The following is a 55710-nucleotide window of genomic DNA, read 5'->3' on the forward strand; positions in this document are numbered from 1 at the left end:
GCAAGGGCCTCATCGACCAGCTTGATGTAGGAGTCGGTCAGTTTCTGGATCTCTTCCTGGGCGCGACGGTCGTCGTCTTCGGAGATCTCTTTGTCCTTCAGCAGAGCTTTCAGGTCGGCGTTGGCGTCACGACGGATGTTGCGCACGGCAACACGGGCGTTTTCCGCTTCGGCACGGACGATCTTGGTCAGATCGCGACGACGCTCTTCGGTCAGCGGCGGCAGCGGCACGCGCAGGGTCTGGCCATTGCTGGACGGGTTCAGGCCCAGATCGGAGGTCAGGATCGCCTTCTCTACCGCCTGGATCATGGAGCGGTCAAAAATGGAGATGGAGAGGGTGCGAGCATCTTCTGCCACGACGTTGGCCAACTGTTTCAGCGGAGTGGCAGCACCGTAATACTCAACCTGGATGCCGTCGAGCAGGCTCGGGTGAGCGCGGCCGGTACGGATCTTGGACATTTGAGTCTTGAGCGCTTCTACGCTCTTGCCCATACGGTCCTTGGCGTCGTTTTTAATCTCGTTGATCACAGTGGTTTTCCTTTTGGCGAACGAGCCGCTACACGGCCCGTGTCTATCTTATTTACTGACGTGATGGATAGGATAAGAGCGCCAGGTGGCTCACTTTTATCTTATTTACCAACGTGGTGGATCAGAGTGCCTTCCGGTTCACCCATGACAACCCGGCGCAGGGCACCCGGTTTGTTCATGTTGAACACGCGGATCGGCAGATCATGGTCACGTGCCAGGGTAAAGGCAGCAAGATCCATCACCTTGAGCTCTTTTTCAAGAACTTCATCATAACTCAGTTCATGATACAGCACGGCATCCGGATTCTTGACCGGATCTTCGTTGTATACACCATCAACCTTGGTGGCTTTGAGCACCACGTCGGCTTCGATCTCGATCCCGCGCAGGCAAGCCGCAGAATCGGTAGTGAAGAAGGGGTTGCCGGTACCGGCAGAGAAGATAACGACTTTGCCAGCACGCAGCTGGCTGATTGCCTCGGCCCAGCTGTAGGAGTCACAGACACCCTGCAGGGAGATGGCAGACATCAGACGGGCATTCACATAAGCACGATGCAGGGCATCACGCATGGCCAGACCGTTCATCACGGTTGCCAGCATACCCATGTGGTCGCCCACCACGCGGTTCATGCCCGCTTTGGCAAGACCGGCACCACGGAACAGGTTGCCGCCACCGATGACCAGACCGACCTGAACACCCAACTCAACCAGTTCTTTGATCTCTTGGGCCATACGCTCCAGCACCGCCGGATCAATGCCGAAACCCTCGGATCCTTGCAGGGCTTCACCACTCAACTTCAGAAGAACACGTCTGTATGCAGGTTTGGGATTGGTACTCATGTCACTGATTCCTGGTCATATAAAGACCGCGACATAAGTCGCGGTCTGGGGAAACGGAAAAACCGGTTCGATTAGGCCTTTTGAGCGGCCGCGATTTGGGCTGCAACTTCAGCAGCGAAATCGGTCTCTTGCTTCTCGATGCCTTCGCCCACTTCGAAACGGGTGAAGGAAACAACGTCAGCGCCTTCTTTCTTCAGCAGCTCGGCAACGGTCATGGAAGGATCTTTCACGAACGGTTGGCCAGTCAGGGAAACCTCACCGGTGAACTTCTTCATGCGGCCTTCAACCATCTTCTCGGCGATCTCTTTCGGCTTGCCGGAGTTGATGGCGATGTCGATCTGGATTTCGCGCTCTTTGGCAACGACTTCAGCAGACACGTCTTCAGGCTTGACGAATTGCGGGCTGTTGGCAGCAACGTGCATGGCCAGATCTTTGGCCAGCTCGGCAGAACCACCGGTCAGCTTGGTGATAACACCAATGCGGGAACCGTGAACGTAGGTACCCAGGTTGTCACCTTCAACCAGCATCACGCGACGCAGGTTCATGTTCTCACCGATCTTGGCGATCAGGTTGGTGATGGTCAGCTCGACGGATTCGCCGTTACCGAAGTCAGCGGCTTTCAGCGCGTCAACGTCAGCAATTTTCTGGGTCGCAGCGATGTCAGCGATCTTCTGGCCCATTGCCATGAAGCTGGCATCTTTGGCGACGAAGTCGGTTTCGCTGTTCAGCTCGATCATGACGGCAACGTTGCCTTCGGTGCGAGCAAAGATAACGCCTTCAGCGGCGATACGGCCAGCTTTCTTGGCGGCTTTGGCCTGACCGGATTTGCGCATGTTCTCAATTGCCAGCTCGATATCACCAGCAGCTTCTTCCAGTGCTTTTTTGCAATCCATCATGCCAGCGGCAGTGCGCTCGCGCAGTTCTTTTACCAGGGCGGCAGTAACGTTAGCCATGTCCAGTATCCTCGGTCTTGAATTGACAAGAAACAGGGGCCACAAGGGCCCCTGCTAACCAATTACATCAGCTTGGTTAATAAGGGCTTTACAGTCCTTATCAATTACTCAGCTTCAACGAAGCCATCTTGTTCGGCTTGAACAACGATGTCCTGAGCGCGAGCTTCCAGTACGGTGTCAGCAGCAGCATTCAGGTACAGCTGTACGGCACGGATAGCGTCGTCGTTACCCGGGATGACATAGTCAACGCCGTCCGGGTTGGAGTTGGTATCAACGATGGAAACTACCGGGATACCCAGGTTATTGGCTTCTTTGATAGCGATATGCTCGTGGTCGGCATCGACAACGAACAGAACGTCAGGCAGGCCGCCCATGTTCTTGATACCACCCAGGCTCTTCTCCAGCTTTTCCATTTCGCGAGTACGCATCAGCGCCTCTTTCTTGGTCAGCTTGTCGAAGGTACCGTCTTGGCTCTGGGTTTCCAGATCTTTCAGGCGCTTGATAGACTGACGAACGGTTTTCCAGTTGGTCAGCATACCGCCCAGCCAGCGGTGGTTTACATAGAACTGGTCGCAACGCTCAGCGGCTTCTTTTACGGCTTCAGACGCGGCACGCTTGGTACCAACGAACAGTACCTTGCCTTTCTTGGCAGCTACGGAGCTGATGAAGTTCATAGCATCGTCAAACATCGGAACGGTTTTTTCCAGGTTGATGATGTGAACTTTGCTGCGGGCACCGAAGATGTAGGATTTCATTTTCGGGTTCCAGTAACGAGTCTGGTGACCGAAGTGAACGCCGGCTTGCAGCATGTCGCGCATAGAAACTTTAGCCATTTTATACCTCTGTATTGGGGTTAGGCCTCCACACATCCCATATAACCGACCCGTTAAGGCACCCCGGCATATGTGTCGATGTGTGTGTGTTGTTTAAGTAAGGGTGATGAAATCGGGACGCAAGTTCCCCATTCCGGCGCGCTTTATACCATAACTTTGTTCAGGACACCACCGGCCGACACCCTAAACAGGTGTAAATATGGATCCCGCCAGAGGATGCTGCGACGCCGATTTGACGTTGTGATGACAATCACACTGGAAGTACGCGGGGGTTGCGGATAAAATTTTGCCCTGATTGCAAACGCATCTATTTTTCATTACCTGTCCTGTCTGCCCTCGCAGGCCCAGCGGCAGGCCGCAAGAGAGATCCCATGTCCATTAAAATCAAGACACCGGAAGAGATTGAAAAGATGCGCGTTGCCGGCCAATTGGCCGCCGATGTGCTGGTCATGATTGCGCCCCATGTCAAAGCTGGCGTCACCACTGACGAACTGAACACCCTCTGCCACGACTATATTGTCGACGTACAACAGGCGGTTCCAGCTCCGCTCAACTACCACGGCTTCCCCAAATCCATCTGCACCTCGGTGAACGATGTGATCTGCCACGGTATCCCGAATCACAAGAAGCTGCGCGATGGCGACATCATTAATCTGGATATCACCGTCATCAAGGATGGCTACCACGGCGATACTTCTGCCATGTTCATCGTGGGCGATACCACCCCGCTGCGCCGCCAGCTCTGCAAGGTTGCGCAAGAGAGCCTCTACGCTGCCATCAAGAAGGTGCGCCCGGGTGCTTGCATCACCGAGATTGGGGCCGTCATTCAGCCCATCGTCGAGAAGGCCGGTTTCTCCGTGGTGCGTGACTACTGCGGTCACGGTATCGGTGCCGAGTTCCACGAAGAGCCGCAGATCCTCCACTACCGCAACAGCGGCAAGCTGGAGCTGAAAGCGGGCATGTGCTTCACCATCGAGCCCATGGTCAACAGCAAGAAGTATCACTGCAAGGTCAATCCGAAGGATGGCTGGACCGTGACCACCAAGGATGGTGGCGACTCCGCCCAGTGGGAACACACCCTGCTGGTGACCGAGGATGGCTGCGAGGTGCTGACCCTGCGCCCCGATGACACTATCGACCGCTTCATCAAACACAGCTAACATCGAACCCCGGCCCTGAACTTCCAAAGCGCCGGGGTTTTTACTTCTGTTTCAGCCGTTTGCCTGCCACTGTGTGTGAGATGCCATGGACGCCAGCCTGCTTTCCCCCCATTTGTTACCCGATGACCAGCTCACTCGCGACAACTGCAAAGAGTACCTGAGCCGCTTTCTCGGCTGGCTGCACGCCCGTTTTGATGCCGGCGACAACATCATCGAGCTGGTCGCCACCCGCTCCGAATACATGGATCAGCTGCTCTGCCGGCTGTGGCAGAAGTTCGGCTTCGACAAGAGCGACCTCACCCTCATCGCGGTGGGGGGATATGGTCGCGGCGAGCTGCACCCCCACTCCGACATCGACCTGCTGATCCTCTATGACGGCGACGAGCTGGACGAGGTGCTGGGGCTGCGCATCGGCGAGTTCATCACCTTGCTGTGGGATCTCAAGCTGGAGGTGGGTCAGGCGGTGCGCAACGTGGCGGAGTGCCTCGAGCAGGGGCGCGCCGATATCACGGTCGCCACCAACCTCATTGAGGCCCGCTACATCACAGGTCGCCAGGAAGGCTTCCGGCAACTGAAAGAGGCCACCGGCCCCCAGCACTTCTGGCCGAGCGAAGCCTTCTTTCGTGCCAAGCGCCAGGAGCAGGCGGAGCGCCATCAGCAGTTTCTCGGCACCGCCTACAAGCTGGAGCCGGATCTCAAGAGCAATCCGGGCGGCCTGCGGGATATTCAAACCCTCGCCTGGGTCGCCCGCCGCCACTTCGGCGCCACCACCTTGTTCGAGATGACCAGCCACGGTTTTCTCAACCGCGCCGAGTACCGCGAGCTGCTCGACTGCCAGAATTTTCTCTGGAAGGTGCGTTTCGCCCTGCACATGGCCATCAACAAGGGAGATAACCGCCTGCTGTTCGATCGCCAACGCACCGTGGCCCAGATGCTGGGGTTCGAAGGGGAAGGCAACACTCCGGTCGAGCAGATGATGAAGCGCTTCTACCAGACGGTGCGGCGGGTCTCCGAGCTCAACGAGATGCTGCTGCAGCTGTTTGACGAGGCTATTCTCGGCAACACCGCCATGGATGTGCGCCGCCTCTCCGACGAGTTCCAGCTCCGTGGCCGCCTCATCGATGCGGTGGATGCGGAGCTGTTTAGCCGTGAACCGGCCGCTATCCTGCGCCTCTTCTATCAGATGGCCCAGCATCCCGAGATTGCGGGCATTCACTCGGCCACCCTGCGCCAACTGCGCGAGGCGCGCCGCAAACTCAACTGCTGGTTGCAGGACTTGCCTGACTGCCGTCGCCTCTTTATGGCGCTGCTGCGCCACCCCAACGGCATCGGCCTGCCGCTCACCCTGATGCACAAATACGGCATCCTCGCCGCCTATCTGCCGCAGTGGAACCTCATCGTCGGCCAGATGCAGTTCGACATGTTCCACGCCTACACGGTAGATGAGCACACACATCGGCTGCTCAAGAACATTCATCAGTTCCCCAATCCGGCCAGTCGCCAGAGCCACCCGCTCTGCCACGAGGTCTTCACCCGGCTGCGCAAACCGGAGCTGCTCAGCATCGCCGCCCTGTTCCACGACATCGCCAAGGGGCGGCGTGGCGATCACTCGGAACTCGGCGCCGTCGATGCGCTGGAGTTCTGCCAGCTGCACGGTCTGGATCGCTACGAGAGCCGACTAGTCGCCTGGTTGGTACGCCACCATCTGCTGATGTCGGTCACCGCCCAGCGCCGCGATATCTACGATCCCGACGTAGTCACCGACTTTGCCCAGAAGGTGCGCGACGAGCAGCATCTCGACCTGCTCTACTGCCTCACCGTGGCCGATATCTGCGCCACCAACGATACCCTGTGGAACGACTGGAAGGGCACCCTGCTGCGGGAACTCTACTTCGCCACCCAGAAGGCGCTGCGCCAGGGGCTGGAGAACCCGCCCGACATGCGGCTGCGCATTCGCGAAAACCAGCGGCAGGCCAAGCAACTGCTGGCGCAGCGGGATGTATCGGAAGAAGCGATCAACCAGCTCTGGGCCGATTTCAAGGCCGACTACTTCCTGCGTCACAGCCCGGAACAGATCGCCTGGCACTGCCGCCACATCATCGAGCATGGCGACAATCCGGCTCCGCTGGTGATCATCGGCAAACACCCGACCCGCGGTGGCAGCGAGGTATTTATCTACTGCCGCGATACCCCGAATCTGTTTGCCACCGTCGCCTCGGCGCTGGATCAGAAGAACCTCAACATCCACGACGCCCAGATCATGAACTCGCGCAGCAACTATGTGCTCGATACCTTCGTGGTACTGGAGCCAAGCGGCGAACCCATCAGCCCCAACCGCACCGCCACCATCAAGAAGGCGCTGGAGAAGGCGCTGCAGGAGCCGGGCAAGCTGGTGCTGCGCAACAAGCCGTTGTCACGGCGCCACCGCCAGTTCAGCGTGCCGACCCGGGTGGTCTTTCTGCCTCATAAAGGGGAGAGCCGCCACACCCTGATGGAGCTGACCGCCCTCGATACCCCCGGCCTGCTGGCGCGGATCGGCGCGGTATTCCAGCAGTGCGGCCTGTCGCTGCACGCCGCCAAAATCGCCACCTTCGGCGAGCGGGTCGAGGACTTTTTCAGCCTGACCAGCCTCGGTGGCGAGCCATTGACCACCGAGCAGCAACAACAACTGGAAGAGCGACTGGTACACCAGCTCAACCCCCAGCAGTCGGTGCTGGATTAAGCGGGTTGTGATTCGAAAGAGGCTGGTTGTCGGGCGTTTTTTGCCATGCCAAACAACTGGTTGGCGCACACCTGATGAAGAAATGGCCGCTGGCCGGAAGAATTCCGGTCAACCCCTTAAAAACAGTCGGAAAAGTGTGATACAACAAACAGAATTTTTTAAAGGAAACCTGTCATGACCGAGTTGCAACAGATCATTGAAGCGGCCTTCGAGCGCCGCGACACCATTACTCCGGGCTCCGTAGATAGCGCCACCAAGTCCGCCATCCTGCAAGCCATCGACCTGCTGGACTCTGGCAAGGCACGGGTTGCCGAGAAGATTGCCGGTGAGTGGGTTGTCCATCAGTGGTTGAAGAAAGCGGTACTGCTCTACTTCCGCATCAACGACAACGGCATCATCAAGGGCGACGATGCCCAGTACTACGACAAGGTTCCCCTCAAGTTCTCCAACTACACCGCCGAGCAGTTCAAGGAAGCGGGTGTGCGCGTGGTGCCGCCGGCGACCGCCCGCAAAGGCTCCTTTATCGCCCCCAATACCGTGCTGATGCCCTCCTATGTCAACATCGGCGCCTTCGTTGACGAAGGTACCATGGTCGATACCTGGGCCACTGTCGGCTCTTGCGCCCAGATCGGTAAGAACGTCCACCTCTCCGGCGGCGTCGGCATCGGCGGCGTACTGGAACCGCTGCAGGCCAACCCGACCATCATCGAAGACAACTGCTTTATCGGTGCCCGCTCCGAAGTGGTTGAAGGGGTCATCGTCGAGGAAGGTTCCGTCATCTCCATGGGCGTCTTCATCGGCCAGTCCACCCGCATCTATGACCGCGAAACCGGCGAGATCCACTACGGCCGCGTACCGGCTGGCTCCGTGGTCGTCTCCGGCTCCCTGCCCTCCAAATGCGGCAAGTACAGCCTCTACGCGGCGGTGATCGTCAAAAAGGTCGATGCCAAGACCCGCGCCAAAGTCGGCATCAACGCCCTGCTGCGCTCCATCGACGAGTAATCAGCATTGCGGTGATGCAAAGGGCGCCTTATGGCGCCCTTTTGATTTTGGCGCCCCTGTCACAGGCAAGCCATGAGGCATCGGTTAAGATGGATGGGACAGGATCGTTTCAAACCGAGGAAGCCTGATGTACGAGAATCTGAAGAGCCTGGGGATCCAGGATCCCGCCTCCGTCGACAGCTATACCCTGCGCCAGGAGGCCAACCATGACATCCTCAAGATCTACTTCAAGAAGCAGAAGGGCGAGTTCTTCGCCAAAAGTGTCAAATTCAAATATCCCCGCCAGCGCAAGACCATGCTGGTCGACTCCGGTACCCATGAGTACAAGGATGTCACCGAGATCAACGCCAACCTCAAGTATGTGGTGGACGAGCTGGACAACCTGACCCAGGGCGTCCATCAGCAAGCCGACCCGGACATCAAGCAGAAGATCCTGCGCGACCTACGCCATCTGGAGAAAGTGGTACAGAACAAGATCAGCGAAATCGAACGGGATCTGGAGAAACTCTAATCCCCTCGACTCGACAAAAGAGCGCCCAGGTGGCGCTCTTTTTATTGGCTGGCTTTATGGGGCTATGGGGTTATCTGGCAATGCCGTGCGATAAGGTGAGCGGAGCACACCACCTTGTGCTGTTGGGCCACCATTGGGCAACCCGTTACATATCGCCCCTTGGAAAACACAACCCCTGCCAAGCCCCGAGACACGCTACAAGCAACCACAAATAGCAAGAGGGAGGCTTTCGCCTCCCTCTTCAAACACGCTGATATTCAGGCAACAGAATTAGTTGCTCTTCATCCAGATGTCCATGTCGGTTTTCAGGTTGTCGGACTTGGTACCGAAGATGGCTTGAACGCCGGAACCAGCCACTACCACACCGGCAGCACCCAGTTTCTTCAGACCAGCCTGGTCAACTTTGGCAACATCTTTCACGCCAACACGCAGACGGGTGATGCAGGCATCCAGAGAAGCGATGTTCTCTTTACCACCGAAGGCGGCAACCAGAGCAGCAGACATCTCGTCTTTGCCTTGGCCAACGGCCTCTTCAGCAGTCTCGTCTTCACGACCCGGGGTTTTCAGGTTCATGGCACGGATAACGAAGCTGAATACCACGTAGTAGATGGCCGCGTAAACCAGACCCAGACCTACCAGCAGCAGCATGTTGTCGGCACGCGGAGATTGCACCACGAAGTCGATGAAGCCATTGGAGAAGGTGTGACCGTGTACGATACCCAGAGAGTTGGTCAGCACATAAGCCAGACCAGCCAGTACAGCGTGGATTGCGTACAGAACCGGAGCGATGAACAGGAAGGAGAATTCAATCGGCTCGGTGATACCGGTCAGGAAAGAGGTCAGGGCTGCAGAGGCCATGATACCAACGATCTTGGCGCGGTTTTCCGGCTTGGCAGCGTGAGCAATGGCGAACGCAGCAGCAGGCAGACCGAACATTTTGAACAGATAGCCACCAGCCAGCTGACCGAAGCCGTTACCGGCAGCGCGGGAAGCGTCATCTGCAGTCAGGAAGCAGGTCATGATACCGTGAACAGTTTCACCGGCACCGTTGACGCAGGTACCAGCCTGATAGAAGAACGGTACGTTCCAGATGTGGTGCAGACCGAACGGGATCAGGGAGCGCTCAACCACGCCGTAGATACCGAAGGCCAGTACCGGGTTCTGGTTGGCAGCCCAGTCAGAGAAGGCACCGATGGCGCCACCCACTGGCGGCCAAATCACGGACAGGATCACACCCAGACCGATGGAGAGGAAACCGGTGATGATGGGTACGGCACGTTTGCCCGCGAAGAAGCCCAGGTACTCTGGCAGCTGGATCTTGTAGAAACGGTTGAACGCCCAGGCAGCGATACCACCGGCCAGGATACCACCCAGCACGCCGGTTTCGATGGTTTCAACACCCATCACAGGTGCCATGACCTTCAGGGTTGCGACCATGATGCCGTAGCCAACGATGGCTGACAGACCGGATACACCGTCGTTATTGGTAAAGCCCAGAGCAACACCCACTGCGAACAGCAGGGCCATCTGGCCAAATACGGAACCACCGGCTTGCTCCATCAATTGGGAGACAATTTCCGGCATCCAGCTGAAGTGGGCAGCACCCACCCCCAGCAGAATACCTGCGACTGGCAAGACTGATACTGGCAGCATCAGCGCCTTACCAACCTTTTGCAGATTAGAAAAAGCATTTTTGAACATTGTGTGCGCTCCTGAATGGATTGTCGTCCCTGAACGATCTATCTGGATGAAATAAGCACTGATTCATTCAGATATCTTCGAGTCGGGCTTGTTTATTTTGACCATCAGAATATAACCCAGCGGGTCATAAATTGCTGCTTTCGAAGGCGGGGGAATATTGAATTTGGAGGGAAGATCACAACTTGTTTAGCAGCTAAAAAACAACACTAATATAAGTTAATAATCTGCATTATCACTCTATTACAAAAATATATAAATTGCAGTTTCACTTTGTATTTTAACAATGCCATTTATATCAAATAGAAACCCACTGTAACCAAATGTAACGGCATGATTTTTATTTATTACAGTCTACCGATTAAAAAGGCCTCCAACAAGGGAGGCCTCAATAAATATATCTGACCAGTAAATGGTCGTATTATTCTATTTTTGCGACCGCTTGACCGCATCAATAAACACGCTTTTTGCTTTGGTTGAACCAGCCCGCTCGGCCTCGTTCACCAGCTTCATCGCCTTGTCGATATCCCCCGCCTTGACCGATTTTTCGATCTGGCTCTGGTAGAAGGCTTCAGTTTCACTCAACATGGCAGGAGCAGGTTTGGCGACGGTTGCCCCAGCCACTGAAGTTGCAGCGGTAGCAGCGGTAGCAACTGGCACAACCAGCTTGTTTGGTGTCGTATCCACGATCGGTGTATTGGCATCGATCGCTTCCTGGTAAACCGGCTTGTAGAAGTTATCCCCCAGCGCACTGGCACTCAGATCTTCCACATCAAGTGTGACGACACCCCAAGCCGAGTGCGGGATCAGCGGATCTTTGGCGCCATAATCCTGCACACTCATCGATTTTGCCATCATCTTGGAAGGGCTCATGGCTTGGGTAGTCTGACTCAAAGTAGCCTGAGTGGTGTAAATCACCATATAGGTTTCATTGTTCGGATTGCCGACATAGGAACGGTCGATGGTAAAGACACCTTCAACCCGATCGCCATCCAACATACGCGCAGGTTTGTAGGTAATGATGTTGGCACCGATTGTGCGGGTCGGCTTGAACTGGGAATCCAGCAGCAACACTGTTGGGTTAAACAACGTCTTGTCAATCAGCCCAGCAACCGTGATCTTGAGATCACCAGAATTGCTCGGTAATTTGAAGGCGGCATAATAGCTCTTGCCTTCCGGGAAGTTGAACGCCGGAGAGCTGCCATCTATGGCAACCACTCTTTTCTGCTCAGCAGCCAACGGCTGATACTGCAACTCATTGATACTGCTGCAACATACTGTAGCTGTGCCGAGTTGCTGGAGTGCACTGGCACGGCTATCGAGGATACCCTTGTACTCCTGAGTGGGAGCCACCGTTGCCTCAAGCGACGCACAGGCCGTCATCAGAGTGGAACACAAAATCGTCAACGCTACCTTGCTATATTTCATCTGCCTACCCTACACGCCATCTAGAAAAAAAGAGCCCCCGACAAGCGGGGGCGACTTGAAATCAGGTGATGGAGAGATTACCACCAAGCTTCGGCTTGTACACCGAAGTTCCAAGCGTTGTCTTGCTTAACACCGTTGCTGTCAGCACGGAATTGACCATCTTGCTGTACATAGGAGGCGAAAACACGGATTTCAGGACGAGCCCAGAAACCTGAGCCTGCAGACCAAGCTTGTGCCAGTGTATACTTGCTACCATCAGTAGAGGTTTCACTTGCGCCTTTCTTAGTTTCATGATCTTTGAAGTAACCCACCTCAGCGATGGTCTTCATGACATCATTCCACTTGTACATCGGACGAACAACAACAGAGAAAGTATCCTTGTCCTCGTACTGAGTGCCCCATTCAGTAAAGTCTTTAGCCTGCGCATAAATCAGCTGGTGGCCAAATTCAACTTTGTCACCAACTGGCAGCACACCCCAGTTGATCAATCGGAAGCCATCACCACTGCTGGAATTGGACTGCAGGCCGCTCCCTGAACCAGAACCATAGCTCACACCTTGAGCAGCCAGACCATCCATAAAGTACTGAGCAACAGTCTTGTTGAAACCACCCAACATTGACTGGGTCAGTTCAGCTGTCAACATATGACCATCATTGATATTGGGGTTCAGCTTATCTTGCTCGTCAGTCGGGTTTGCCATAGCAAAGTCATAACCGACTTCAAGAGAAGCGTCAGTCCAAAGAGGAATGCCAGCATAACGAATATCGAACACGTTGGTATCGATAGTATCTTTAGTGCCAGTCACTGCTTCCCATGGGTCATTACGAGTAACAGCGACAGAGAGCTTGCCCGGACCAACCTCAATATTTTCTACACCAGCACCGGCGCCGGAGACATCCCAGTAGTAGGTATCGGAGATATGAATGTCATGACGCTGATAGAAGCGCTTACCGGCCCATAGGGTTTCATTCCCACCAAACAGGTTTTTAGCCTGAACGTTGAACTGACGCAGTGCGAAGTTGGATGAATCGCTAGCAGTGTCCTCCCAATCACGGCTTTGGAAGTCGGTCTTCATGGTAAACATGGAGTCTACATAAAAAGTTTGATTATTCTTGTTGTAGACTTCTTGACCCAGCTGGATCTCTCCATAAGTGTCATCTTCGTTACCCAGACGACCTACTTTATTTTTCGCATTAATCTGCATGTCACCGTTATCAGAAACACCGATACCGGAACGCATATAGCCATGGAAATCTACGGCAAAGGCGGCTTGGGAAGCCAGGGCGGCAGTAACAGCTGCTGCAATCGGGAGCCACTTCATTTTCATTGTCATATTCCTTATTTCCCGCAGTGAGGAGTGTGATCCTGAATATTCAACTTCTTATCACCATGTAATCCTGTTGGTGATAACCGAGGTTGATTATAGGGAGCGTATTTCACGACAAATATGAAGCGACTCACAAAATGGCGACAAATCGCTCGGCAAACGATCGCCACAACACAAGCAGGTAAAAAAACGACCCAAAAGGCAATATATGACCAACAAGACCACAAAACCAGCAATTAAAACGAATCTGAAAGCGTTACCAGCAATTAATTCGCGACTGAACCAAAGTCATTATTTTACGTTCGAATGACAAAAACATGACTGAGATCGCTTTCAAGATTGAACTTTTATTTGGACGATGGGTCTGCGGTGCGCTTGAAACCATTACGCCGATGGAATGCCAAAAGGGGAAAATATCCCTCCGCCACTATCGACAATAAGAGTGGGAAATATGCTTGCTGAGTGAGATGACATTTGTGCAAATAACAATCCCCTGCCGGTTAAGGATCAGGGGATTGATATGGCTCTTTTTCAGAGAATATTCAGGGCTGAATATCCCACTTTTTCAGCCAGCTGAGTGCCACCTGTTCGGGTTCATCGTGCACGGTAGCATCTAGCTCCAGCGGGGGAATCACTCGCGTGGCGCCCAGCTCTTGCAGCAACCCGTCCAGCCGACGGCCCGCGCCACAAAAATGGTCATAGCTGCTGTCGCCCATGGCAATCAGGGCATATCGCAGCCCCTTGAGCCAGGGCGCCTTGTCAGCCAGCTCGCTGGCAAAGTGCTGCAGATTGGGAGGAATGTCCCCCTGCCCGGTGGTGGCACTGACCAGCAATAAAAAACGGCCGGGGTCGATGTCCGCCAGCCGTGCTTCTTCGTGCAGGGTACAGTGATGCCCCTTGCGTTCCAGCTCATCTGCCAAGGTCTCGGCCACCAGCATGGCTGCGCCATAGACAGTTCCTACCACGATATCGATCTGCGCCATTCTCCGCTCCCTGCTTGAGTCACTCTTTTAGCAACTCTATCAGCAAGCTGGCGTCAGATGCCACCGATTCAGGGCTAAGGATCAGGCGCTTAGTAGTCGCTCTCGCTGGCGGGCCAGCCCAGCTCGGCAAACAGGCGCAACACATCCTGACCGAGCGGCGCCTGGATCCGCATCGGCACTTTGAGCACCGGATGGGTAAAGCTCAGGGTGCGGGCCACCAGCAGCAGCCGTTCGCAGCCGAAGTGCTCGCGAAAGAAACGGTTGTGGCGCCCATCCCCGTGGGTGGTGTCGCCCACAATAGGATGGAACAGATGATCCATATGGCGGCGCAACTGATGCTTGCGGCCGGTCTTCGGGAACAATCTGACCAGACTGTAGCGACTGGTAGGGTGCTTCTTGGAGACCGCGTGGGGCAGCTCAACCTGATGCAAGCGCCGGAAGGTGGTGACGGCATCTTGCGCCGGGCGATCCGGGTTGCTCATGGCATCGGCAATCTTGTCCAGCTGCTCCTTGAGGGGATAGTCGATCACCCCCTGCTCGGGCGCCCAGCCACGCACCAATGCCAGATACTCCTTGTGCACCTGACGTTGGGTAAAGGCTTCGGTCAGTGCGCGGGCAATCACCGGATCGAGCGCAAACAGCAGCACACCGGAGGTGGGTCGGTCGAGGCGATGCACCGGATAGACATGGCGACCACCGATGAGATCCCGGGTCATCTGCATGGCAAAACGGGTCTCGCCCTTGTCGAGCCAACTGCGGTGCACCAGTAGACCGGACGGCTTGTTGACCGCCACCAGCCACTCATCCTGATAGAGCAGGGTCGGCTTCAGGTCACTCTCTTCTCGGGTTTGATCTGGCATCATTGTTCAATCACTTTGCCGGAAAGCAGCAGATCGAAGCGGGCGATCAGGCGCAGCAACGCTTCTGCCTCGGCCAGATCCTCTTTGTAGACTTCGCTGGCCATGGGATAGAGGGAGACGCTGGTGGGCAGCGGCGCCTGCAACATCACCAGCTGCTCCATGCGCGGGATCAGCACGAACTGCAGCCACTGATCAAAGCTCAGGGTATCGACACAAAAAGGCAGGGTGCTTGCCAGGGCTTCGTCACCGGGATGGTCAGCTTGCCAGCGCTCAAGGCGCTGCAACTCGGCGGTGAGTTCCCCCAACAGGCCAGCTACCAGCAAATATTGATTCATCTCGCTCTCTTCCTCATAACCACAAATTGATCCGCCGACCCGACAGGGCCAGCCAGGATGCCGATACATTCAGTCGCACAGCACCGGCGGTTCAGCCGGGTCAACGACATACACGGCAGCCAGCGCAGCCTGCCGCCGTTAAAAAAGGGCGATACTATACACCTCCCCCCGCATAGCTGCCATGTTGATATCTGCCGCAGCGCACGTCTGCTGCCACTGGCTATCCTCGGCAAGGGCCTTATAATCGGCCCGCATCACCATTAGCCGGATCTCACCATGTCTGCGACGCCTACTGCCATCAATACCTTGACCGAATTTCTGACTCAGGCTGGCACCCAGTTCCAGCTGTTTGACATGGGCCGCCAGGTGCGGTCACTGGCAAGCGATACCTTTGTCCGCATCGAACAGCAGCAGGAGCCCTACCCCTGGCCGCTGCAGCAGCACGCCTGGCTGGGTGTGCACTTCTTCCAGCCGAGCGAGTCTCGCCACTACCTCTGGTTCCTCAAATTCGCCCTCGATGAGCGCGGCTTGCTGATGTCAAATGGCCCCAAGCTGTTCATGGATCAGGTGGTGGAGACCCTGGGCTACAAGCTGACCGGCGATCTGGACGAGGAAAAAGCCCAGCGCTTGGCCGACAACCCCTACACCTTCCGCCCGGCGGAGGCCAAGATGGCCAGTCTGCATGCCAAGCTGGCGCGCCAGCTGGAACAGGCCCCTTCTGCCTATTACGATGCCCTCTGCCACTATCTGGCCGCCCCCAACGACACCGGTTGGCAGACGCTGGGGCTGCAGGGCTTTGCCGATCTGGCCGAGCGACTGCATGATGAGCGCAATCTGGCGCTGATCTGTAAGGCACTGCCCAAACTGCCGCAAGAGCCGCTCTATGCCCTCTGCCAGAGCCTTGAAAACGCCCCGCTGCCGCCAGCAGTACAAGGCGCCCTGCTCGAGCGGATCGGCAAGGAGCAGGAGTGCGCCGCCCCCAACCCGGAGACCCTGGCCTACCTCTGCCGCGCTATGGCCTCCTGCCCCGGCAGCACCTTGCGCACCAACAAGCTGCTGACCCTGCTGCAAACCCAGCCAAGCCCGGCGCTGCTGCTCGCCATTGCGGGCCGGCTCTGGCCCGATCTGAAAGATGCCAATCTGCTCAGCCACTATCTGGAACAGCTGGCACTGCAACCGACCCAGTTCTTCAATCAGGTTTTTGCCGAGTTGGTCACTTTACCGGCCCTGCGCAATGATATGCTGGCCAGACTGCGCGACCCCGAGCGCAGCGATGCGCTGGGCAAGGCCATCGGCCGTCTGTTTGCCTCGGCCTGATCCCTCGCCTCCCCCTCACGCCACGAGGCAACACGGCGGGAAATTGAAAAGGAGATCGGGAGTGCCGAGCAGGACTCCCGGTTATCGACATCACGATAAGGAAGCCCGCCTATGGGAGAGATGCTCGGAATTTTGTTGCTGATTGCCGTTGCCGGCCTGTTCTGGCTGCAACGCCAACAGGCAGAAGTGGCCTGGCAATATATGCGCCGCTACTGCCAGCACCATGATCTGCAACTGCTGTCACTGGCTCGCCATCGGCGGGAGCTGGCACATAATCCCCTGCGGCTGCTGACCCACTATCAGTTTGAATTTTCCAGCGATGGCGAGAGCCACTATCAGGGCACCCTCAAGATGCAGGGGCTGCACGTCGTGGGCGTTGATCTGCCCCCCCATCGCATCCCCTCTGCCTGATCTCCAATCTCGTCTCTGCGCCCGATGGCTGTGCCTGTCTATAATCTCAGGGATTAAACAAAGGGAGAGACGAGATGGAACCCCTTGTCCACGATCTGCCAGCCCTGTTTGCCCAGCTCGGGATGGCCAACGACGAGCTGAGCCTGCACCGCTTTGTGCACGACCATCACCTCGACAATGAAACCCTGCTGCCGGAGGCCGGTTTCTGGAACGCCGCCCAGGCCAGCTTTCTGCGCGATGCCCTGTGGAACGACTCCGACTGGTGCGAGGCGATCGACCAGCTCGATGTGATGCTGCGCCAGCCCCGCTAAGCCGCCCGCCCCTTTCCTCCCCTGCCAGCTTTGGTTAAGATCCCGCCCCGATATCGATCCCCCCTTCTCACCCAGAGCATGCTTATGTCCGCCCACGAGATCATCCGAATTGCCAACGAGCTGGCCGCCAAGGGCCTGACGCCCACCACCGCCATGATCAAGGCCCGCCTCACCCAGCCCGTGCCGATGGCCGAGCTGCTGAAAGTGCTGAGCCAGTGGAAGCAGCAGCCCGTCGCGACCGCCGAGAGCGAGATCCAGCAAGAGGCAGCCCCCCAGCCTGCACCGGAGCTCACCCTGCAGCAACTCGCCGAACAGCTCACGCGCATCGAACAGAAGGTGGATCGCCTGACCTACCAGCTCCTCCAGCAGGGGCAAGGCTGAACCATGTATATTGTCGAACTCTGCTTTGAGTGTTACCGCGATACCTCCCTTGGCGACGCCGAGCGGGCCATCGTCAACTACCTCGACATGCTGCGTTATCAGGGCCAGATCCTCGGGCGGGAGTTCCCCACCAGCATGCATGAGGGCTATTTCGTCAGTCGGGTGGTCTGCCCGGAGCAGGATAGCCTGCACCCCGACAACCAGAGCGAGCAGGTCAAACTGGCCGAACAGCAGCTCAATCAGGCCGGGCTGCTGGCGCCCAAACTCCAGCTGCAGGGGGCGGATCTGCTCTCCGACAGCACCGACCCTTGCGGCCAGCAGGGCGAGCGGCCGAGCTGGATGCTGCTCTACACCAGCTTCCTGCACACCTGCTCGCCGCTGCGCTGTGGCGACCACTTCGCCCCCATTCCGCTCTACCAACTGCCCGCGGTCGCCAACGGCGATCAGAAGCAGATCATCAAGTGGCAGGAGGATTGGGAGGCGTGCGATCAGTTGCAGATGAACGGCTCCATCGCCGAACATGCGGCGCTGCACGAAATCGGCGAAGTGGGCAGCCGCCTCTACCGGCGCGGCAGCGATCTGGCCAAACGGCTGGAAGTGCTGAGCGGCATCCCCACCTACTACTACCTCTATCGGGTGGGCGGGCTGAGCGCCGCCGAGGAGAAGGCGCGCCCCTGTCCCAGCTGTGGCGGTGAGTGGGCGCTGGCAGAGCCACTGCACGAGATCTTCGACTTCAAGTGCGACAGCTGCCGTCTGGTCTCCAACCTCTCCTGGGATTTCAAGGATTAAGCGCGTTCCCTGTACGCGATGCCATAAAAAAGAGCCTTGCCGCATGGCAAGGCTCTTTTCGTTCCGATGGGTAACCTTGGCTCGAGCAGGTGCTATTGCGGCAACGTCTCAAGCCGTTCCAGAAACGCCGGCAAGGAGAGCGCCAACGTCAGACGGCGGCCGGAATCGAGCCACTCCAGCCACACCTGACCACTCTCGTTATCCAGCGAGATGAGCGTCATCTCGTTGCGGGTGGTGGCAATAAAGATGGAGGGGGTTCGCTTTAGCTTGCGCAACATCAGCAGATGGCCAATGAGGTTCTCCTTGAGCAGGTCGAGATCCGCCTCGTTCCACGGCAAGATCAGTTCAAGGCGCAGCCCCTTGAAGAGGCAGGGCACAGGGCGGCTGAACCAGTGGCCAAACAGGGCAATGGCGCTGGGATGAATTGTCAGCTCGAGGGCATCGGCCATGGCCGTAAAATCGGCGGGCTCGGGGCGATGATGAGGACGCCAGGCCACTCGACCATCGGCAGGCTCACCAAGCTGGCAGGGGGAACGCCAGTCCGCCTCCCACTCGCACAGGGGCAGGCCTCGTCTGGCCTCGCCATCCCGTTGCCAGCGGGCAAAAAAGTGCTCCAGGGCAGACAAAACTTGATCCGACATCGAAAATCCCCACAATTGCTGGCAAAGTCCGCTATTGCACCACCAAACCCGGTAACAGACAAGGTTGCCAGCCCTACCTAGTGACCCGGGAAACAGAACCCGGGATACAGAGAGGCCGACGCCCAAGCCAAACGGCTGCAACCATCCGGCCCAGCAATGGCCCGTTTCATTCCACTCATCATGAGCACATTACGTGAGCAACCCTGTGAGCAAACAAGATAGATACGCCGGGGCCAGCGCCCTGACCGGCCTGAGCCTGGGCCAGCAATCCGATTACATCAGCCAGTACACCCCCTCCCTGCTACAGCCGGTTCCACGTAGCCTGAACCGGAATGATCTCCAGCTGGGCGATGACCTGCCCTTTAACGGTTGCGATGTCTGGACCCTCTATGAGCTCTCCTGGCTCAATGCCAAGGGCAAGCCGATGGTGGCGGTGGGTGAAGTGACCATCCCGGCCACCAGTGCGAACCTGATCGAATCCAAATCCTTCAAGCTCTACCTCAACTCCTTCAACCAGACCCGTTGCGACTCTATAGAGGCAGTCGCCGCCATGCTGACCAAGGATCTGAGTGCCTGTGCGGGCGAGACCGTCAAGGTGACCCTGTTCCCCCTCGACAAGGCGCCGCACCAGATTGCCCTGCTGCCTGGCGAGTGCATCGATGAGCAGGATATCGAGGTAGACAATTACGAGTTTGATGCGTCCCTGCTGCAAGGGGCAGCCGGTAGCGAACAGGTAGAAGAGACCCTGCACAGCCACCTGCTCAAATCCAACTGTCTGGTCACCAGCCAGCCCGACTGGGGCTCTGTGGTGATCCGCTACAAGGGGCCGAAACTCGATCGGGAGAAGCTGCTGCGCTATCTCATCTCGTTCCGCCAGCACAACGAGTTCCACGAGCAGTGCATCGAGCGGATCTTTATCGACCTCAAACACTATTGCCAGCCTGAGCAGTTGACCGTCTATGCCCGCTATACCCGTCGCGGCGGCCTCGACATCAACCCGTTCCGCTCCAATTTCGAAGCCGTGCCCGCCAACCTGCGTCTGATCCGCCAATAAAGTCGAGTTGCGACAGAGAGGGCAGTCACACAGCCCTCCATGACTGGCAAAAAGGTTTCGATCGATGCTTTACGCAGCTGTGATAAGGGGGCTGGATAATAAAATCCAGACGAAACCCACTTGCCGGCCACCAGCAAACCACAGTAAACGCTGGACTCGCAGGGGGGGGCTTGGATAACATGCCAACACCTCTGCGCCGTCCTTAATCCAATGAATCAACTGTTTTTTCTGGCCATGATGATGTCCTCCCTGTCAGCTCCGAATCTGGATCTGGACAAGGAGCAACTCTCTATCGATCTGCAACAAGCGCAATCGATGGTACTGACCGATCCTGCCAGATGCGTCCAGATCACCACCGCCTTCCTGACGCGCGCAGCCAATAATCCCCAGCAAATCATCAGCAATCGCCAGGAGTTCGGTTATCGCGAGCCCATCCTGAGTTACAGCACGGCGGCCCAGACTATAGGCGCCCATCTGCTCAAAGGGGAGTGTCTGCTGCAACTGGGTCAATATCAGGCCACCCAGCAAGCGCTCGACAAGGCGATGGCGCTGGCAGACAAAGAGCGGCAACCGGAACTCAAGGCCCACGGCCTCTATCTCAAGATCCGCAGCCAGGCCCTCAAACCGGATAACCAGAGCACCAGCCGCGCCCTGATGGATCAACTGGACGAACAGCTGGCCGTCCCCACGCTCAAGCAGAGCCAGCTGCAGATTTATGGCCGCCTGCAACGCACCAGCTACGACATCGAGAACCAGCACTTCGATGATGCCAAGGCCCACTTGGCAGATGCGCGGATCTGGGCCGCCAAGACCCCCAATCCCCTCGCCAGTGCCTGGGTCAGCGCCATCAGCGGCGACCTTTATCGCGCGCTGCAGCAGCCACAGCTGGCACTGGGAGAATATATAGATGCCCAGCAACAGGCCAAAAGCCTCAATGATCCGCTCTTTCTTGGCCTGCTGTCGAACCAGATAGTGAAACTCTATCAGCAGGAGCAGGAACCACAGAAAGCGCTGCAGTATGCCAATGAGGCGGCCAACTACTTCCACTCCATCGGCAACCCTTCCCTGCTGTGCGACTCCCTGATGGTGCTGGCGCGACTCAACCGCGAGCAGGGCGACCTCAATATGGCGCTGGTCTACTTCTTTAATGCGCTGGATCTGCTCGATGAAGGGAGCAACCGACCGCAAGCCTCCCTGCTCAAATACGAAATCGGCAAAACCTACCTGCAAAGCGGCAACCTCTCGCTGGCCAGCAACTACCTCAATGCGGCCAGTCAGTCCCATGAGCTGAGCGATGCCAAAGAGCCGCTGATCGATACCCTGTTGCTGCTCGGCGAGCTCTATCTGAAAAAGCAGGAGGCCGCCATCGCCATTCTGCAGTTGGAGAACGCCCGTGCGCTGGCCAATCAGCTCGGCGATACCCGCCGTCAGTACGAGGTATTCCGCCTGTTGTCGCTGGCCTATGAGCAGAAGGGGTATCTGCGTCAGGCTCTCGACAGCTACAAGCGCTTCCACCGTCTTGGCGAAGAGGTGCGCCAGCAGGAGCAAGCCATGGAGCAGGCGGCGATCCGCGACAACTATGTCCAGGTCGAGCGGGTACAACATATCAAGGAGCTGGAGCAGCGGCTTAACAACAGCCAACATCAGCAGGAGCGCTATCTCTGGTCGAGCATCACCACCAGCCTGCTGCTGGCGCTCTTTATCTACCTCTTCTTCACCCTCTGGCTCAAGCTGCGAACTGCCCGCCTGCAACTGAAACGGACCAATGAGGCCCTGCTGATCGAGCCACGCTCGGGGCTGGCCAACTGGCAGCGGCTGATGAACCGCTGGCCGCGGGAGATGGCAAAGCGCCAGCTGAAATCGGATCGCTGGTACCTCAGTGAACAACCCTCCAGCGAGTTCGATGACAAGCTGCACTATCTGCTGTTCCGTGTGCCTTTCCTGGTCAACACGCTGGAGCGCCACGGCTATCAGGTCAGCAGAGAAATCGAGCAGGCCTTCGGTGCCTATATGGACACCCTGACCCCGCAAGATGGCCGTATCTATGACTTGCGTGAAGGACACATGCTCTATGTGGTGCCACAGCGCCACGTCACCAACCTGCATCAACTGGCGGGAGACCTGCTGACCGCCATCGCCGCCTACCCTTGCAACTATCCGCTGGATCGCCAGATCAGCCTCGGGATTGTCAGTCACCCCTTCCTGCCGAAAGCGGCGACCGCGCTCGATCACAATGGCCTGTTTGACCTCTGCTATCTCGCCCTGTCGGGAGCCATTCAGCTCAGTGAAAAATGCCAGCAAAACGCCTGGTTGGAGCTCGCGGCGATCGATTGCCAACAAGCGGCATTTTTTAATGGAGATGTGTGGCAATGCGGCCTGATGGCAATTGACAAGGGACTGGTAAAAGTCAATTCTTCTCATGAAAAGCAATGGGTTAATTGGCCCAGCCTTGCAAGGAAGCCGGCAGCCGATAACCACTAGGAAATAATGTAGATAACAGGCGAGGATCGAAACCAGGTTCGACCACTGTTGCTATCCAACACCAAAAACAATAATGACAACAGGGCGACCTGATAATGAATGACATCGCTGCCGTAGCAGGACAATTGGCAAGACTCAGGGAATCCCTTCAGCAGAAACAGCTGGAACTCGACGGCGTGCTGTCGTTTTCCGATGCAGAGCGTGCTCGCGGCATCCAGTTTATCAACAAGTTGATGCTCTCCTGCCGTGGCTTCGACCGCGAGCTGGACAATCGCTTCGCCAAGCTCAAACAGAAACTGGATAACAATCCCGCATTTACCTCGATGGACGCCGACCTGCTGGCCATTGAAAAACTGCTGCAGCAGCACAGCAATGCGCTGGAAGAGTCGATCACCCTGACCCAGACCGCCATCGAGCTTGGTTCCAAACAGCTGAAAAACATCAAGGGCTTCCCGGAAGAGACCCGCAAGTCCCTCAAGGAATTTCTGGCAAGTCCGGTCGGTTACGGCATTGCCGATCACCAGAAGAAGGTGATCAAGCTGCTGGAGTTCTACCAGCAGGCGATCAAGATCCAGCTGCTGCCAAGTCAGCCCCTGTTGGCACCGTCAGGTGCAACTCAACAAGAAAGCGATACTGCCAGCAACGATGGCCAACCCGATGTCGACCCGTTTGATCTCAAGGATCACGCCCGCATCGCCGATGAGCTGCAGCGGCTTATCACCGAACTCGACTTTGCCGGCGCCATCGGCGAGAGCCTGAGCGACATTCGCCGCCAACTGCTGATCGGGATCAACCCTGCCCTGCTGGCGGAAACCTGCCTGCAGGTGATCGAGCTCATCATCGAAGGCACCCGTGAGGAGCGCAAAGCCTCCCGCGCCTTCCTCAGCTCCCTCAACGAGAGCCTCTCCGCAGTACATGTCGGGTTTACCGAATCCCTCGATGAGGGGCGTGCGCTGCAAAACGAAACCCGAGAGACCCGTGAGGCGCTGGTCAACGAGTTGCAGGCGATCGATCACTCCCTGGCCAGCCATAACTCCATCGATGCGCTCAAGCGCGCCATCTCCGGCCATATGGGCGCCATCAACCTGCTGCTGCAAGAGCGTGACAGTACGGCGGCGCGAGAGCGTCACCTGCTCACCCGCCTCTCCACCATGGAGTCCAAGCTGCGCTTGATGAAGGAGGAGACCGCCGAGTACAAGAAGCGGCTGACCATTCAAAAACACAAGCTGTTCCTCGATAGCCTGACCCAGGTACACAACCGGGCCGCCCTCGATGAACGGCTGGAGCAGGAGTACAAACGTTGGCTTCGTTACCGCACTCCGCTCTGCATGGCGATCATCGACATCGATCACTTCAAGAACATCAATGACAACTACGGCCATATGGCGGGTGACAAGGCGTTGAAAGTGGTCGCCAAGGCGCTGCAAAGCGCGCTGCGTGACACCGACTTCATCGCCCGTTTTGGTGGGGAAGAGTTCGTGGTGTTGTTGCCCAACATTAACCCGGACAAGTTCCAGAAGCCGCTGGAGACCCTGCGCCAGACCATCAAGAGCATCCCGTTCCGTTTTCGCGATGCCAAGGTGGAGATCACCATCTCCATCGGCGCAACCCTGTTCAAGGATGGGGACAACCCGTCAGATGTGTTTGAACGGGCGGACAAGGCGCTCTACCACTCCAAGCACACCGGTCGGGATCAAGTGACACTGGCCTGACAAGCGGCTAAAAAAACAGCGAACAGTCGTCGCCCTATTTCCCTCTACCCTCTGTTACCACTACTATCGATCTCAGGGGATGCAACATAGCGTCCCCTTTTCTCCCCAGGGAAAAACACAACGATAACAAGTGAGTAAAGGGGAACCTATGATTACGCACATCAATCCCGTCGGCAGCATGGATTTGCTGTCACAGCTTGAGGTGGATCGCCTCAAGCAGACAGCCTCCAGCGATATCTATCAACTGTTTCGCAACTGCTCGCTGGCAGTGCTCAATTCCGGTAGCCATACCGACAGCTCCAAGGAGATCCTGGAGCGCTTCAAATCGTTCGATATTCATGTGATCCGGCGCGAGCGCGGGGTCAAGCTGGAACTGTTCAATGCCCCCGAGCACGCCTTTGTCGATGGCGAGATCATTCGCGGCATTCAGGAGCACCTCTTCTCGGTGCTGCGCGACATTCTCTATGTCTCCAATCAGCTCGAGTCCAACCGCCAGGTCAATCTGACCAACTCCACTCATATATCCAACGTGGTGTTCGCCATTCTGCGCAACGCCAAGGTGATCCTGCCCGGCGCCGATCCCAACCTGATCGTCTGCTGGGGTGGCCACTCCATCAACGAGATCGAGTACCAGTACACCCGCGCCGTGGGCAGCGAGCTGGGCTTGCGTGAGCTGAACATCTGTACCGGCTGTGGCCCTGGCGCCATGGAGGGCCCGATGAAGGGGGCCGCCGTCGGCCATGCCAAACAGCGGGTGCGCAACGGCCGCTACATCGGCCTCACGGAGCCTTCCATCATTGCGGCCGAACCGCCCAACCCCATCGTCAACGAGCTGGTTATCCTGCCGGATATCGAGAAACGGCTGGAAGCCTTTGTGCGTCTGGGCCATGGCATCATCATCTTCCCGGGCGGGGTCGGCACCGCCGAAGAGCTGCTCTATCTGCTCGGCATCATGATGCATCCGGCCAACGAGCGGCAGCCGATGCCCATCATCCTGACCGGCCCGAAAGAGAGTGCCGACTACTTCCGTGCCATCGACGACTTCATCAAGGCGACCCTCGGTGAACCGGCGACCAAGCTCTACCGGATCATTGTCGGCGATGCGCCGGAAGTGGCCCGGGTGATGAAAGAGGCGATGCCGAAAATCCGCGAATACCGCAAATCGGTCGGCGATGCCTACTCCTTCAACTGGTCCCTCAAGATTGAGCCGGAGTTCCAGCTCCCCTTCGAACCGGATCACGCCAGCATGGCCAGTCTGGATCTGCACCGCAACCAGCCGCCCCAGTTGCTGGCCGCCAACCTGCGTCGTGCCTTCTCCGGCATCGTCGCTGGCAACGTCAAGGAAGGGGGCATTCGCGCCATCGAGAAGAAAGGCCCCTTCAAGTTGCACGGCGACAAGGAGCTGATGCACCTGATGGACAAGCTGCTGGAGAGCTTCGTCAAGCAGCAGCGGATGAAGCTGCCGGGCAGCCAGTATGTGCCCTGCTACGAAATCGTCCGCTAGGGTACAGATACATCATCGACAGAGGGGCGCATCGGCGCCCCTCTTTAATTGGCGCTATCCCTTCCCGAGTGCCATCAATCCCCCATAAGGCGAGCGGTTTGTTACAATGGGGCGTCCCGACCGCCAAGAGTGCCCCATGTCAACTATCCGGCCACACCTGCTCATCATCGATGCCCTCAACCTCATTCGCCGTCTGCACGCGGTACAGGCCCAGCAGGCACTGACCCCAGCCCAGGCGCTGGTCGCCACCCGCGCCAACCTTATCAATACCTGCCGCAAGCTGCTGGCCAATAGCGAGCCAACCCATGTCATTGCCGTGTTTGATGGCGAGGTGCATAGCTGGCGCAAAGAGGTCTATCCGGCCTACAAGGAGGGGCGAACTCCCATGCCCCCCGAACTGCGTGAAGGGCTGGCGACCCTGCAGGATGCCTTTTGGGAGTGCGGGGTCGATGCCCTGCTCTCCGAGACCGATGAAGCGGATGACCTTATCGCCACCCTCGCCAGCGGCATCGCCAGCCATGGCCATCAGGCGACCATCATCTCCACCGACAAGGGCTTCTGCCAACTGATCTGCCAGCAGATCCGGGTGCGCGACTACTTCAACAAGCGCTGGCTGGATGCGGCCTTCGTCCAGCAGCAATATGGGGTAGCCCCTGCTCAGCTGGTCGACTTCTGGGCCCTGACCGGTATCAGCGGTTCCAATATCAAGGGGGTTCCGGGGATTGGCCCCAAGACCGCCACCCAGCTGTTGCAGCAATATGGCAATCTGGCAGCCATGCTCGAAGCCTGTCAGCAAGAGGACGCCGCCAAGCCACTGCTCAAGCTGCGCCAACATCAGGATGAGGCCCTGCTGGCCCAGCGGCTGGTGCGCTTGCAGCGGGATATTCCGCTGGGATTCAACCTGCGGGACATCCGCTACCCGCCCCAGCCAGACTAAATGGCCGAACAAAAATGCAGGCAAGGGCGTGAACCATGACGAGACTCACCCTCGCTGTTGATAAAAGTGAGTAGAATGTAAAGGAATGTGGTTGGTTTGCTGAGTAAATGCTATAAAGCAGCCCCATCCTCCCCTATACCCTGGAAGTGGAACCCTCTCATGTCCAAAAGAAAAATTACCGTGATCCCCGGCGACGGCATCGGCCCCAGCATCATTGAATCAGCCATTCAGATCCTGACCCATGCGGGCTGTGACTTTGAGTACGAATACGCGGATGCGGGTCTGGTTGCCCTCGAGAAGCATGGCGAGCTGCTGCCCCAGGCTACCCTGGATCTGATTGAGAAGAACAAGGTGAGCCTGAAAGGGCCATTGACCACGCCGGTCGGCGGCGGTTTTACCTCCATCAACGTCTCCCTGCGCAAGAAGTTCAACCTCTACGCCAACGTGCGTCCGGTCATCTCCTTCAAGGGCACCAGAAGCCGTTACGACAACATCGACATCATCACGGTGCGTGAAAACACCGAAGGGATGTACTCGGGTGCAGGTCAGAAGCGCAGCGATGACAACAAGAGTGCCGAGGCGATGAGCATCATCACCCGCGAAGGGGCCGAGCGCATCGTCAAGTTTGCCTTCGAGCTGGCCCGTCAGGAAGGGCGCAAGAAGGTCACCATCATCCACAAGGCGAACATCCTCAAATCGACCTCCGGCCTGTTCCTCGAAGTGGCACGTGAAATCGCCAGCCACTACCCGGATATCCAGAGCGAAGAGATGATCGTCGATGCCGCATGCATGAATCTGGTGATGTACCCGGAGCGTTTCGATGTCATGGTCACCACCAACCTGTTCGGCGACATCCTCTCGGATCTTTGCGCCGGTCTGGTTGGCGGCCTTGGTATGGCGCCCGGCGCCAACATCGGCGATGGCGCCGCCATCTTCGAAGCGGTGCACGGCTCGGCACCGGATATCGCAGGCAAGAATATCGCCAACCCGACCTCGGTGATCCTAGCCTCCATTCAGATGCTGGAGTACCTCGGCATGCAGGATAAAGCAGAGCGGATCCGCGAGGCAGTACGAGCCACCATCGAATCCGGTGATCGGGTCACCCGCGATCTGGGTGGCACGGCTTCCACCAGCGAATTCACCCAGGCCATCATCGATCGCCTTTGAGTTAATTCATTGATTTTAAAAGGGAGCTTCGGCTCCCTTTTTTATGTTTCCGAATCCTTTGCCACTCCCCAAACAGCAACTATGTTCAATAGAGAAAAAGAACAGGGAGTGTTTTTCATGAAGGGATACGGGTGCTATCTGGTGTCGGGCCTGATGCTGGTTTGTGGTGCTGCAAGTGCCTTCGAACAGGCTCAATCAACCCAAACCGCCAAACTGCCGCAGCAGGAAAAACGGACTGCCACCGAGGTATGGCGTTCAAGCCTGGATACCAACGACCTGCTCAAGGCACCCAAACCCCTGTCGTTTGGTATTGAAGTCTCCACCGACAACTTTGGTAATCAAAAGATCACCTCCTACCCGCAGCTTAATCTGACCCCGGAAAAAAGCGTCAGTCTGTCGGTCGAACGCTTTAGACCCAAGGTCAAGTTCAAGGCTGGCGGAATGAACACCGCCCTCAGGCTGAGAGGAGACGGGATAAAGATGCAATTCAATCCGGTCGACAAAACCATCCCGCTGCAGATAGAGATCAAGGTGACCGACGACGAATCCTCCCTGCGCCTCGATTACCGTTTCTGATATTTTCCGGCAGCCGAATAGCAAAAGGCCGACAGGTTTCCCTGTCGGCCTTGGTATTTATCGTACGGGCAGAACTGCTACATCACGCCTTGGGCTCGAGTTTGGAGACCCAGTACTTGTTGTAAACATGCACGGTGATCTCTTCCCGATCGTGATAGAGCTGCTTGGCCTGGATCACGAACGCGTTGTCGATCTCCTTGAGCATCTCGCGCAACACCTCGATATTGTGTACCGATTCAGCATAACGCTTCTTCATCGGCAGCTTGAGGTTGAACATCGCCTCCTGGCAGTCGCCCTCACGGAACCAGTCCGCAATCATGTGAACGACCCGCGCCGGTTTATCGACCATGTCGCACACCAGCCAGTAGGTGTTCTTCTTGCTCGGACGCCAGACGAAACCGTCATCCCGGATATGCTTGACCTGACCGGTATCCATCAGGGATTGGGCCATCATGCCGTTGTCAACCGCCGTCACCATCATGCCACGACGCACCAGCTGATAGGTCCAGCCACCCGGGCAGGCGCCCAGATCCACAGCCTTCATGCCGGAGCAGAGACGCACATCCCACTCTTCCCGCGGCACGAACACGTAAAACGCCTCCTCCAGCTTGAGACTAGAGCGGCTCGGCGCATCGGCCGGGAAGCGCAGGCGCGGGATCCCCATGTGGAATCCGGAGTTGTTGAACGAATAGGAGTAGCCCAGCAAGACATGATCATTGGCCATGAAGAAGGCGTGGAACACCGGACGGTTCGGCGTCTCCTTCTTGGTCAGGATCTCGTTGCTGCGCAGCGCCTGACGAAGCGGCACGGTGAACTTGCGGCAAAAGGCTGACAGCTCTTTCGCTTCGTTGGTATCCGCGGTTTCGACCCGCAGATCGCCGCAAATGGTGTAGTCACTCACCGCCTCAAGGATCGGGGAGATCCTGTCCGCGACATCCAGCCCCTTCAGCTCATGGGTGACCACCAGCATCTGGCGGATGAAGATGAGCTCCCGGAATGGCAGCTTGCGAGCCAGCAGGTCCGCCTGCTCCTCGTCATACAGTTCGAAGATCACATAACCGCTGTCGTCCTTGACCCGGGCGAAACCGTAGCACTGCATGTTACCGGCACGCTCGGTGATCTCTGCAGCCGCCTCTTTCTCAAAACCGGGGCGGCAATAAAGCAGCAGATTATTCATTTTTTCCTCCAAGACGACAGCCAGCCCAGATCAGGGCCGCCCATCCCAACATAAAACAGAGGCCACCGGCCGGAGTAATCAACCCCAGCCCCTTGCTGCCAAGCAGCACCATGGCGTAAATACTGCCAGAGAATCCGATGATCCCCAGCACAAAAGCGGTGCCAGCCAGGTGGATCACCTTGCTGCGCACACCACACCAGCCCAGAACCAGCAGGGCCAATGCGTGAAAAAACTGATATTGCACGGCGGTATTGAATGCCGCCAGACGCTCGGGCGTAATGCCGGTCGCCGCCAATCCATGGGCGCCATAAGCCCCCAGCATGGTGGCCGTCAACCCGAAGAGACCGGCCAGTATCAGCCAATGTCGATGGATCTGCATCCTCACTCTCCCTCTCTCATCGAGGCTGGCAATCAAACCAACCCTCTTGTGCTATCCATGTCGGGCCACAAAATGGCTGATGGCCGCCGCTGCATGCTGCATATTATCCTGCTCACTCACGCCACTGGCTTTACGCGGTTTGAAACCATGATCACCATCGGTCAACCAATGGACCGATACGGCGGGTGAGAAGGGGAAATCGGCCAGTTCGGCGCGACTACCGAAGGTATCGCGCTCCCCCTGCAACAGCAGGGTTGGTACTGCAATATGCTTGAGTACCTCGCCTCGCCAGCTGTCGGGCTTGGCCGGAGGGTGGAAAGGATACCCGAGAATGAGCAATCCTGCAGCATTCATCTCACCCTCGCCTTCGCTGTACAGTTCCGCCGCCATCCGCCCGCCCATCGACTTGCCCGCCAGAAACAGCCGTGGATGGGCAAACTCGCGGATCATGTCGCGCCAATGGGCTAGCAGCACAGGTGCTCTGTCCGGCGGGCGGCGCTTGCCATCCTGTGCACGCTTTGTCATGTAGGGAAAGTTGAAGCGCACCACTTCGATGTCGGGGCCAGCCAGCAGACGTGACAACTCGGTAAGAAAGGCATGATCCATCCCCGCGCCTGCCCCGTGGGCCAGCAAAATGCGAACGGGGGCATCAATTGCCCCCTCGCGGATTACATCAGGCATCGGCGAGCCTTGCCCTGCGACGCGCCTCTTCCTGCTCCACCAGCTCCAGCATCCAGTCGCGGAAGGCAACGATCTTGCCCTGATCCGACTGTTGCTCCTGACACACCAGATAGAAAGCATTTTTGCTCACCAGCACCTGCTCGAATGGGCAGATAAGGCGGCCGGCCTCAATCTCGGGTTGTGCCAGCACGCTGTGGCCAAGCGCCACCCCCTGGCCGTGGATCGCCGCCTGGATCACCATGGTGGAGTGGCTGAAGATGGGCCCCTGATTGACGTTGGGTGCATCGATATCGAGCTGGCGGAACCAGGCCTTCCAGTCGCGGCGGGAGGTATCGTGGAGCAGGGTATGAAGAGTCAAATCTTGCGGCGTACGCAACGGTTTGGGCCCGGTCAGCAGCAAGGGGGAACAGACCGGGATCAGGTATTCGGTATGCAGCTTGTCCGAGCGCAGACCCGGCCAGTTGCCGCGGCCGTAGTAGATGGCGACATCCACATCGTCGGTAAGCGACCCTTCATCGAGGTCAACCGCCTTGATCCGTACATCGATATCAGGGTGGCGCTCGCTGAACTTGACCAACCGCGGCACCAGCCACTGGATGGCGAAACTCGGCTGCAAACTGACAGTCAACGCCCCCTTGGCACTGCGGGCCAGCAGCTTGTCGGTCGCCTCAGAGATGGAGGCAAAGATGTCCTTGATATCCAGGAAATAGCCCTGCCCCTCTTCGGTCAGCAACAAGGAGCGGTTTTTGCGGCGGAACAGCTTGATGCCAAGATACTCCTCCAGCGCCTTGATCTGGTGACTGATGGCAGCCTGAGTCACAAACAACTCTTCTGCTGCGCGGGTAAAGCTTAAGTGACGAGCCGCTGCTTCAAAGGCCTTGAGGGCATTGAGCGGGGGTAAACGACGAGACATGACACCAGCCGACGATGAGTTTTTCTAATGGGGCGCATTATAATTTGTCGGTTGCGGGTCGACCAGTGAATAAACATAATTCGCCCAGCAATCAGTCGTCATATGGCTCACATTTTCTACTACGTGTTGGTTTACATGTGTTTTTAGTGAGTCTTTCGACTGTGATTGTGGTGTTGTGTTTCTTCCTCTGCGGGAAGAGGGGCTCAAATCTCACCGGTTTGACCCAGTCTGTCATCTGAATGTGTTTGGCGCCTCCAGCTGGATGGCGCCTTTTTTCATCCCTTCTATACCTTGAACTGCCCCACCAGCTGCTGCTGTTTATCCGCCAGCGCAGAGAGCTCGCGACCATTTTCGGCGGAGGTCGCCGCCTCGGCCCGAATGGTGTGGCTCACATCGCGAATGTTGCTGACGTTACGATTGATCTCGTCCGCCACCCGGCTCTGCTCCTGCGCCGCCCGGGCTATCTGCTCGTTCATCTGATGAATGGTGGAGACCGACTGGATGATCTGCTCCAGCACCAGCACCGAGAGGTCCACCTTGGCGAGGGTCTCGTCAGCCTGTTCATGACCATCGCGGATCGCCTTGACCACGGCGCCGGTACCGGATTGCAGTTGGCTGATCAGGGTCTGGATCTCGACGATGGCATTCTGGGTGCGACCCGCCAGATTGCGCACCTCATCGGCCACCACGGCAAAGCCACGGCCCTGCTCACCGGCCCGCGCCGCTTCAATAGCCGCATTCAGCGCCAGCAAGTTGGTCTGCTCGGCAATTCCCTGGATCACGATAAGAATGTCATTGATGTTGTCACTGTTGGCGGAGAGTCGCTCCACCACCGGCTGGGCATCGTTGATGATGGTCATCAGCTTGCGCATCGCCTCCTGGGTGTCAGCAACGACATATTTGCCCTCTTGCGCTGCGGCGTCAGTGGTGTTGGCAGCCGCCACCGCCGAGCCGGCATTACCGGAGACCTGCAACGCCGTGGCGCTCAGCTCTTCAAATGCCGTCGCCACCAGATCGATCTCCTGATACTGGGCCTGCATGCCACTGCTGGTGCGCTCGGCCACCTGCGCGGCTCGCTCGGCACTGTTGCGCGTACCAGAGACGGTATCAATCACCTGACTGATGGTGGATTGCAACTTGTTGAGGAAGCTGTTGAACCACTTGGCCAGTTCGCCGATCTCGTCTTGCCGCTGGATCTCGATACGCTGGGTCAAATCCCCCTCGCCGCTGGCGATATCCTTGAGACGGGCAACTACAGCGCGGATGGGCGCCACAATCTGGCGCGCCATCAACCAGATAAAACTCAGGGCAACCAGCGAGATCAGCACCCCGATCGACAGTTGCGAGACTACGCTGCGATTGGCCTCACTGGCCAGCTCATCTTGCAGTTGCTGGGCCGAGGCCAGCACTACTGCCCGTGGCAATTCAATGTAGATGCCCCATTTACGGTCGGTGCCACGCATGGATACCGGGACAAAAGTCTGCAACAGGGTGCCATCGCTGCTCCAGCGAGTCAGCTCCTGACCCTGACTGAGCCAGCCTTTCAGCTCGCTGGCCAGCCCCTGATACTTCTGATCCAGCCCGCGCCCCATTGTCACATCGAACTCATCGGCTCCCGCCACGCGCCCCTCGTGACTGACCAGCAAAATTCTGCCCTTGCCGTCATAGAGCTCCTTGTCCATGGTACTGACCAGACTCTGCAATGTGGCCAGCGAGATATCGACCCCGACCATCCCCAGCAAGGTCTCCTGCTCCAGTAGCGGGACCGTCACCGAGGTCATCAATATCTGTTTATCGCCCACATCGTCCAGATAGGGCTCCAGCAGGCAGAGGGCACGGGTGCGAATACTACAGCGATACCACTCGTTTTCGATTCCACCAGCCTCGGTCGGGCTCTCATCGGCCAGTACATCCTCATTCTGCACTTCCGGCTCTATCTTGCCGTTGTCATAGGCCCAGTAACTGGAAAAACGCCCCTTGTCGTTGGAACCCAGCGCCGTTGAGCCCTGATAGTTGCTGTCTTCCCCATCCAGCTGGTCAGGCTCGAACACCGCATAGACACCAAGCAGATTGGTCGATGAGGCAACGGCATCGTGCAGTTGCTGATTGACGGCGCTGCGCAGCGCCTCCGAATGGACAAAGTTCTCGGCCGCATTCTTGCGCTGGAACAACACGCTCTCTGCCAGCAAACTGGCGCGGAAATAGGCCTCATCGAGATAGCTGGTTACCTTGGCCGCCTGCTCCGAGCCCATCGCCTTCATCCAGTTTTCGGCAGACTGCTGCGCCTCGTGCATGGTGGCTTGCCGCACCTGCTGTTGCATCTTGTTCGCGTTGTAAATCGAAGAGGCAACCAGAGCGGCGGCTGTCACCAACAGACAGCAACCGGCGATCAGGGTAATCCGACCCTGGACAGAAAGAGCGCTCATGCCAATATTCCTACGTCATACAGATATGGATAGATTATCGACTTTATAAACAAAAACTTAACTCCCTCACAGCAAATCCAGCGAGAGTTGATTAACTTCACCCTCTTTTGGCAAACCCACCACCAAGCCCAGCAGGCGAACCGAACGCCCTTGTGCCCGCTGTAGCCCCTCTTTGAGCAGGGGAACGAACAAGGCTGGCTGATAGCCACCCTGACTGCGATAGACGGTGGTCTGGTGGAAGTCGGCAAACTTGAGTTTAATCCCCTGCCCCATCACCTGCTCGGCAGGGCACGCCAGCTGAAATCGCCGCTCAAGCTCCGGCAACAGTTGCTGCAATACCGTCAGGCAGGCGGCTTCGTCACAAACATCGCTCGCCAGGGTGGTCTCCACCCCGATGGTTTTGCGGATCCGGTGCGCCTGCACCGGCTGTTCATCCAGCCCCCAGATCCGGGTCGTCAACATCTCCCCCAGCTTGCCAAAACGGCTGCACAGCTCTTGTGCCGACAAGGCCCGCGCATCCTCACAGGTGTAAAGCCCCTGCGCCTCCAGCCGCTCGGCAGTCTTGCGCCCCACCCCGGGCAGTTTGCCGAGGGGCAACTGGCAGACAAATTCGGCCACTTCGTCGGGACGAATGACAAACAGACCATCAGGCTTGCGCTGCTCCGAGGCAAGCTTGGCGAGAAACTTGTTGGGAGCCACTCCGGCCGAGGCGGTCAATCCCAGTTCGGTGACGATGGCTTGCCGGATCTCTTGCGCCATCAGGGTGGCGCTACCGCCACAACAGCGACTGTGGGTCACGTCGAGGTAAGCCTCGTCCAGCGACAGTGGTTCAACCTGATCGGTATAGCGGAGGAAAATGGACCTGAGCTGACGGGAGATATCCTTGTACACCGCCATTCGCCCAGGGATCAGTACCAACGGCGGGCAGAGTTTTTTCGCCAGTGCGCTCGGCATGGCGGAGCGCACCCCGAATCGGCGCGCCACATAGTTGCAGGTCGAGATGACGCCGCGCCGCTCGGAGGCCCCACCGATGGCGAGCGGCACCTCCCGCAACGCCGGATTGTCCCGCATCTCCACCGCGGCAAAAAAGCAGTCCATGTCGATATGGATGATCTTGCGCATACTACTGTATAAATAAACAGGCATGGCACCATCTTACCCCAAGGATAACCCCAGCTCTATCTCTCTCGTTGCGGCTAAAATAGTAGACTCCAAGGAGACCTTTACTACCACAATGACAAGGAGCGTTCGGGATGAAATATCTTTGGTTGGGACTCTGTTTGCTACCGTTGACCGGCATCGGCAAGAACAACCCGACGGCAGAGTGCCGCTGGCTGTACGACCGGATTGAGATACTGGAACAGGCTATCAAGAAAGGAGACAAGCTAGGCACAGAGCAAGAATTGGCACGCTGGAAAACTGAGTACAACAAAAAACAGTGCTCACAGTACGACTACTGAGCCGGACAAGATGGCGTGACCGACAACGGCAGATAACAAGCGGGCCCCGATCAAGATGACCGGGGCCCGTTTTCAAAGCATGGCCAGCTTGATTCTGCAGCAGAGTGCGCTCAAGGCAGCACCATAGGGCCAGCGACAGTGGCCGCCACCTCATCCCCACGCAGCACCCGGACCAGTTCAAGCGCAAACTCGATGGCGCTGCCCGGCCCCTGACTGGTGATAAGGCGATGAGCCTCATCCCTGACGACCCGCTCACGTGACAGCTGCGATGTCGACAGTCGGGGCTGAAAGCCGGGATGACAGGTGACGATGGCACCATCCAGCAGGCCGTGATGTTGCAACACCACCACAGGGGCGGCGCAGATGGCAGCGCGCCAGCGGCCAAGAGCGGCCTGCTCTTTGAGCAGATCGATGGCCAGCGGGGTATCGCGGATCACTTCGCTGCCGGGCAGACCACCGGGTACCACGATGGCTTCAAAGTCCCGACGGGTCAGCTCGTCGATATGACAATCGGCCACCAGCTGCACCCCGCGCGACGCTTTTACCTGCCGAGATCCGGCAGGGCAGCAAGAGGCCAGTACCACCTCGATGCTGGCGCGCACCAAGGTATCGACAATCGCGACCGTCTCTATCTCTTCCGACCCGGGGGCCACCAGCACCAGTACACTCACGCTCGCCTCCTTGCTGCTTGCTGCTTGCTCTGCCATGTAACGGATCAGACGGCCTGACTCTTCTCTTTGATCGCCTGATAGAGACCCTGATTGACCGGTACGGCAATGCCATGCCGGGCAGCCTTGGCCAACAGGAAGCCGGTGATGGCCTCAATCTCGGTCTCGCGTCCCAGTTCCATATCCTGATACATGGAGGAGTAATTGTCAGCGGTCAGTTCTACCACTGTCATCACCCGACGCTGCAACTCTTCTGCTGTAGTAGCAATCCCTTCCGCGCACATCACATCCGCCACCTCCACGCAGATCTGCTGCAGGGCATCGGCAAAACGGGGGCCAGCCAGCTCGCCATTTTTCAGCTTGTAGAGGGCCGTCAGGGGATTGATGGCACAGTTGATGGCCAGCTTTTGCCACTGACGCGTCAATACCTGCTCATCCCAACCAGCCTGACCCAGTGCCAGCGCCAGCTCGTCCGCGAGCGCGGCATGGGCCTTGGCGGCATCGTTGATCGGACCAAGCCAGGTTTCACCCTTGCCAGTATGACGGAAGACAAAATGGCCGCATTGCATGGCGCCATGGCTGGTGACACCGGCAATCACCGGATTGTGCGGGAACATCTCGACCACCTGCTCGGCAATGCCCATCCCGTTGTGCAGCAGCACGATCGGCACGCCGGCATCCAGATTGCCCACCAGCGGCGTCAGTGCGGCAATCACCTGACTGGCCTTGGTCATCACCAGCAGACGCTGGATCTTGCCGGGTTTGCTGACAAATCCGCGCTCGATATTGAGCAGCTGGACATGCCCCTCCAGCGAGGTGAAATCGATCCCCGGATGGAGCGTGGACTTATGATGTTCGCGCAACAAGACACGGGTGGATTGACCACTCTGGGTCAGCAGGGAGGCAAAAACGCCGCCGAGGGCGCCACAACCCAACAGTGACCACTTCGGAGTAACGGGTGGAATAACGGGCTGTCGGGAATTTTTTAATCCGCTTGGCATGGTGTGACTCTGTCAGGGTAAGGGTTGCAATCCTCTCAACCTGTTACCGGGGATAAGTGAAGATGTCGCTGGTGGACACTAACGGGTCCACCCGTCCTGTGCGCAGGGGATTCTAGCAGAGCAACCCCATCAAAATCAGCAAATTTGCCCGTTTTCTGGTAGATTTGCCCCCCGATAACGCAACATGAGGAGCTCCGGCTATGCCGTCATTCGATATTGTCTCTGAAGTCAAAATGAACGAGGTGTTGAACGCAGTCGACAACGCCAATCGTGAACTGGCCACCCGTTTCGATTTTCGTGGGGTAGAAGCCAGCTTCGAGTTGAACAAGGAAGAGGTAAAACTGGAAGCCGATGCCGATTTCCAGCTCAAGCAGATGGTCGAAATTCTGCGCGGTGCCCTGCTCAAGCGCAACATCGAAAACAGCTCCATGGAAGTAGGTGACTCCGTTCACTCCGGCAAACGCTTCCACCTGACCGTAAAATTCAAGCAGGGGATCGAGAAAGAGATCGCCAAGAAGCTGGTCAAGCTGATCAAGGACTCCAAAATCAAGGTACAGGTCGCCATCCAGGGTGATGAAGTACGTGTCACCGGCAAGAAGCGTGACGATCTGCAAGAGACCATGGCACTGGTCCGTGGCGCCGAACTGGGTCAACCGATGCAGTTCCAGAACTTCCGCGACTGATTTATCCACTCAGCCGTGGCGCACTTGATGACTCGCGCCACGCTATCTAAATCGCGGCCATAAAAAAACCGGAGCAGATGCTCCGGTTTTTTGTACCCCAAGTTTTATTAGAACTTGTAGGTAACAGAGAAGTAGTGACCGAAACCGGTAGTGTTCAGACCACCAAAGGCACCATTGTTGATACCGTAGATTTCGTTGAAGTACTTCAGACCGTAACCAACTGCGTAACGGTCGGAGTGCCAGTAGATACCGTGGAAAGTACCCAAACCGTTAGCACTCTGGTTGTTGTCGCCATGGATATCTTTATCAAACAGATAATCCAGGTAGCCCTGATAGGAGACGAAGCTGCCGTTGGAGAACGTATAGAAAGGCTTGAACCAGTTCATGGAGAACTGATAACCGTTCCAGTCACCCTCTTCGGCCTTGAAGCCACTTTCGGTTGCATGGCGAGCATACAGGTTCATGCCAACTTTACCGAACCAAGGCACCTGTACATCAGCACCCAGACCGATCATGTTCTCCATCATGGAGTCATCAACGTTGTTCAGGGTAGCGATGTAGAGCTCTTGTACCGGGCCGAAGGAGAGATCTTTACCAGTCAGGGCATCCAGAGAAAGACGCGGGGCGAACTTCATGAAGATGTTCTGGCCATTGTGTTTGTCGCTATGGCTGCTTTGGAAAATATCGAACACATCGACATAGCCATACAGATCAAACATACCGGAACGACCACCGAATTCCATTTCCAGGTAGGTGTCGTTGTAGTCGCTGCCCATGTAAGGACGCTGGTCAATGGTATGCATTACGTTGAACTGCATCCATTTGAAATCATTCTTGTGGATATCACCGCTGTAGTCAGCAGCGAAGGCCGGGGTAGCGGCAGCAGCCAGCAGACCGGCAGCGATCAGAGTCTTGGTAAATTTGGCCATTTTATTGGTCTCTTGTGCGTTAGTTGAGGTTTTCCGTAGCCTGCCCACAAGGAGCGAGAGGGATTCTAATCAAATAAAATTGGGGGTGAAACAACTTCTCGGGAACTTTATCCGGAAGTGTGAATCTAATCACCCCCGATTCTACGCAAACGCTTGCTATTTGTCAGCCGTTGAGAGCAACTCACTCCCTTTTCTGGCGACCAGCACAATCAACAACAACACGGGCAAGCCCAATAAACTGGTTCCGACAAAGAAGGCACTGTAGCCAATCTGCTCCACAACCTGTCCGGAAAAACCGGCCAGCAACTTGGGTAGCAGCAACATTACCGAGCTGAACAGGGCGTACTGAGTGGCCGAAAATGCCACATTGGTCAGGCTGGAGAGATAGGTCACGAAGGCCGCGGTAGCAATACCGGCACTGAGGTTATCCAGCGAGATGATCAGCGTCAGCAGTTCCAGATTGTGACCAACCTGATTGAGCAGAGCAAACAGCAGGTTGGTGCTGGCGGTGAGCAGCGCCCCCAAGAACAGGATGCGCAGCGTACCGAAGCGCATCACCAGCACGCCCCCCAGCGCCGCTCCCACTAGCGTCATGATGACGCCAAACACCTTGGTAATGGTCGCAACCTCGGTCTTGCTGAACTGCATATCCACATAGAAGCTGTTGGACATCACCCCCATCACCACATCGGCAACCCGATAGCAGGCGATCAGAGCAAGGATCAGCAGCGCCGAGCTGCCATAGCGACGAAAGAAGTCGGCAAACGGACACCAGACCGCCTCATAGGCCCAGGCCCCCGCACTCGCCAGCAGCGCAGGCCACCCTTTTTCCAGGAGCTGCGCCTTGCGTTCGGCCTGTTGTTTGCCCTGCTCGGCCAGATCGATATCCGGCTCATGGCAAAACAGCGTGGTGATAACCCCGAGTGACATCAGACCCGCCATCACCAGATAGGTAATCTGCCAGCCACGATAGTCATAGCCACTATTGCTGCCAAACCACGCTGCCAGCGCCAGCGCACCGGCGCCCGCCATGATCATCGCCAGCCGGTAACCAGTCATGTAGGAGGCAGCCATCGCCGCCTGTAGCCGCTCGGGGGCAGATTCGATGCGATAGGCGTCGATGACGATATCCTGAGTCGCCGAGGCAAAGGCCACCAGCAGGGCAAACATCGCCAGCTGGGCCAGCTCGGTCTTGGGATCGCAGAACGCCATGCCGACCAGCGCGGCGGCAATCAGCAGCTGGGAGAAGAACATCCAGCTGCGGCGACGCCCCAGCAGCGTGGAGAGCCACGGCAGCGGCATGCGATCCACCAGCGGCGACCACATCCATTTAAAGCCATAGGCGAGCGCCACCCAGCTCATATAGCCGATATCGGTCAGGCTGACATCGGCCTCACGCAACCAGAATGAGAGAGTACCGAACACCAGCAGCAGCGGCAGACCCGATGAAAAACCCATGGCAAAGAGAATAAACACCCGAAATTCGAGATAGACGGCGAGGGACTCTCTCCAGCTTGGTTTGCGGATCATGTTCAACTACCTGACGACTTTGGAAAAGTGCGTCATTTTGGCAGGTTGATGGCAGATAGCCAAGGCGAGCAAAGAGATAGGTCAAAGAAGCCCGGATAGAGAAAAGGCCCATCCCGAACGGGATGAGCCTTGTATTGTGACCTGACGATGCGAGGTGACGAACCGAGTCCGGCGAGAGTTACTTGCCCGCTTTCTTGTCGACTTTCTTGTCTGCCGGAGTTTCTGCCAGCAAGACCACCTTCTTCAGAATGATGGGACTGGTCGGCACATCGTTGGCACGCAAAATGGGGCTGTAACCGGTCTGTACCTGAGCCAGCTTGTCCAGCACATCCATCCCCTGCACCACCTGACCGAACACGGTATAACCCGCGGCGCCACCGGCGTTGAGGTTATTGTTGTCGACCAGATTGAAGTAGAACTGGCGAGTAGCGCTGTCGACCGCCTGGGTGCGGGCCATGGCGATGGAGCCACGCTTGTTGGGCAGACCGCCGCGCGACTCGTTGACCACAGGCTCATAGGTTGGCAGTTGCTGGAACTGCTGGTTGTAGCCCCCACCCTGCACCACGAAATCCTGGATCACCCGGTGGAAGATGCTGCCGTCATAGCTGCCATCAGCCACGTAACGCAGGAAGTTCTTCACCGTCTGGGGCGCCTGCTTGGACGCCAGCTCCACCACGATATTGCCGTGGTTGGTCTCCATTCTGACTTTCGGGCCAGCGAACGCCAGCGGGGCGATCAGCATGGCCAGCAACCAGAGTTTTTTCATCATCAGACCCCTGCACCGTTCGGTTGACCTTTCAGGTAACCGCGCAGCGCATCATCCGCCATGATCTGCTGCAGCACGCTACCCAGTTGCAGGTTCAGTGTAGACTCCAGATCGGCCATGCTTGGCTCGCTCGGGCTCTCCTTGCTGGAGGACATGTTGAACTGCTTGGTCAGACGGTTGCCCTGAAAATCGGCGATCACCTGCAGGCTGACGCGGGACTTGGTGACATAGGTAAAGGTCTTCTCTTCCACATTGACTGCAGCGTTGGAGATCACCAGCGTCAGGTTGGTGGTGCCACTGTTGCCCACTTCCAGACCCTGGCTGCGCAGACCTTCGGCCAGCCGCTCGGCCATCAGCAGGTTGAGCGGACGCTCACTGTTGACCAGCACGGGGGCTTTCTCTTTATGTTTGATAGAGAAGACGTAGGCAGCCTCACGCTTGTCTACCCCTTCCATGGTGATGCGATTGCCAGAGTAGTATTGCTGGTTGGCGGGGATCACCTGCGGATTGAGCAGCGCTGTCTCCGGCCAATGAGTTGCACACCCGCCCAGCATCAGGGCGGCCAGCAGCAAGAGTGACTTTTTCATCATGGTTTCCTTTGGCTTTAGCGTTTGATGGCTTTCAAAATAACGAATTTGCTGTTCGACGCAACGACTTGTGCGTTGGCAAACAAGCGCTTGAGTTTGTTGTGATAGTCCAGATGACGGTTGCCTACTATCCAGAGTTCACCCCCCTGAGGCAACACCCGGTGCGCATCACTGAACATCTGCCAGGCGATATGATCGGTGATCGCCTGTAGCTGATGGAAAGGAGGGTTGCAGAGGATCCGATCCGCCGAGCCGACCGCCACCCCGTCGAGGCAGTTATTGACCATAAAGCGGGCGCGCGGCAGTGCATCGGGCAGATTATGCTCGACGTTGAGCTGTGCCGAGGCGACGGCCATATAGGATTCATCGATAAAGGTCACCTCCACCTCGCTGTCTTTGGCGAGCAGCGACAGACCCAGCACCCCGTTGCCACAGCCCAGATCGATCACCTTGCGGGCACTGTGGATGGGCAGGTTGTCCAGCATAAAGCGGGCACCGATATCGAGACTGGTGCGCGAGAAGACGTTGGCATGGTTGTGGATGAGCATGCCACTCCCCTCCAGCGGCCAGACAGTCGGGAAGGGGTTGGCCAGCGCGGGACGTTCTGCCTGCGGCTCGCAGTGAATGAGGCGCGCCTTCTTCCAGGCCAGCGAGGTACGGGTAGGCCCCAGATACTTCTCGAACAACTTGAGGGTGGAGGTATGAATATCCTTCGCCTTGCCAGCAGCGATAACGCGGGTTGCCGGTGTCACCACCGCACGCAATGCCAGCAGTTGCTGCTCCAGCAGTGCCTGATATTTGGAGACCTTGATCACCACCAGCGCAGGGGCATCGGGCAGCGGCGCCAGCGCATCCTGCAAGCGGATACTACCCGCATCCAGTCCGTTTTCGGCCAGATTGGCCAGGGTCGCCCGCTCACTGATGTAGGAGTCGGTGACGCAGCAGGGGGAGTGCGGATGTAAATAGGCGGCCAGCGCGCCAAAGCCATCATTCATGACGATGACGGGGCCCGCCTGCTCGAGGGGGGACTCCGCCAGGGTGTTGATCAGGTATTCGTCAGCCGCATCCCAGGCTTGCAGGGTCTCCTGACTCTGGCGCGGATAGCGGTAGAGCGTGAGCTGGCAATGGGGAGTGTCGAGAAGGGTTTGCATAGGAAGAGTCCAACCTCGGCTTGATTCGTGTATACAGGCGCCAGGGGCGACGCAAAGTGGCGCTATTCTAGCGAGGAGCAGGAATTTCACCAGTTCGATGCGCATCAAGGGGGCAACTGACGGGTGATTTCCCTCTTACGGGGGCTTATTCCATCCCGCGACTGCCGATAGAATGGCCCGACATTCACTCTGGAAGCCGATCCGATGACCATCCAACAACTGATTGAAGCCAAGCTGACCGTAGCCCTCTCCCCCACCGTGCTGGAGGTGATCAACGAGAGCCACATGCACCGAGTGGAACCGGGATCTGAGAGCCACTTCAAGGTGGTGATCGTCAGCGAGCAATTTGCAGGGCAGCGGCTGCTGGCCCGTCATCGTCAGGTCAATGCTGTGCTGGCCGACGAGCTGGCCGGTGCCGTTCATGCACTGGCACTGCATACCTACACAGAGACCGAGTGGCGGGAAAAAGGCCACGCCCCGCGCACCCCGAGCTGCGTTGGCAAACCGTCACTCTCCTGAAAGCGGTTGTACCACAGGATTTCCCTCGAGAACCTGCCAACAAAAATTAAACAAATTTCCCCCATTGGCCCCGAAAAGGCTACATCTAAGGGGGTATATTTCGGCATCAAGGCGTTTTTGCTGATAGTGGAGGCAGCGGCAAATACCCCCATCGAGGTATCGAAATAAAAAAACCTTTAAAACCACTACTTACAAGGTGTCAGGGGCTTATTCATTGCAGGTTAATTTTGTGATGGCACGGGGATTTTGCCCATTTGGCATGGCAGAAAATGCACCTTAAGTGGTAAACTCAAGCGCTTTTGAGTGAGCCTGCATGTTGAATAATTGTTGAGCCTGCCCACCTGGCGCAACCACAACATCGACTCATTCAACCACCCGTCGTGATGTATTTCTCGGCGCTAACCAACCTCTCCCGTAACGGTAGTGCAAGTAAGTATGATTACAATCAAAAGAGGACTGGACATCCCCGTGCTGGGTGCGCCAGAGCAAGTAATCTACGATGGCCCCGCCATCACCCGTGTTGCGACACTGGGCGAGGAGTTTGTGGGGATGCGACCTACTATGTTCGTCAAAGTAGGTGATCGCGTCATCAAAGGTCAGGATCTTTTTGAAGACAAGAAGAATCCGGGCGTTAAATTCACAGCTCCTGCCACCGGTGTGGTTTCAGAGATCAACCGTGGTGCCAAACGTGTTCTCCAGTCTGTGGTCATCGACCTCGACGGTTCCGATGAACAGGTGACGTTTGAGCATTTTGCCTCTGCCGAGCTGGCCAAGCTCGAGCGCAGCAAGGTGCAAGAGATCCTGGTCGCATCAGGTCAGTGGACTGCGTTGCGTACCCGTCCGTTCAGCAAAGTCCCCGCGGTAGCGTCTGCCCCGCGCGCCATCTTTGTGACTGCAATGGACACCAACCCGCTGGCAGCCGATGCCGAGCTGATTATCAAGGAACAGCCGCAGGCCTTCCTCGATGGTCTGGCCGTATTGACCCGCCTGACCGACGGCGCCGTCTACGTCTGTAAAGGCGAAGGCAGTCTGCCCCACTCTCCGCTGGCTCAGGTCAAGGAAGAGATCTTCGTTGGTCCGCACCCTGCCGGTCTGCCGGGTACCCATATCCACTTCCTGGATCCGGTCAGCAGCACCAAGGTGCAGTGGCACATCAACTATCAGGATGTGATTGCATTCGGCAAGCTGTTCACCACCGGTCAGATCTGCACTGACAAGGTGATCGCGCTGGCTGGCCCGAACGTGCTCAAGCCGCGTCTGCTGCGTACCCGTCTGGGCGCCTGCATCAGCCAGCTCACCAACAATGAGCTGCGTGCCGACGAAAACCGTATCATCTCCGGTTCTATCCTGAGTGGTGCCAAAGCCGAAGGTGTTCACGACTACCTGGGCCGCTACCACAATCAGGTTTGCGTGCTGGGTGAAGGTCGCGAGAAAGAGTTCCTGGGCTGGATCAACCCCAGCGCCAACAAGTTCTCTATCACCCGTACCACCCTCTCTCATCTGATGAAGGGCAAGCTGATCAACTTCACCACCACTACCAACGGTAGTGACCGTTCCATGGTGCCTATCGGCAACTATGAGCGGGTGATGCCACTCGACATCCTGCCGACCCTGCTGCTGCGGGACATGGTCTCCGGCGATACCGACGGTGCGCAAGCACTGGGCTGCCTGGAGCTGGATGAGGAAGATTTGGCGCTCTGTACCTTTGTCTGCCCCGGCAAGACAGAGTACGGCCCGATCTTGCGTGAGTGCCTGACCAAGATTGAACTGGAAGGTTAAGCGATGAGTTTCAAGCAACTTCTTGAAAATATGGAACACCACTTCGAACCGGGTGGAAAGTACGCCAAGTACTATGCCCTGTTCGAAGCGGCGTACACCCTGTTCTACACCCCGGGTAGCGTTACCCGCAACGCCTCCCACGTTCGTGATGCGCTCGATCTGAAGCGCATGATGATCATGGTGTGGCTGGCCGTGTTCCCGGCCATGTTCTGGGGCATGTATAACGTTGGTAACCAGGCGATTGCCGCCATTGCCCACATGGGCTCGGCTGCTGGTGCCAGCAGCTGGCAATATGCCCTGGCTACCATGCTGGGCGCCTCCCTCGATCCGGCTGTAGCCGGTATCGGCAGCAAGATGCTGATCGGCGCCACCCACTTCTTCCCGATCTACATCACCGTCTTCTTTGTCGGTGGTTTCTGGGAAGTGCTGTTCGCCATGGTGCGCAAACACGAGATCAACGAAGGCTTCTTTGTGACCTCCATCCTGTTTGCCCTGATCGTGCCGCCCGAGCTGCCCCTGTGGCAAGCTGCGCTGGGTATCACCTTCGGTGTGGTGATGGCCAAAGAGGTGTTCGGTGGTACCGGCAAGAACTTCCTGAACCCGGCGCTGGCTGGTCGTGCGTTCCTGTTCTTCGCCTACCCGGGCCAGATCTCCGGTGACGCCGTATGGGTTGCCGTTGACGGCTTCTCCGGCGCGACTGCCCTGAGCCAGTGGGCCCAAGGCGGCCAGATGGCGCTGATCAACGGTGCAACCGGCCAGGCTATCAGCTGGATGGACGCTTTCCTGGGTAACCTGCCGGGTTCCATCGGTGAAGTCTCTACCCTGATGATCCTGCTGGGTGCCGCCATGATCGTCTACATGCGCATCGCCTCCTGGCGCATCATCGCCGGCGTGATGATCGGTATGATCGCCACCTCCCTGCTGTTCAACGTCATCGGTTCCGATACCAACCCCATGTTCAACATGCCGTGGCACTGGCATCTGGTACTGGGTGGCTTCGCCTTCGGTATGGCCTTCATGGCGACCGACCCTGTCTCCGCAGCCTTTACCAACAAAGGCAAGTGGTGGTATGGCGCCCTGATCGGCGTAATGGTCGTGCTGGTTCGCGTGGTTAACCCTGCGTTTCCGGAAGGCATGATGCTGGCCATTCTGTTTGCGAACCTGTTTGCTCCCCTGTTTGACCACTTCGTCGCTCAGGCAAACATCAAGCGGAGGATTGCTCGTGGCGTTTAATAAAGATTCAACCCTCGGCACCGTCAGCGTTGTCACCGGCCTCTGTCTGGCCTGTTCCATCGTGGTATCCGTTGCCGCTGTGGGCCTGCGTTCTACCCAGCAGGAAAACAAGGCGCTGGACAAGCAGAGCAACATTCTCGCCGTAGCCGGTGTGGATGTGAGCGAAGTGGCCAAGCGCGACCTGGCCAAACTGTATGGCGAGAAGATCGAAGCCCGTCTGGTGGATCTGGCGACCGGTGACTTTGTTGACGGCGATGCCGACAACTTCGACACCAAGCAGGCAGCCAAAGATCCGGCCCGCAGCATCCGTCTTGCCGCCGCTGACGACAAGGCCAGCCTGCGTCAGATCTCCAAGCAGATCCCGGTATTCTTCGCCAAGGATGCCGAAGGCAAGATCGACAGCATCATCCTGCCCATCTACGGTCAGGGTCTGTGGTCGACCATGTATGCCTTCGTCGCCGTTGCCGCTGATGGCCAGACCATCAAGGGCATCACCTACTATGACCACGGTGAAACACCGGGTCTGGGTGGCGAGATCGAAAACCCGGCCTGGCAGGCGCTGTTCAAGGACAAGAAACTGTTCGACCAGAATGGCATGCCGGCGCTGCGCGTCATCAAGGGCCATGCTCCGGCGGGCTCCGAGCACGAGATCGATGGTCTCTCCGGTGCCACTCTGACCGGTAACGGCGTACAGCATACCTTCGACTTCTGGATGGGTCCCAAGGGCTTCGGTCCTTTCCTGGCCAAGGTTCGTGCAGGAGAAATCAACAATGGCTGACAAGAGCGAAATGAAGAAGTTGCTGTTGACGCCTGTGCTGGGCAACAACCCCATCGCCTTGCAGGTGCTGGGTGTCTGTTCTGCACTGGCGGTTACCAGCCAGATGAAAACTGCGTTTGTAATGACCCTCGCGGTCATGGCGGTCACCGCCTTCTCAAACCTGTTCATCTCCCTGATCCGCAACCAGATCCCGAACAGCGTCCGGATCATCGTGCAGATGGCGATCATCGCCTCACTGGTTATCGTGGTTGACCAGGTGCTCAAGGCGTACGCCTATGACATCTCCAAGCAACTGTCGGTCTTCGTGGGTCTGATCATCACCAACTGTATCGTAATGGGCCGCGCCGAAGCGTATGCCATGAAGAGTGCCCCGCTGCCCTCCTTCCTGGATGGTATCGGCAACGGTCTGGGCTATGGTGCCATTCTGCTGAGTGTCGCGACCGTGCGTGAACTGCTGGGCTCCGGCACCTGGTTCGGCATCGAGCTGCTGCCGCTGGTGAACAACGGTGGCTGGTATGTGCCCAACGGCCTGCTGCTGCTGCCGCCGAGTGCATTCTTCATCATTGGTCTGATCATTTGGGGCGTGCGCACCAAGGATCCCAAGCAGGTGGAGGCGAAGGATTAAGGTATGGAACACTATCTGAGTCTGTTGATTAAATCGATCTTCATCGAAAACCTGGCACTCTCCTTCTTCCTGGGGATGTGTACCTTCCTGGCGGTGTCCAAGAAGGTAAAGACCTCCATGGGTCTGGGTATTGCCGTTATTGTGGTGCAGACCATCGCGGTTCCTGCCAACAACCTGATCTACAACTACGTGCTTAAAGATGGCGCTCTGGTATCCGGTCTGGATCTGAGCTTCCTGAGCTTCATCACCTTCATCGGTGTGATTGCAGCACTGGTACAGATCCTGGAGATGGCGCTGGACAAGTACTTCCCGGCACTCTACAACGCGCTGGGTATCTTCCTGCCGCTCATCACCGTGAACTGCGCCATCTTCGGTGGCGTCTCCTTCATGGTGCAGCGTGACTACAACTTCATGGAGTCTGTGGTCTACGGTGTGGGTTCAGGGGCAGGCTGGATGCTGGCGATCGTTGCGCTGGCTGGTATCCGCGAGAAGATGAAGTACTCCGATGTTCCGGAAGGCCTGCGCGGTCTGGGCATCACCTTCATCACCGCCGGTCTGATGGCGCTGGGCTTCATGTCCTTCTCTGGTATCTCCCTGTAATCGGCTTTCCTGCAATCAGAAAGGAACGATAGATGGAAATTATTTTGGGTGTGGTCATGTTTACCGTGATCCTGCTGGCACTGGTGGCAGTCATTCTGTTCGCCAAGTCCAAGCTGGTGACCGCGGGCGACGTGACAATCAGCATCAATGGTGACCCGGCCAAGGCTGTGACCAGCCCGGCCGGTGGCAAGCTGCTCGGCGTGCTGGCTGGCAGCGGTATCTTCGTCTCCTCCGCCTGTGGCGGCGGTGGCTCCTGCGGCCAGTGCAAGGTACGGGTGAAATCCGGTGGCGGCGACATTCTGCCGACCGAACTGGATCACATCAGCAAGGGCGAAGCCCGTCATGGCGAGCGTCTGGCCTGTCAGGTTACCGTTCGCTCCGACATGGATATCGAACTGCCGGAAGAGATCTTCGGGGTGAAGAAGTGGGAATGTACTGTTATCTCCAACGATAACAAGGCCACCTTCATCAAGGAGCTCAAGCTGCAGATCCCCGATGGCGAGAGCGTGCCGTTCCGCGCCGGTGGTTATATCCAGATTGAAGCCCCGGCTCACCACGTGCACTACAAGAACTTCGATATTCCCGAGGAGTATCGCGGTGACTGGGATCGCTTCAAGATTTTTGAGCTGGAGTCCAAGGTCGATGAGCCAATCATCCGTGCCTACTCCATGGCCAACTATCCGGAAGAGTTCGGCATCATCATGCTGAACGTGCGTATCGCGACCCCGCCCCCGAGCAACTGGACTGCCCCTCCGGGACAGATGTCCTCCTACATCTTCAGCCTGAAGGCTGGCGACAAGGTGACTATCTCCGGTCCGTTCGGTGAGTTCTTCGCCAAGGATACCGATGCCGAAATGGTATTCATCGGTGGTGGTGCAGGTATGGCTCCGATGCGTTCCCATATCTTCGACCAGCTGCGTCGCCTGAAGTCCAAGCGCAAGATGAGCTTCTGGTACGGTGCCCGTTCCAAGCGCGAAATGTTCTATGTCGAAGACTTTGACATGCTCGCCGCCGAGAACGAGAACTTCACCTGGAACGTCGCCCTGTCTGATCCGCAACCGGAAGACAACTGGGACGGCTACACCGGCTTCATCCACAACGTGCTCTACGAGAACTATCTCAAGAACCACGAAGCACCGGAAGATTGCGAGTTCTACATGTGTGGACCTCCGGTGATGAACGCTGCTGTCATCAACATGCTCAAAGACTTGGGCGTTGAAGACGAAAACATCCTGTTGGATGACTTTGGTGGTTAATCCATGCACAGTGTTGTAAAGACCTGGCTAGCCTTCGGGCTAGCCTTTTTCTTGACTGGGTGCGGTCAGGAGACGGTCCAATCCAAACCGGAGATCCACATCACCGGTAGCACCATGGGCACTTACTACTCCATCAAGGTGGCGGACAGCGCCATCACCGATCCAGCCAAGCTTCAAGCTGAGGTGGATGTCTTGCTGGAGCGGGTCAACGATCAGATGTCGACCTATCGCCCCGATTCCGAGTTGTCGCGCTTCAACCAGAGCCGTGACAACAAACCGGTAGTGGTCTCCCGCGATACCGCACGGGTCGTCACAGAGGCCATTCACATTGGCCGTGAGAGCCAGGGGGCGCTGGACGTCACCGTTGGCCCCTTGGTCAATCTGTGGGGCTTTGGCCCGGACAAGAAGCCGACCAAGGTCCCCTCCGACGAGCTGATCACCCAGACTCGCCAGAAGACCGGTCTGGGCAACCTGCACGTCATCACCTCGGTGGATGCCGATACCCTGCAAAAAGATATTCCGGATCTCTACGTCGATCTCTCCGCCATCGCCAAGGGCTTTGGTGTGGACAAGGTAGCCGAGTATCTGGAGTCACTGGGTGCGCGCAACTATCTGGTGGAGATTGGCGGCGAGCTGCGGATCAATGGCGTCAACGGCAAGGGTCACCCTTGGCGCGTGGCCATCGAGAAGCCCACCGCAGGCACCGGCACGGTGCAAGAGGTGATCGTGCCCGGTGACAACGGGGTGGCCACCTCCGGCGATTACCGCAACTACTATGAACTGGATGGTCAGCGCTTCTCCCACACCATAGATCCGCGCAGCGGCAAGCCGATCCAACACCGTCTGGTGTCGGTCACCGTGATCCATCCCTCCTGCATGACCGCAGACGGGTTGGCCACCGTGTTTATGGTGATGGGGACCGAGAAGAGCCTGGCCTATGCCAACGAGCGCGGCCTGGCGATCTTCGTGATCACCAAGACGGACAACGGCTTTGAAGAGGCTTACTCCGATGCCTTCAAGCCCTATCTGGCCAAGAAGTAAGAGGTAGAGATGCAGATTTTTCTGATCACCTTCGGGGTATTCATGCTGGTGATAGCCGCCATGGCTATCGGTTACATCTTCCAGAAGAAGACCATCTCCGGCTCCTGCGGCGGTTTGGGTAGCGTCGGCATCGAGAAAGAGTGCGATTGCCCGGAACCCTGCGACAACCGCAAGAAGAAGATGGCCAAGGAAGAAGCCCGTCGCAAGATGCTGGAAGAGAACCGCATCATCTGATGACTCTGGTTTTTCGGTAAACAAAAGCGCGCCATCGGCGCGCTTTTTACTGGCCGTTATCTTGCGTTAACGGTCAGGGCTGACGTTCGATGTAGAGGATCACCTCGCCAAGATGGATACCGAACTTGCTGATCTCGGCACGATTGATCAGACGATCTTCGTCCAGCAGATACATCCAGTCATCGAAGCTCACCCGCACTACCTCGCCATCCGGCAGCGCCAGATCAAGCTGATAACGCCAGTTGAGGGCAAACCCTTGGCTTTTACCCATCGCCTCCCCCACCACATCGGAAGCAGTACCTCGCCAGTGACCGTCAACCCCCTTGCTCAGATACCAGGTACGGGTCTGCTGGCGGCCATCATCAAAGTAGAACTGCTCGAACAGCTCTCCCTTGCCATCCTTCCAACGACCCACCATCTCGACCCGAAAGCGACTAGTCACTTCGCCGCTGCGGTCGGTTACCAGGCCGTGAGCCACCAGTTTGCCGTTGAAGAAACGGGCGAGATCCCAGTTTGGCCCCTGCCCACGATAGTCATCGAGACTGGCACCACAGCCACTCAGCAGCAAAAAGGGGAGCAACAGCAACCAGCGGTATGCACGATAGAAAGGCATCAGAGACTCCATGTTCAGGGTTGGCCACGCAGGCGGCGGGTCAGGGCAGGATCGCGGCTGTTGTCAGCCAGCCAGATGGCGAGAAAAGCGGCCGAGAATTGCGGATCCGCCAGAGTCCCAATGGACTTCTCTTGCCACCAGAAGTGGCCTGCCCCGCCCTTGTCGACATAGAAGGTGAGCTTGTCGCCTGCCTGCACATCGGGCCAGAGTGCAGCGAGCTGGCCGAGCCAGCGCTGACGCTCGGCGTCAGAGCCAAGACCGAGCCGCTGCCACTCCACGGCAGTAGCGCTCAGCAGGTCTTCCCGCTCGATGGATCTGGCATAGGTGAGGGTCAGGGCCTGCGGATAGTGACCGGGCTGATAGTGCCCGCTTTCACTGTAGAGGGTGGCATCGTAGAGCTTGAACCAGAGCCAGTTCATCTCCCCCTGACCGACCGGGCGCAGCTGCTGCCAGGGGGCGGCAGAAGCCTGCACTGCGGTTGCAGCCAAGAGCGTAAACGCCAGCAGCAGCGGGTTAATTCCACCCCATATGCCAGTGGTTGGGGTCTTCCAGTTCATGCCAGTCCATCTCCTGTTCCTGCAGGGTGTTGATATCCTGCATCACCACCTGCACCAGCTGCCCTTGCGCATCCCGCTGGCAGGCAACCACCAGATAGAAGCGATCAGTCAGCTCATGCTGGCTCTCTTTGGTCCATTTGGAAAAAAGCAACGAGTCGGTCGAAAAGGTGTTTATCATGACTCACCCTCCAGCTTGACCATTACCCACAGGAGTACGGGTAACCACCACATCCAGATCACAGCCAGCAGCGCCGTGCTGATCCAGATGCCCCAGGGTAAGTGTACTGCCCCCATGGCAGCCCCCGCCACATAGGAGGAGGCACCGCCAAACACGCCAAACAGCGCCTGCTGCCAGCGAGGCAAGCGCAGCAGCCAGCGCATACCGTGGGCCAGCGTCAGGGCAAAACCGAGCCAGAGCAGCACCAGCCAGAGGGGAAAACCGGACGGGAACCGGAACAGGCCGAGCTGCCAGAGCAGCACATCCAGCAGACAGCCGGCCACCGCGATGGGGAGCAGCCGCCAGTCACGCAGGCGGCTGGGTGAGAAGAGAAAGTGCAGCAGCAAGATTGCCAGCAGCGGGCCCGGCTGCTGCCACTTCACCGCCAGCAACCAGTAGAGGTTGAACCCCAGCAGGTGAGCCCACTGCCACATGATCAGTGACCGCTTACTGGCACATCACCCGACCAGCCAGCGGGCCCCGGCTTGGCGGCCTCCAACTGCACCAGACTGATGGTGCGCTCCCAGAATCCCCCCTCGCAATAGGCGAAGTAGAAGTGCCACAGCCGGATGAAATCCTGGCTGTAACCGAGCTTGGGCAGCTCGGGCGCCAACGCCAGAAAGCGCTCGCACCAGTGAGCTAGGGTGCGGGCATAGTGATGGCCGTGATCGTGCAACCGCACCAGCTGCATGTCGGTCTCCCGCGCCAGCAACCCCGCCATCTGGGAGACACTCGGCAGGCAGCCACCGGGGAAGATGTAGCGCTGGATGAAATCAACACCGCGCAGATACTGGGCATGGCGCTGATCGGCGATGGTGATGGCCTGGATGAGCAGGCGACCACCAGGCTTGAGCAGCCGTGACAACTGGCGGAAATAGTCGGGCAGGAAGGCGTGGCCCACCGCCTCGATCATCTCGATGGAGACCAGCTTGTCATAGGTCCCCTCCAGCTTGCGGTAATCCTCCAGCAGCAAGGTGATGCGATCCCCCAGCCCCTCCCGCGCAATCCACTCCTTGGCATAGTCATGTTGGGCCCGGGAGATAGTCGTGGTGGTCACCCGGCAGCCATAGTGGCGGGCGGCATAGACAGCAAGGCCGCCCCAGCCGGTGCCGATCTCCAGCAGATGATCGTCAGGCCCTAACTCGAGCCGCTCGCAGATGGTGCGCAGCTTGGCCTGCTGCCCCTCTTCGAGGGTGGCCTCGGTGCTCGGATAGATGGCGCTCGAGTACTGCATATGGCTGTCGAGAAACCCCTGATAGAGGGTATTGCCGAGATCGTAGTGGGCGGCGATGTTGGAGCGCGAACCGGTCAGAGTATTGCGGTTGAGCCAGTGGCGCACCTTGTTGAACGGGAAACTGAGCCAGCCGAGGCGCCGCTCGAGGGAGTCGAGCAGGGCCAGATTGCGGGCCAGCAGCCGCACCAGCGCCACCGGATCCGGGCTGGTCCAGAGCCCCTCTACCCAGGTTTCCCCAGCGGCAATGCTGCCCCCCAGCAACAGGCGACGATAGAAGGCAGGATCCTGCACCACCAGTTCGGCATGCAGATCGGTGCCAGCGACGCCAAAGCTGTGGCGCTCACCGCCATCCCGCAGCAGCAGCTGGCCATGTTCGAGGCGACCCAGCAGATTGAGCAGCAGTTGTCTTGCCCCTTTGTCGATGAAAGAGGCAGAGAGGGTTGATTGCACAAGTTCCATTAGCGGCTCTCCGGATGGGTAAAAATCGGGGTTCGTTTGATAAAAAGACGCAGGGCCTGCCAGTAGATCCCGAGCAGCACCTTCATGGTCATCCATGGCCAGCGGGCCAGCAGGGCCACCAGCCCCTTGCGTGACAAGGGTTCGCGCGTGAGCGCCAGGGTGGCGTCAAACAGCTTGGCTTCACCGGATACGGGATGACTCTCGATATGGATCAGTGTCTCCTGCGCAGGCGGCCTGATCCGCCAGTGATAACGCATCGCCAGCCCCATAAAGGGGGAGACGTGAAAATCCTTGTCATGGGGTGCCAGCGCTGCCAGATCCAGCAGGTAGTAGTGACGCTCGTTCCAGGGAGTGTTCGACACCTCTGCCAGCAGATAGCGCGCCTCGCCCTGCCGGTAGCAGAAGTAGAAGTTGACCGGGCTGAAGTAGAATCCCAAACAGCGCACGTTGCCGAGCAGCAGTACCCGCCCCTCGGGCTCGGCATCGCCACCCAGCTCGCTCACCTTCTGCCACACCGCCTGCTTGAGGCTTCCCTCACTCCCCTTGAGATAGTCATGGCGGTGAAACGAGAGCAGCCCCGAGCGCTCCACACCGAACCAGCGCCCCTGATCGAGCTGCGGCAGCTCGTCGAGATCCAGTCCCAGCATAAAGAGGCTGTAGGAGAAGGTGTGAGCCCGTGGTGCAAAACGGCGGTGGCGCACCGAGCCTTGCCAGATGGCGCTGGTGACGCCAGCCAATTCGTCGGCACGCTCATGTTCAGTGGCCACGGTGGCGCCGTTCATAGCTCGGCTCCGAAGCGCCTGGCGACATCCAGCGCGCTGCGCACCCCATCCTCATGGAAGCCGTTGTACCAGTAGGCACCACAGAAGTGGGTGTGCTGCTGGCCGCAGATCTCCGCGCGCCGCTGCTGGGCGGCAATAGAGGCCTGATTGAACACCGGATGGTGATAGACGAAGCGGCGCAGCACCTTGCTCTCATCCACCTTGCCCCTGGGGTTGAGGCTGACACAGAAGGGCTCCGGCGAGTTCACCCCCTGCAGGATGTTCATGTTGTAGCTCACCAGTGGCCGCGCCTCATCGTTGCCATCGAGCTGATAGTTCCAGCTGGCCCATGCCTTGCGGCGGGTGGGCAGGCAGCGCGCATCGGTATGGAGCCAGACATCGTTGGCCTGATAGGGCATGTCACCGAGGATGGCCTGCTCCCGCTCGCCGGGATCCGCCAGCAGCGCCAACGCCTGATCGCTGTGGCAGGCGAAGATCACCTCGTCAAACCGCTCCTCGCCATAAGAGCTCTGGATCATCACGCCGTCCGCGTCCCGCCGCACGCTCTGCACCGGACAGGCGAGGCGGATCTGCGACTGCCAACCCGCGGTAAGGGGGCCGATATATTCCCGCGAGCCACCCGGGATCACATACCACTGGGGGCGATTGGCCACATCCAGCAGGCCGTGGTTGGCAAAAAAGCGCAGGAAGAAGCCAAGGGGGAAGGCGCGCATATCGGCCAGGGTCGATGACCAAATCGCCGCTCCCATCGGCAAGATGTAATGGCGGGCGAAGTAGTCGCTAAACTCCCCCGCCAGCAGAAAGTCTCCCAGGGTCAGCTCGGGGCCAGCACCCTGATGTTGACCATCTGCCAGCCAGGCCCGTGCCTCCCGGTTGAACCGCAAAATCTCGCCAACAAAACCGTAGAAACGGGGGCTCAACAGATTGCTGCGCTGGGCAAACAGGGTGTCGAGGTTGTGGCCGTTATACTCCAGC

58 protein-coding genes (2 of these 58 running past the window's edge) are annotated in these 55710 nt (G+C 57.7%); 27 read left to right on the forward strand and 31 right to left on the reverse strand.

The features are described 5' to 3' along the window. The 4 genes from frr to rpsB form a co-directional block, all read right to left on the reverse strand. Window positions 1–527 carry the 5' portion of a ribosome recycling factor gene (gene frr, locus VF684_RS00240; protein ID WP_005338576.1) on the reverse strand. Its footprint begins 31 nt before the window's first position, so 527 of the gene's 558 nt are visible here — the first part of the coding sequence; its start codon is at window positions 525–527; its stop codon lies off the left edge, out of view. Window positions 528–628: 101 nt separating this feature from the next. Next, on the reverse strand, window positions 629–1363 hold the full coding sequence (gene pyrH / locus VF684_RS00245; RefSeq protein WP_005338577.1) for a UMP kinase: 735 nt from the start codon (window positions 1361–1363) through the stop codon (window positions 629–631). Window positions 1364–1434: 71 nt separating this feature from the next. Continuing rightward, window positions 1435–2316 (reverse strand): translation elongation factor Ts, encoded by an 882-nt coding sequence (tsf, locus tag VF684_RS00250; RefSeq protein ID WP_005338578.1) that lies wholly within the window; start codon window positions 2314–2316, stop codon window positions 1435–1437. Window positions 2317–2420: 104 nt separating this feature from the next. Further along, window positions 2421–3149 (reverse strand): 30S ribosomal protein S2, encoded by a 729-nt coding sequence (gene rpsB / locus VF684_RS00255; protein WP_005303470.1) that lies wholly within the window; start codon window positions 3147–3149, stop codon window positions 2421–2423. A 371-nt stretch (window positions 3150–3520) separates the two neighbouring features. Between rpsB and map the strand changes: the two genes are divergently transcribed. The 4 genes from map (at window position 3521) to VF684_RS00275 (ending at window position 8544) form a co-directional block, all read left to right on the forward strand. Further along, on the forward strand, window positions 3521–4309 hold the full coding sequence (map, locus tag VF684_RS00260) for a type I methionyl aminopeptidase (protein ID WP_139493644.1): 789 nt from the start codon (window positions 3521–3523) through the stop codon (window positions 4307–4309). An 85-nt stretch (window positions 4310–4394) separates the two neighbouring features. Beyond that, on the forward strand, window positions 4395–7031 hold the full coding sequence (gene glnD / locus VF684_RS00265) for a bifunctional uridylyltransferase/uridylyl-removing protein GlnD (RefSeq protein ID WP_257725693.1): 2637 nt from the start codon (window positions 4395–4397) through the stop codon (window positions 7029–7031). Window positions 7032–7205: 174 nt separating this feature from the next. Next, a complete protein-coding gene (dapD, locus tag VF684_RS00270; protein WP_005338581.1) occupies window positions 7206–8033 on the forward strand; it encodes a 2,3,4,5-tetrahydropyridine-2,6-dicarboxylate N-succinyltransferase in 828 nt (275 codons plus the stop codon). A 127-nt stretch (window positions 8034–8160) separates the two neighbouring features. Beyond that, window positions 8161–8544, forward strand: coding sequence for a DUF3461 family protein (locus VF684_RS00275; protein WP_005338583.1), 384 nt, complete (start codon window positions 8161–8163; stop codon window positions 8542–8544). A 270-nt stretch (window positions 8545–8814) separates the two neighbouring features. Here VF684_RS00275 and ptsG read toward each other — a convergent pair whose 3' ends face one another. The 6 genes from ptsG to VF684_RS00305 form a co-directional block, all read right to left on the reverse strand. Beyond that, window positions 8815–10245 carry a PTS glucose transporter subunit IIBC gene (gene ptsG, locus VF684_RS00280; RefSeq protein WP_005338586.1) on the reverse strand — a complete coding sequence of 477 codons (1431 nt, stop codon included), beginning with the start codon at window positions 10243–10245 and terminating at the stop codon, window positions 8815–8817. Between the two features lie 423 nt (window positions 10246–10668). Continuing rightward, the gene (locus VF684_RS00285; RefSeq protein WP_376898875.1) at window positions 10669–11670 is read right to left on the reverse strand and encodes a MalM family protein; all 1002 of its coding nucleotides are present in this window, start codon (window positions 11668–11670) and stop codon (window positions 10669–10671) included. A gap of 77 nt (window positions 11671–11747) precedes the next feature. After that, window positions 11748–12998, reverse strand: a complete 1251-nt coding sequence (locus tag VF684_RS00290; RefSeq protein ID WP_127006391.1) for a maltoporin — start codon at window positions 12996–12998, stop codon at window positions 11748–11750. 542 nt (window positions 12999–13540) lie between these two features. Beyond that, window positions 13541–13981, reverse strand: coding sequence for a flavodoxin (locus tag VF684_RS00295; RefSeq protein WP_139493647.1), 441 nt, complete (start codon window positions 13979–13981; stop codon window positions 13541–13543). An 89-nt stretch (window positions 13982–14070) separates the two neighbouring features. Further along, window positions 14071–14844, reverse strand: coding sequence for a tRNA pseudouridine(65) synthase TruC (truC, locus tag VF684_RS00300; RefSeq protein ID WP_376898878.1), 774 nt, complete (start codon window positions 14842–14844; stop codon window positions 14071–14073). Then, window positions 14841–15176 (reverse strand): YqcC family protein, encoded by a 336-nt coding sequence (locus VF684_RS00305; RefSeq protein ID WP_005338596.1) that lies wholly within the window; start codon window positions 15174–15176, stop codon window positions 14841–14843. The genes truC and VF684_RS00305 overlap by 4 nt, the downstream gene beginning before the upstream one ends. A 276-nt stretch (window positions 15177–15452) precedes the next feature. On the opposite strand from VF684_RS00305, the gene VF684_RS00310 reads away from it, so the two are divergent. From VF684_RS00310 to VF684_RS00330, 5 genes are all read left to right on the forward strand, one after another. Then, complete coding sequence (locus VF684_RS00310) at window positions 15453–16493, forward strand: DUF3549 family protein (protein ID WP_128836320.1); 1041 nt, start codon at window positions 15453–15455, stop codon at window positions 16491–16493. 111 nt (window positions 16494–16604) lie between these two features. After that, the gene (locus VF684_RS00315; RefSeq protein ID WP_005338600.1) at window positions 16605–16904 is read left to right on the forward strand and encodes a DUF3301 domain-containing protein; all 300 of its coding nucleotides are present in this window, start codon (window positions 16605–16607) and stop codon (window positions 16902–16904) included. Window positions 16905–16978: 74 nt separating this feature from the next. Further along, window positions 16979–17215, forward strand: a complete 237-nt coding sequence (locus VF684_RS00320) for a DUF2789 family protein (protein WP_005338602.1) — start codon at window positions 16979–16981, stop codon at window positions 17213–17215. An 84-nt stretch (window positions 17216–17299) separates the two neighbouring features. Next, window positions 17300–17596 (forward strand): hypothetical protein, encoded by a 297-nt coding sequence (locus tag VF684_RS00325; protein WP_376898880.1) that lies wholly within the window; start codon window positions 17300–17302, stop codon window positions 17594–17596. Window positions 17597–17599: 3 nt separating this feature from the next. Continuing rightward, the gene (locus tag VF684_RS00330) at window positions 17600–18385 is read left to right on the forward strand and encodes a Zn-ribbon-containing protein (RefSeq protein ID WP_376898882.1); all 786 of its coding nucleotides are present in this window, start codon (window positions 17600–17602) and stop codon (window positions 18383–18385) included. Window positions 18386–18477: 92 nt separating this feature from the next. On the opposite strand, the gene syd is transcribed toward VF684_RS00330, so the two are convergent. Further along, window positions 18478–19026, reverse strand: coding sequence for a SecY-interacting protein (gene syd, locus VF684_RS00335; protein ID WP_376898884.1), 549 nt, complete (start codon window positions 19024–19026; stop codon window positions 18478–18480). 205 nt (window positions 19027–19231) lie between these two features. On the opposite strand from syd, the gene queF reads away from it, so the two are divergent. From queF to VF684_RS00370, 7 genes are all read left to right on the forward strand, one after another. Continuing rightward, complete coding sequence (gene queF / locus VF684_RS00340; RefSeq protein WP_376898885.1) at window positions 19232–20080, forward strand: NADPH-dependent 7-cyano-7-deazaguanine reductase QueF; 849 nt, start codon at window positions 19232–19234, stop codon at window positions 20078–20080. A 210-nt stretch (window positions 20081–20290) separates the two neighbouring features. Continuing rightward, entirely contained in the window at window positions 20291–22561 is a 2271-nt protein-coding gene (locus tag VF684_RS00345; protein ID WP_440173434.1) for a tetratricopeptide repeat protein, read from the forward strand. A 95-nt stretch (window positions 22562–22656) separates the two neighbouring features. Next, window positions 22657–24273 (forward strand): GGDEF domain-containing protein, encoded by a 1617-nt coding sequence (locus tag VF684_RS00350; RefSeq protein WP_376898887.1) that lies wholly within the window; start codon window positions 22657–22659, stop codon window positions 24271–24273. A gap of 148 nt (window positions 24274–24421) precedes the next feature. Continuing rightward, entirely contained in the window at window positions 24422–25777 is a 1356-nt protein-coding gene (gene ppnN / locus VF684_RS00355; RefSeq protein ID WP_005338611.1) for a nucleotide 5'-monophosphate nucleosidase PpnN, read from the forward strand. Window positions 25778–25913: 136 nt separating this feature from the next. Further along, a complete protein-coding gene (xni, locus tag VF684_RS00360) occupies window positions 25914–26714 on the forward strand; it encodes a flap endonuclease Xni (protein WP_201911501.1) in 801 nt (266 codons plus the stop codon). Window positions 26715–26873: 159 nt separating this feature from the next. Further along, window positions 26874–27881 (forward strand): isocitrate dehydrogenase, encoded by a 1008-nt coding sequence (locus VF684_RS00365; RefSeq protein ID WP_005349723.1) that lies wholly within the window; start codon window positions 26874–26876, stop codon window positions 27879–27881. Between the two features lie 117 nt (window positions 27882–27998). Beyond that, complete coding sequence (locus tag VF684_RS00370) at window positions 27999–28457, forward strand: hypothetical protein (protein WP_128816320.1); 459 nt, start codon at window positions 27999–28001, stop codon at window positions 28455–28457. An 82-nt stretch (window positions 28458–28539) separates the two neighbouring features. Here the strand turns inward: VF684_RS00370 and rlmM are convergent, their stop codons facing one another. The 6 genes from rlmM to dinB form a co-directional block, all read right to left on the reverse strand. Continuing rightward, window positions 28540–29634: a 23S rRNA (cytidine(2498)-2'-O)-methyltransferase RlmM gene (rlmM, locus tag VF684_RS00375; protein ID WP_101530797.1), complete on the reverse strand. Its 1095-nt coding sequence runs from the start codon at window positions 29632–29634 to the stop codon at window positions 28540–28542. Continuing rightward, the gene (locus VF684_RS00380; protein WP_058052208.1) at window positions 29627–30013 is read right to left on the reverse strand and encodes a DUF423 domain-containing protein; all 387 of its coding nucleotides are present in this window, start codon (window positions 30011–30013) and stop codon (window positions 29627–29629) included. The genes rlmM and VF684_RS00380 overlap by 8 nt, the downstream gene beginning before the upstream one ends. Window positions 30014–30064: 51 nt before the next feature. Continuing rightward, the gene (locus VF684_RS00385) at window positions 30065–30694 is read right to left on the reverse strand and encodes an alpha/beta family hydrolase (protein WP_047435531.1); all 630 of its coding nucleotides are present in this window, start codon (window positions 30692–30694) and stop codon (window positions 30065–30067) included. Next, window positions 30687–31607, reverse strand: coding sequence for a transcriptional regulator GcvA (locus VF684_RS00390; protein WP_005338622.1), 921 nt, complete (start codon window positions 31605–31607; stop codon window positions 30687–30689). The genes VF684_RS00385 and VF684_RS00390 overlap by 8 nt, the downstream gene beginning before the upstream one ends. Before the next feature lie 284 nt (window positions 31608–31891). Then, the gene (locus tag VF684_RS00395; RefSeq protein ID WP_139440018.1) at window positions 31892–34033 is read right to left on the reverse strand and encodes a methyl-accepting chemotaxis protein; all 2142 of its coding nucleotides are present in this window, start codon (window positions 34031–34033) and stop codon (window positions 31892–31894) included. A 66-nt stretch (window positions 34034–34099) separates the two neighbouring features. Continuing rightward, the gene (dinB, locus tag VF684_RS00400) at window positions 34100–35155 is read right to left on the reverse strand and encodes a DNA polymerase IV (protein WP_107682458.1); all 1056 of its coding nucleotides are present in this window, start codon (window positions 35153–35155) and stop codon (window positions 34100–34102) included. Window positions 35156–35286: 131 nt separating this feature from the next. Between dinB and VF684_RS00405 the strand changes: the two genes are divergently transcribed. Further along, window positions 35287–35493 (forward strand): hypothetical protein, encoded by a 207-nt coding sequence (locus VF684_RS00405; protein ID WP_005338629.1) that lies wholly within the window; start codon window positions 35287–35289, stop codon window positions 35491–35493. 110 nt (window positions 35494–35603) lie between these two features. Here VF684_RS00405 and VF684_RS00410 read toward each other — a convergent pair whose 3' ends face one another. Both VF684_RS00410 and VF684_RS00415 read right to left on the reverse strand, forming a co-directional pair. Further along, on the reverse strand, window positions 35604–36164 hold the full coding sequence (locus tag VF684_RS00410) for a DJ-1 family glyoxalase III (RefSeq protein ID WP_139440017.1): 561 nt from the start codon (window positions 36162–36164) through the stop codon (window positions 35604–35606). 44 nt (window positions 36165–36208) lie between these two features. After that, window positions 36209–37162: a ketopantoate reductase family protein gene (locus VF684_RS00415; protein WP_139440016.1), complete on the reverse strand. Its 954-nt coding sequence runs from the start codon at window positions 37160–37162 to the stop codon at window positions 36209–36211. A 200-nt stretch (window positions 37163–37362) separates the two neighbouring features. Here VF684_RS00415 and VF684_RS00420 point away from each other — a divergent pair, with 200 nt between their 5' ends. After that, window positions 37363–37845 (forward strand): YajQ family cyclic di-GMP-binding protein, encoded by a 483-nt coding sequence (locus VF684_RS00420; RefSeq protein ID WP_005338634.1) that lies wholly within the window; start codon window positions 37363–37365, stop codon window positions 37843–37845. Window positions 37846–37952: 107 nt separating this feature from the next. On the opposite strand, the gene VF684_RS00425 is transcribed toward VF684_RS00420, so the two are convergent. From VF684_RS00425 to VF684_RS00445, 5 genes are all read right to left on the reverse strand, one after another. Beyond that, on the reverse strand, window positions 37953–38774 hold the full coding sequence (locus VF684_RS00425; protein ID WP_005338635.1) for a nucleoside-specific channel-forming Tsx family protein: 822 nt from the start codon (window positions 38772–38774) through the stop codon (window positions 37953–37955). 156 nt (window positions 38775–38930) lie between these two features. Continuing rightward, window positions 38931–40310, reverse strand: coding sequence for an AmpG family muropeptide MFS transporter (locus VF684_RS00430; RefSeq protein ID WP_139440015.1), 1380 nt, complete (start codon window positions 40308–40310; stop codon window positions 38931–38933). Between the two features lie 172 nt (window positions 40311–40482). Next, entirely contained in the window at window positions 40483–41070 is a 588-nt protein-coding gene (locus VF684_RS00435; RefSeq protein ID WP_050498393.1) for a peptidylprolyl isomerase, read from the reverse strand. A gap of 2 nt (window positions 41071–41072) precedes the next feature. Continuing rightward, on the reverse strand, window positions 41073–41657 hold the full coding sequence (locus VF684_RS00440) for a YajG family lipoprotein (RefSeq protein WP_005349692.1): 585 nt from the start codon (window positions 41655–41657) through the stop codon (window positions 41073–41075). A gap of 17 nt (window positions 41658–41674) precedes the next feature. Next, complete coding sequence (locus VF684_RS00445; protein ID WP_115544626.1) at window positions 41675–42808, reverse strand: methyltransferase; 1134 nt, start codon at window positions 42806–42808, stop codon at window positions 41675–41677. 204 nt (window positions 42809–43012) lie between these two features. Between VF684_RS00445 and VF684_RS00450 the strand changes: the two genes are divergently transcribed. From VF684_RS00450 to nqrM, 9 genes are all read left to right on the forward strand, one after another. Next, entirely contained in the window at window positions 43013–43327 is a 315-nt protein-coding gene (locus VF684_RS00450) for a BolA family protein (RefSeq protein WP_376898894.1), read from the forward strand. Between the two features lie 435 nt (window positions 43328–43762). Then, window positions 43763–45106 (forward strand): Na(+)-translocating NADH-quinone reductase subunit A, encoded by a 1344-nt coding sequence (locus tag VF684_RS00455; RefSeq protein ID WP_041202293.1) that lies wholly within the window; start codon window positions 43763–43765, stop codon window positions 45104–45106. A 3-nt stretch (window positions 45107–45109) separates the two neighbouring features. Beyond that, entirely contained in the window at window positions 45110–46339 is a 1230-nt protein-coding gene (locus tag VF684_RS00460; RefSeq protein WP_005338642.1) for an NADH:ubiquinone reductase (Na(+)-transporting) subunit B, read from the forward strand. After that, on the forward strand, window positions 46329–47117 hold the full coding sequence (locus tag VF684_RS00465) for a Na(+)-translocating NADH-quinone reductase subunit C (protein ID WP_005338643.1): 789 nt from the start codon (window positions 46329–46331) through the stop codon (window positions 47115–47117). Before VF684_RS00460 ends, VF684_RS00465 begins: the two co-directional genes overlap by 11 nt. Then, on the forward strand, window positions 47110–47742 hold the full coding sequence (locus tag VF684_RS00470; protein WP_005338644.1) for an NADH:ubiquinone reductase (Na(+)-transporting) subunit D: 633 nt from the start codon (window positions 47110–47112) through the stop codon (window positions 47740–47742). The genes VF684_RS00465 and VF684_RS00470 overlap by 8 nt, the downstream gene beginning before the upstream one ends. Window positions 47743–47745: 3 nt before the next feature. Then, window positions 47746–48342 (forward strand): NADH:ubiquinone reductase (Na(+)-transporting) subunit E, encoded by a 597-nt coding sequence (nqrE, locus tag VF684_RS00475; protein WP_005338645.1) that lies wholly within the window; start codon window positions 47746–47748, stop codon window positions 48340–48342. Between the two features lie 32 nt (window positions 48343–48374). After that, window positions 48375–49598 carry an NADH:ubiquinone reductase (Na(+)-transporting) subunit F gene (nqrF, locus tag VF684_RS00480; RefSeq protein WP_005338656.1) on the forward strand — a complete coding sequence of 408 codons (1224 nt, stop codon included), beginning with the start codon at window positions 48375–48377 and terminating at the stop codon, window positions 49596–49598. A gap of 3 nt (window positions 49599–49601) precedes the next feature. After that, window positions 49602–50639 (forward strand): FAD:protein FMN transferase, encoded by a 1038-nt coding sequence (locus VF684_RS00485; protein WP_257725688.1) that lies wholly within the window; start codon window positions 49602–49604, stop codon window positions 50637–50639. Window positions 50640–50648: 9 nt separating this feature from the next. After that, window positions 50649–50873: a (Na+)-NQR maturation NqrM gene (gene nqrM / locus VF684_RS00490; RefSeq protein WP_005338668.1), complete on the forward strand. Its 225-nt coding sequence runs from the start codon at window positions 50649–50651 to the stop codon at window positions 50871–50873. A 73-nt stretch (window positions 50874–50946) separates the two neighbouring features. On the opposite strand, the gene VF684_RS00495 is transcribed toward nqrM, so the two are convergent. The 7 genes in view from VF684_RS00495 to VF684_RS00525 are tightly spaced (at most 14 nt apart) and all read right to left on the reverse strand, a layout consistent with a single transcriptional unit that may run on beyond the window. Beyond that, window positions 50947–51486 (reverse strand): DUF3833 domain-containing protein, encoded by a 540-nt coding sequence (locus VF684_RS00495; protein ID WP_139440013.1) that lies wholly within the window; start codon window positions 51484–51486, stop codon window positions 50947–50949. A 14-nt stretch (window positions 51487–51500) separates the two neighbouring features. Further along, on the reverse strand, window positions 51501–52043 hold the full coding sequence (locus VF684_RS00500) for a chalcone isomerase family protein (RefSeq protein WP_257725687.1): 543 nt from the start codon (window positions 52041–52043) through the stop codon (window positions 51501–51503). Then, complete coding sequence (locus VF684_RS00505; protein ID WP_123174202.1) at window positions 52000–52218, reverse strand: TIGR02450 family Trp-rich protein; 219 nt, start codon at window positions 52216–52218, stop codon at window positions 52000–52002. Before VF684_RS00505 ends, VF684_RS00500 begins: the two co-directional genes overlap by 44 nt. Further along, the gene (locus VF684_RS00510; protein ID WP_167556722.1) at window positions 52218–52694 is read right to left on the reverse strand and encodes a DUF2878 domain-containing protein; all 477 of its coding nucleotides are present in this window, start codon (window positions 52692–52694) and stop codon (window positions 52218–52220) included. Before VF684_RS00510 ends, VF684_RS00505 begins: the two co-directional genes overlap by 1 nt. 2 nt (window positions 52695–52696) lie before the next feature. Continuing rightward, a complete protein-coding gene (locus tag VF684_RS00515; RefSeq protein ID WP_201911516.1) occupies window positions 52697–53953 on the reverse strand; it encodes an SAM-dependent methyltransferase in 1257 nt (418 codons plus the stop codon). After that, window positions 53953–54735, reverse strand: a complete 783-nt coding sequence (locus VF684_RS00520) for a DUF1365 domain-containing protein (protein ID WP_139433734.1) — start codon at window positions 54733–54735, stop codon at window positions 53953–53955. Before VF684_RS00520 ends, VF684_RS00515 begins: the two co-directional genes overlap by 1 nt. After that, on the reverse strand, window positions 54732–55710 hold the 3' portion of the coding sequence (locus tag VF684_RS00525) for an NAD(P)/FAD-dependent oxidoreductase (protein WP_376898898.1). 281 nt of this gene lie beyond the right edge of the window; the window shows 979 of its 1260 coding nt (coding positions 282–1260); its start codon lies off the right edge, out of view; its stop codon occupies window positions 54732–54734. The genes VF684_RS00520 and VF684_RS00525 overlap by 4 nt, the downstream gene beginning before the upstream one ends.

The sequence above is a fragment of the Aeromonas sp. Lyrl_2 genome, assembly GCF_051948815.1.
GTDB classification, from domain to species: domain Bacteria; phylum Pseudomonadota; class Gammaproteobacteria; order Enterobacterales; family Aeromonadaceae; genus Aeromonas; species Aeromonas veronii.

What these genes read in the sequence shown, in the direction of transcription:
- pyrH (WP_005338577.1), bottom strand. Translation starts at nt 1,363, where the DNA reads ATGAGTACCAATCCCAAACCTGCATACAGACGTGTTCTTCTGAAGTTG.
- tsf (WP_005338578.1), bottom strand. Translation starts at nt 2,316, where the DNA reads ATGGCTAACGTTACTGCCGCCCTGGTAAAAGAACTGCGCGAGCGCACT.
- rpsB (WP_005303470.1), bottom strand. Translation starts at nt 3,149, where the DNA reads ATGGCTAAAGTTTCTATGCGCGACATGCTGCAAGCCGGCGTTCACTTC.
- map (WP_139493644.1), top strand. Translation starts at nt 3,521, where the DNA reads ATGTCCATTAAAATCAAGACACCGGAAGAGATTGAAAAGATGCGCGTT.
- glnD (WP_257725693.1), top strand. Translation starts at nt 4,395, where the DNA reads ATGGACGCCAGCCTGCTTTCCCCCCATTTGTTACCCGATGACCAGCTC.
- dapD (WP_005338581.1), top strand. Translation starts at nt 7,206, where the DNA reads ATGACCGAGTTGCAACAGATCATTGAAGCGGCCTTCGAGCGCCGCGAC.
- VF684_RS00275 (WP_005338583.1), top strand. Translation starts at nt 8,161, where the DNA reads ATGTACGAGAATCTGAAGAGCCTGGGGATCCAGGATCCCGCCTCCGTC.
- ptsG (WP_005338586.1), bottom strand. Translation starts at nt 10,245, where the DNA reads ATGTTCAAAAATGCTTTTTCTAATCTGCAAAAGGTTGGTAAGGCGCTG.
- VF684_RS00285 (WP_376898875.1), bottom strand. Translation starts at nt 11,670, where the DNA reads ATGAAATATAGCAAGGTAGCGTTGACGATTTTGTGTTCCACTCTGATG.
- VF684_RS00290 (WP_127006391.1), bottom strand. Translation starts at nt 12,998, where the DNA reads ATGAAAATGAAGTGGCTCCCGATTGCAGCAGCTGTTACTGCCGCCCTG.
- VF684_RS00295 (WP_139493647.1), bottom strand. Translation starts at nt 13,981, where the DNA reads ATGGCGCAGATCGATATCGTGGTAGGAACTGTCTATGGCGCAGCCATG.
- truC (WP_376898878.1), bottom strand. Translation starts at nt 14,844, where the DNA reads ATGATGCCAGATCAAACCCGAGAAGAGAGTGACCTGAAGCCGACCCTG.
- VF684_RS00305 (WP_005338596.1), bottom strand. Translation starts at nt 15,176, where the DNA reads ATGAATCAATATTTGCTGGTAGCTGGCCTGTTGGGGGAACTCACCGCC.
- VF684_RS00310 (WP_128836320.1), top strand. Translation starts at nt 15,453, where the DNA reads ATGTCTGCGACGCCTACTGCCATCAATACCTTGACCGAATTTCTGACT.
- VF684_RS00315 (WP_005338600.1), top strand. Translation starts at nt 16,605, where the DNA reads ATGGGAGAGATGCTCGGAATTTTGTTGCTGATTGCCGTTGCCGGCCTG.
- VF684_RS00320 (WP_005338602.1), top strand. Translation starts at nt 16,979, where the DNA reads ATGGAACCCCTTGTCCACGATCTGCCAGCCCTGTTTGCCCAGCTCGGG.
- VF684_RS00325 (WP_376898880.1), top strand. Translation starts at nt 17,300, where the DNA reads ATGTCCGCCCACGAGATCATCCGAATTGCCAACGAGCTGGCCGCCAAG.
- VF684_RS00330 (WP_376898882.1), top strand. Translation starts at nt 17,600, where the DNA reads ATGTATATTGTCGAACTCTGCTTTGAGTGTTACCGCGATACCTCCCTT.
- syd (WP_376898884.1), bottom strand. Translation starts at nt 19,026, where the DNA reads ATGTCGGATCAAGTTTTGTCTGCCCTGGAGCACTTTTTTGCCCGCTGG.
- VF684_RS00345 (WP_440173434.1), top strand. Translation starts at nt 20,291, where the DNA reads ATGAATCAACTGTTTTTTCTGGCCATGATGATGTCCTCCCTGTCAGCT.
- VF684_RS00350 (WP_376898887.1), top strand. Translation starts at nt 22,657, where the DNA reads ATGAATGACATCGCTGCCGTAGCAGGACAATTGGCAAGACTCAGGGAA.
- ppnN (WP_005338611.1), top strand. Translation starts at nt 24,422, where the DNA reads ATGATTACGCACATCAATCCCGTCGGCAGCATGGATTTGCTGTCACAG.
- xni (WP_201911501.1), top strand. Translation starts at nt 25,914, where the DNA reads ATGTCAACTATCCGGCCACACCTGCTCATCATCGATGCCCTCAACCTC.
- VF684_RS00365 (WP_005349723.1), top strand. Translation starts at nt 26,874, where the DNA reads ATGTCCAAAAGAAAAATTACCGTGATCCCCGGCGACGGCATCGGCCCC.
- VF684_RS00370 (WP_128816320.1), top strand. Translation starts at nt 27,999, where the DNA reads ATGAAGGGATACGGGTGCTATCTGGTGTCGGGCCTGATGCTGGTTTGT.
- rlmM (WP_101530797.1), bottom strand. Translation starts at nt 29,634, where the DNA reads ATGAATAATCTGCTGCTTTATTGCCGCCCCGGTTTTGAGAAAGAGGCG.
- VF684_RS00380 (WP_058052208.1), bottom strand. Translation starts at nt 30,013, where the DNA reads ATGCAGATCCATCGACATTGGCTGATACTGGCCGGTCTCTTCGGGTTG.
- VF684_RS00385 (WP_047435531.1), bottom strand. Translation starts at nt 30,694, where the DNA reads ATGCCTGATGTAATCCGCGAGGGGGCAATTGATGCCCCCGTTCGCATT.
- VF684_RS00390 (WP_005338622.1), bottom strand. Translation starts at nt 31,607, where the DNA reads ATGTCTCGTCGTTTACCCCCGCTCAATGCCCTCAAGGCCTTTGAAGCA.
- VF684_RS00395 (WP_139440018.1), bottom strand. Translation starts at nt 34,033, where the DNA reads ATGAGCGCTCTTTCTGTCCAGGGTCGGATTACCCTGATCGCCGGTTGC.
- dinB (WP_107682458.1), bottom strand. Translation starts at nt 35,155, where the DNA reads ATGCGCAAGATCATCCATATCGACATGGACTGCTTTTTTGCCGCGGTG.
- VF684_RS00405 (WP_005338629.1), top strand. Translation starts at nt 35,287, where the DNA reads ATGAAATATCTTTGGTTGGGACTCTGTTTGCTACCGTTGACCGGCATC.
- VF684_RS00415 (WP_139440016.1), bottom strand. Translation starts at nt 37,162, where the DNA reads ATGCCAAGCGGATTAAAAAATTCCCGACAGCCCGTTATTCCACCCGTT.
- VF684_RS00420 (WP_005338634.1), top strand. Translation starts at nt 37,363, where the DNA reads ATGCCGTCATTCGATATTGTCTCTGAAGTCAAAATGAACGAGGTGTTG.
- VF684_RS00425 (WP_005338635.1), bottom strand. Translation starts at nt 38,774, where the DNA reads ATGGCCAAATTTACCAAGACTCTGATCGCTGCCGGTCTGCTGGCTGCT.
- VF684_RS00435 (WP_050498393.1), bottom strand. Translation starts at nt 41,070, where the DNA reads ATGAAAAAACTCTGGTTGCTGGCCATGCTGATCGCCCCGCTGGCGTTC.
- VF684_RS00440 (WP_005349692.1), bottom strand. Translation starts at nt 41,657, where the DNA reads ATGAAAAAGTCACTCTTGCTGCTGGCCGCCCTGATGCTGGGCGGGTGT.
- VF684_RS00445 (WP_115544626.1), bottom strand. Translation starts at nt 42,808, where the DNA reads ATGCAAACCCTTCTCGACACTCCCCATTGCCAGCTCACGCTCTACCGC.
- VF684_RS00450 (WP_376898894.1), top strand. Translation starts at nt 43,013, where the DNA reads ATGACCATCCAACAACTGATTGAAGCCAAGCTGACCGTAGCCCTCTCC.
- VF684_RS00455 (WP_041202293.1), top strand. Translation starts at nt 43,763, where the DNA reads ATGATTACAATCAAAAGAGGACTGGACATCCCCGTGCTGGGTGCGCCA.
- VF684_RS00460 (WP_005338642.1), top strand. Translation starts at nt 45,110, where the DNA reads ATGAGTTTCAAGCAACTTCTTGAAAATATGGAACACCACTTCGAACCG.
- VF684_RS00470 (WP_005338644.1), top strand. Translation starts at nt 47,110, where the DNA reads ATGGCTGACAAGAGCGAAATGAAGAAGTTGCTGTTGACGCCTGTGCTG.
- nqrE (WP_005338645.1), top strand. Translation starts at nt 47,746, where the DNA reads ATGGAACACTATCTGAGTCTGTTGATTAAATCGATCTTCATCGAAAAC.
- nqrF (WP_005338656.1), top strand. Translation starts at nt 48,375, where the DNA reads ATGGAAATTATTTTGGGTGTGGTCATGTTTACCGTGATCCTGCTGGCA.
- VF684_RS00485 (WP_257725688.1), top strand. Translation starts at nt 49,602, where the DNA reads ATGCACAGTGTTGTAAAGACCTGGCTAGCCTTCGGGCTAGCCTTTTTC.
- nqrM (WP_005338668.1), top strand. Translation starts at nt 50,649, where the DNA reads ATGCAGATTTTTCTGATCACCTTCGGGGTATTCATGCTGGTGATAGCC.
- VF684_RS00495 (WP_139440013.1), bottom strand. Translation starts at nt 51,486, where the DNA reads ATGCCTTTCTATCGTGCATACCGCTGGTTGCTGTTGCTCCCCTTTTTG.
- VF684_RS00500 (WP_257725687.1), bottom strand. Translation starts at nt 52,043, where the DNA reads ATGAACTGGAAGACCCCAACCACTGGCATATGGGGTGGAATTAACCCG.
- VF684_RS00510 (WP_167556722.1), bottom strand. Translation starts at nt 52,694, where the DNA reads ATGTGGCAGTGGGCTCACCTGCTGGGGTTCAACCTCTACTGGTTGCTG.
- VF684_RS00515 (WP_201911516.1), bottom strand. Translation starts at nt 53,953, where the DNA reads ATGGAACTTGTGCAATCAACCCTCTCTGCCTCTTTCATCGACAAAGGG.
- VF684_RS00520 (WP_139433734.1), bottom strand. Translation starts at nt 54,735, where the DNA reads ATGAACGGCGCCACCGTGGCCACTGAACATGAGCGTGCCGACGAATTG.